This window comes from Xenorhabdus sp. PB30.3 (assembly GCF_963895965.1).
Lineage (GTDB): Bacteria > Pseudomonadota > Gammaproteobacteria > Enterobacterales > Enterobacteriaceae > Xenorhabdus > Xenorhabdus stockiae.
The window spans coordinates 1-47765 of sequence record NZ_CAWQMW010000121.1; the positions used below are offsets into that span (position 1 = coordinate 1).

The 47765-nt window shown below is 43.8% G+C and carries 42 protein-coding genes and 1 tRNA gene; 19 read left to right on the forward strand and 24 right to left on the reverse strand.

The annotated features are described in order from the left end of the window. From AACX38_RS08890 to glnA, 6 genes are all read right to left on the reverse strand, one after another. Positions 1-508: hypothetical protein (locus AACX38_RS08890; RefSeq protein WP_228864069.1), on the reverse strand; the 508-nt coding region annotated here is incomplete at its 3' end. Positions 509-542: 34 nt separating this feature from the next. Continuing rightward, positions 543-1562 carry a hypothetical protein gene (locus AACX38_RS08895; protein WP_228864070.1) on the reverse strand — a complete coding sequence of 340 codons (1020 nt, stop codon included), beginning with the start codon at positions 1560-1562 and terminating at the stop codon, positions 543-545. Positions 1563-1606: 44 nt separating this feature from the next. Continuing rightward, positions 1607-2086: an Hcp family type VI secretion system effector gene (locus AACX38_RS08900; protein WP_228864071.1), complete on the reverse strand. Its 480-nt coding sequence runs from the start codon at positions 2084-2086 to the stop codon at positions 1607-1609. 198 nt (positions 2087-2284) lie between these two features. Further along, complete coding sequence (glnG, locus tag AACX38_RS08905) at positions 2285-3715, reverse strand: nitrogen regulation protein NR(I) (RefSeq protein WP_228864072.1); 1431 nt, start codon at positions 3713-3715, stop codon at positions 2285-2287. A gap of 8 nt (positions 3716-3723) precedes the next feature. Then, positions 3724-4767, reverse strand: coding sequence for a nitrogen regulation protein NR(II) (gene glnL, locus AACX38_RS08910; RefSeq protein ID WP_370630628.1), 1044 nt, complete (start codon positions 4765-4767; stop codon positions 3724-3726). Positions 4768-4947: 180 nt separating this feature from the next. Continuing rightward, positions 4948-6357 (reverse strand): glutamate--ammonia ligase, encoded by a 1410-nt coding sequence (gene glnA, locus AACX38_RS08915; RefSeq protein ID WP_228864074.1) that lies wholly within the window; start codon positions 6355-6357, stop codon positions 4948-4950. 565 nt (positions 6358-6922) lie between these two features. On the opposite strand from glnA, the gene typA reads away from it, so the two are divergent. From typA to fabY, 4 genes are all read left to right on the forward strand, one after another. Beyond that, positions 6923-8746, forward strand: coding sequence for a ribosome-dependent GTPase TypA (gene typA, locus AACX38_RS08920; RefSeq protein ID WP_099120342.1), 1824 nt, complete (start codon positions 6923-6925; stop codon positions 8744-8746). A gap of 240 nt (positions 8747-8986) precedes the next feature. Further along, positions 8987-9604: a glucose-1-phosphatase gene (yihX, locus tag AACX38_RS08925; RefSeq protein ID WP_228864075.1), complete on the forward strand. Its 618-nt coding sequence runs from the start codon at positions 8987-8989 to the stop codon at positions 9602-9604. Between the two features lie 249 nt (positions 9605-9853). Then, positions 9854-10291: a D-aminoacyl-tRNA deacylase gene (dtd, locus tag AACX38_RS08930; RefSeq protein WP_099109503.1), complete on the forward strand. Its 438-nt coding sequence runs from the start codon at positions 9854-9856 to the stop codon at positions 10289-10291. An 81-nt stretch (positions 10292-10372) separates the two neighbouring features. Next, positions 10373-11290 carry a fatty acid biosynthesis protein FabY gene (gene fabY / locus AACX38_RS08935; RefSeq protein ID WP_099120339.1) on the forward strand — a complete coding sequence of 306 codons (918 nt, stop codon included), beginning with the start codon at positions 10373-10375 and terminating at the stop codon, positions 11288-11290. Between the two features lie 178 nt (positions 11291-11468). Here the strand turns inward: fabY and AACX38_RS08940 are convergent, their stop codons facing one another. Next, positions 11469-13244 (reverse strand): AsmA family protein, encoded by a 1776-nt coding sequence (locus AACX38_RS08940; protein ID WP_339385669.1) that lies wholly within the window; start codon positions 13242-13244, stop codon positions 11469-11471. 227 nt (positions 13245-13471) lie between these two features. Next, positions 13472-14857 (reverse strand): uracil-xanthine permease family protein, encoded by a 1386-nt coding sequence (locus tag AACX38_RS08945; protein ID WP_228864077.1) that lies wholly within the window; start codon positions 14855-14857, stop codon positions 13472-13474. 239 nt (positions 14858-15096) lie between these two features. Here AACX38_RS08945 and gltS point away from each other — a divergent pair, with 239 nt between their 5' ends. Next, complete coding sequence (gene gltS, locus AACX38_RS08950; protein WP_099120337.1) at positions 15097-16308, forward strand: sodium/glutamate symporter; 1212 nt, start codon at positions 15097-15099, stop codon at positions 16306-16308. A gap of 81 nt (positions 16309-16389) precedes the next feature. On the opposite strand, the gene recG is transcribed toward gltS, so the two are convergent. The 5 genes from recG to gmk are packed head-to-tail and all read right to left on the reverse strand — an operon-like array spanning position 16390 to position 22367. Further along, positions 16390-18471 (reverse strand): ATP-dependent DNA helicase RecG, encoded by a 2082-nt coding sequence (gene recG / locus AACX38_RS08955; protein ID WP_228864078.1) that lies wholly within the window; start codon positions 18469-18471, stop codon positions 16390-16392. A 54-nt stretch (positions 18472-18525) separates the two neighbouring features. Beyond that, positions 18526-19233 (reverse strand): tRNA (guanosine(18)-2'-O)-methyltransferase TrmH, encoded by a 708-nt coding sequence (trmH, locus tag AACX38_RS08960; RefSeq protein WP_228864079.1) that lies wholly within the window; start codon positions 19231-19233, stop codon positions 18526-18528. 5 nt (positions 19234-19238) lie between these two features. Further along, positions 19239-21395, reverse strand: a complete 2157-nt coding sequence (spoT, locus tag AACX38_RS08965) for a bifunctional GTP diphosphokinase/guanosine-3',5'-bis pyrophosphate 3'-pyrophosphohydrolase (RefSeq protein WP_099120334.1) — start codon at positions 21393-21395, stop codon at positions 19239-19241. 18 nt (positions 21396-21413) lie between these two features. Further along, on the reverse strand, positions 21414-21689 hold the full coding sequence (gene rpoZ, locus AACX38_RS08970) for a DNA-directed RNA polymerase subunit omega (RefSeq protein ID WP_086954696.1): 276 nt from the start codon (positions 21687-21689) through the stop codon (positions 21414-21416). Between the two features lie 54 nt (positions 21690-21743). Further along, positions 21744-22367 carry a guanylate kinase gene (gene gmk / locus AACX38_RS08975; RefSeq protein ID WP_228864080.1) on the reverse strand — a complete coding sequence of 208 codons (624 nt, stop codon included), beginning with the start codon at positions 22365-22367 and terminating at the stop codon, positions 21744-21746. 306 nt (positions 22368-22673) lie between these two features. On the opposite strand from gmk, the gene ligB reads away from it, so the two are divergent. Beyond that, complete coding sequence (gene ligB, locus AACX38_RS08980) at positions 22674-24347, forward strand: NAD-dependent DNA ligase LigB (RefSeq protein WP_228864081.1); 1674 nt, start codon at positions 22674-22676, stop codon at positions 24345-24347. Positions 24348-24444: 97 nt separating this feature from the next. Here ligB and AACX38_RS08985 read toward each other — a convergent pair whose 3' ends face one another. After that, entirely contained in the window at positions 24445-25062 is a 618-nt protein-coding gene (locus tag AACX38_RS08985; RefSeq protein WP_228864082.1) for a trimeric intracellular cation channel family protein, read from the reverse strand. A gap of 136 nt (positions 25063-25198) precedes the next feature. Here AACX38_RS08985 and AACX38_RS08990 point away from each other — a divergent pair, with 136 nt between their 5' ends. Further along, positions 25199-26488 carry a DUF3748 domain-containing protein gene (locus tag AACX38_RS08990; protein ID WP_228864083.1) on the forward strand — a complete coding sequence of 430 codons (1290 nt, stop codon included), beginning with the start codon at positions 25199-25201 and terminating at the stop codon, positions 26486-26488. 93 nt (positions 26489-26581) lie between these two features. On the opposite strand, the gene AACX38_RS08995 is transcribed toward AACX38_RS08990, so the two are convergent. The 3 genes from AACX38_RS08995 to AACX38_RS09005 all read right to left on the reverse strand — a co-directional run bounded on the left by AACX38_RS08995 (position 26582) and on the right by AACX38_RS09005 (position 29625). After that, entirely contained in the window at positions 26582-26914 is a 333-nt protein-coding gene (locus tag AACX38_RS08995) for a YceK/YidQ family lipoprotein (protein WP_228864084.1), read from the reverse strand. A 734-nt stretch (positions 26915-27648) separates the two neighbouring features. Beyond that, positions 27649-28905 carry a valine--pyruvate transaminase gene (locus tag AACX38_RS09000; RefSeq protein ID WP_099120328.1) on the reverse strand — a complete coding sequence of 419 codons (1257 nt, stop codon included), beginning with the start codon at positions 28903-28905 and terminating at the stop codon, positions 27649-27651. A gap of 156 nt (positions 28906-29061) precedes the next feature. Beyond that, positions 29062-29625 carry a DNA-3-methyladenine glycosylase I gene (locus AACX38_RS09005; protein WP_228864085.1) on the reverse strand — a complete coding sequence of 188 codons (564 nt, stop codon included), beginning with the start codon at positions 29623-29625 and terminating at the stop codon, positions 29062-29064. Positions 29626-29960: 335 nt separating this feature from the next. On the opposite strand from AACX38_RS09005, the gene glyQ reads away from it, so the two are divergent. The 3 genes from glyQ (at position 29961) to AACX38_RS09020 (ending at position 33231) form a co-directional block, all read left to right on the forward strand. Then, the gene (gene glyQ, locus AACX38_RS09010) at positions 29961-30884 is read left to right on the forward strand and encodes a glycine--tRNA ligase subunit alpha (protein WP_228864086.1); all 924 of its coding nucleotides are present in this window, start codon (positions 29961-29963) and stop codon (positions 30882-30884) included. Between the two features lie 9 nt (positions 30885-30893). Next, positions 30894-32963, forward strand: coding sequence for a glycine--tRNA ligase subunit beta (glyS, locus tag AACX38_RS09015; protein WP_228864087.1), 2070 nt, complete (start codon positions 30894-30896; stop codon positions 32961-32963). A 191-nt stretch (positions 32964-33154) separates the two neighbouring features. Next, positions 33155-33231 (forward strand) — tRNA-Pro (locus AACX38_RS09020). Between the two features lie 75 nt (positions 33232-33306). Here the strand turns inward: AACX38_RS09020 and AACX38_RS09025 are convergent. Further along, positions 33307-33693 (reverse strand): type II toxin-antitoxin system VapC family toxin, encoded by a 387-nt coding sequence (locus AACX38_RS09025; protein ID WP_228864088.1) that lies wholly within the window; start codon positions 33691-33693, stop codon positions 33307-33309. Next, positions 33690-33923 (reverse strand): type II toxin-antitoxin system Phd/YefM family antitoxin, encoded by a 234-nt coding sequence (locus tag AACX38_RS09030; protein WP_193757114.1) that lies wholly within the window; start codon positions 33921-33923, stop codon positions 33690-33692. The genes AACX38_RS09025 and AACX38_RS09030 overlap by 4 nt, the downstream gene beginning before the upstream one ends. Positions 33924-34473: 550 nt before the next feature. Here AACX38_RS09030 and dppA point away from each other — a divergent pair. The 8 genes from dppA to AACX38_RS09070 all read left to right on the forward strand — a co-directional run bounded on the left by dppA (position 34474) and on the right by AACX38_RS09070 (position 43453). Further along, positions 34474-36084 carry a dipeptide ABC transporter periplasmic-binding protein DppA gene (dppA, locus tag AACX38_RS09035; RefSeq protein WP_228864089.1) on the forward strand — a complete coding sequence of 537 codons (1611 nt, stop codon included), beginning with the start codon at positions 34474-34476 and terminating at the stop codon, positions 36082-36084. Positions 36085-36224: 140 nt separating this feature from the next. Then, positions 36225-37244, forward strand: a complete 1020-nt coding sequence (dppB, locus tag AACX38_RS09040; protein WP_228864090.1) for a dipeptide ABC transporter permease DppB — start codon at positions 36225-36227, stop codon at positions 37242-37244. Positions 37245-37254: 10 nt separating this feature from the next. Beyond that, on the forward strand, positions 37255-38178 hold the full coding sequence (gene dppC / locus AACX38_RS09045; RefSeq protein ID WP_228864091.1) for a dipeptide ABC transporter permease DppC: 924 nt from the start codon (positions 37255-37257) through the stop codon (positions 38176-38178). A 9-nt stretch (positions 38179-38187) separates the two neighbouring features. Further along, positions 38188-39168, forward strand: coding sequence for a dipeptide ABC transporter ATP-binding protein (dppD, locus tag AACX38_RS09050; RefSeq protein WP_099120320.1), 981 nt, complete (start codon positions 38188-38190; stop codon positions 39166-39168). Between the two features lie 17 nt (positions 39169-39185). Continuing rightward, positions 39186-40211 (forward strand): dipeptide ABC transporter ATP-binding subunit DppF, encoded by a 1026-nt coding sequence (gene dppF, locus AACX38_RS09055; RefSeq protein ID WP_228864100.1) that lies wholly within the window; start codon positions 39186-39188, stop codon positions 40209-40211. Between the two features lie 328 nt (positions 40212-40539). After that, on the forward strand, positions 40540-41241 hold the full coding sequence (locus tag AACX38_RS09060) for a HAMP domain-containing protein (protein WP_228864092.1): 702 nt from the start codon (positions 40540-40542) through the stop codon (positions 41239-41241). Positions 41242-41334: 93 nt separating this feature from the next. Next, complete coding sequence (locus AACX38_RS09065; RefSeq protein ID WP_228864093.1) at positions 41335-42804, forward strand: insulinase family protein; 1470 nt, start codon at positions 41335-41337, stop codon at positions 42802-42804. A 25-nt stretch (positions 42805-42829) separates the two neighbouring features. Continuing rightward, positions 42830-43453 carry a glutathione S-transferase family protein gene (locus AACX38_RS09070; protein ID WP_228864094.1) on the forward strand — a complete coding sequence of 208 codons (624 nt, stop codon included), beginning with the start codon at positions 42830-42832 and terminating at the stop codon, positions 43451-43453. A gap of 211 nt (positions 43454-43664) precedes the next feature. Here the strand turns inward: AACX38_RS09070 and AACX38_RS09075 are convergent, their stop codons facing one another. The 4 genes from AACX38_RS09075 to yhjD form a co-directional block, all read right to left on the reverse strand. Then, on the reverse strand, positions 43665-43907 hold the full coding sequence (locus AACX38_RS09075) for a hypothetical protein (protein ID WP_228864095.1): 243 nt from the start codon (positions 43905-43907) through the stop codon (positions 43665-43667). A gap of 124 nt (positions 43908-44031) precedes the next feature. Continuing rightward, positions 44032-44451 carry a hypothetical protein gene (locus AACX38_RS09080; protein ID WP_228864096.1) on the reverse strand — a complete coding sequence of 140 codons (420 nt, stop codon included), beginning with the start codon at positions 44449-44451 and terminating at the stop codon, positions 44032-44034. 145 nt (positions 44452-44596) lie between these two features. Then, positions 44597-44803 (reverse strand): 2-hydroxymuconate tautomerase family protein, encoded by a 207-nt coding sequence (locus AACX38_RS09085; protein WP_099109478.1) that lies wholly within the window; start codon positions 44801-44803, stop codon positions 44597-44599. A gap of 55 nt (positions 44804-44858) precedes the next feature. Beyond that, positions 44859-45830 carry an inner membrane protein YhjD gene (gene yhjD, locus AACX38_RS09090; RefSeq protein WP_228864097.1) on the reverse strand — a complete coding sequence of 324 codons (972 nt, stop codon included), beginning with the start codon at positions 45828-45830 and terminating at the stop codon, positions 44859-44861. A 304-nt stretch (positions 45831-46134) separates the two neighbouring features. Between yhjD and AACX38_RS09095 the strand changes: the two genes are divergently transcribed. Further along, positions 46135-46617, forward strand: a complete 483-nt coding sequence (locus AACX38_RS09095; RefSeq protein ID WP_228864098.1) for a DMT family transporter — start codon at positions 46135-46137, stop codon at positions 46615-46617. Between the two features lie 129 nt (positions 46618-46746). Here the strand turns inward: AACX38_RS09095 and AACX38_RS09100 are convergent, their stop codons facing one another. Next, a complete protein-coding gene (locus AACX38_RS09100) occupies positions 46747-47700 on the reverse strand; it encodes a LysR family transcriptional regulator (RefSeq protein ID WP_228864099.1) in 954 nt (317 codons plus the stop codon). Positions 47701-47765 lie beyond the last annotated feature (65 nt).

The following is a 47765-nucleotide window of genomic DNA, read 5'->3' on the forward strand; positions in this document are numbered from 1 at the left end:
AATATTGACTGTTTAATATGAATTTTATTAATATGCAGCATAATGTTATGAAAAAAAAGTAAATATAATCATGATTATTAATGAATTTTAAATAACAAATAAATAAACTGAAAAAGAATATGATCGTGTTTAAATGTTTTTGGATAATGATGCCATAATAAAACCCACTCAAAGTAAAACTAACACTGAAAAATGTAATTGTCATTCCTAAAATTAATGATGAAATGAAAGATACTGATTTTATCTTATCATTCGGATTATCTGTTAAAAAATCAGGTATTATTTTAGTAAGACCGAAGAAAAAAGAGAGGTGAATTAATATGACAAAAAGAAAGACAAGTACTATCTTAAATCTAACAGGGAAATAAAAATACCTTTTATAACTTTGATCATCTAAAGTTATATTTTCCAATTCTGGATCGGATTTTTTCAGTTTTTCTTCTAACTCTTTTGTTTCATTTAAGAGTTTTTTAAATCCCACATTAAAAATAAATTCTTTTGTTTTCATGGTATTGCTTTCTTAATGTATAGAGTTATTAAAATCACTTTGGTAAATAACTTGCTGGATTTTCATAAGTAATAGAATGAATAGTACCAATAATATATTTACCTGATGTAATTATATTTTCTGGATTTCGGATTGTCCCTGACATTCCACTACCAATAAATCCACCTGCTGCTGCCAGAGAGTCACGTAAATGATGTCTCAATGTGTTTTGTATCATTTCTGTAGGATAACGTTTGATGTATTTCCCTTGTGCTATTGCTTGCTTAATTGCCTGATTAGATATTCCAGGATTGTTATGACGTATAATCTCTTCGGTCAGCCGCTTTCTTTCATGTCTTGGCATGTTTTTTAGCCATTCTGATGCTTTACGGGGGGAAGTCGCTTTCATTATCTTATATGTGCTATATGTCTCCTTCAGAGCTGCTGCACCAGAGGTAAGAGAGATCATATCCATTATGGTTGAAGTTGTGACATACCAATCTTGTGAGTCCAACCAAGCAACATGTTCTATGCCTTCTTGTCCTCCCACAGTGAGATTATAAATTCTATATCCACCATTTACACATTGAGCACCTGACGCAACTAAACCGCTATATGACAATATTGCTAAAGGTGTAGTTCCTCCTCCTGTAAATGGGGCTGCTGCTGCTGAACCAGATAAACCTATCCCCGATAATACAGCACCACCACACGCCAGAGCTGTTGATCCAATCTCTATCATCAGGCTAGGTTCAGAAACTGTTTTTTTCAATTCTGCTTCTGGTGCAATAGTGAGTTCCGTATTATAAATAATAATATGTGTTAACTCAGAAGTCGTCTGATTTCCACGTCTTTTCGATGGCCTAACCAAATAAGGCCTTAGTTTTCCATCAGAATAAATAATACCCGCACCATAAAAATCACGGTGGCAATCTAATGCATCTGCAATTGCTTGGAAATCGATATTTCCTTCGGAATTAGGTAGTGTACCAAGACTTTTTGAGGTATAAAAATTTGGTAGCGTATATTCATCAAATTCATTCTGCAACAGTGATATAAGACTATCCGAACGCATTTTAATTACCACCTATTATAATTTGTTTTATATTAATTATATACTCAATAAACAGTTTCTTCCCAAATACAATAGCCTGATGTGCCTGCTATATGATGCTGACAAACAATATCTTTATATTGAATTGCGACAACTTCTTCTGGTTGCCTATCAGCATGATCGACAGAGTGCGGATATTGAACATTAACATTTAATAACTTTGCATTTCTTAATGTAACAGAATAATACCGCTCTTGACCTCCTGCTTGTGAGGTACGATAAAAATCAAATGCTAAATCAAGCTCTTCATTGTTTGCAACTGCCATCAATAACAATGGTGATGATTTATCAAGTGGTTTAACAAATTTAACTGGCTGATGAGCAACATTTTGCGCTCTTGCAACTCCGTGATTAAATTGTAATACAAAAATTTGATCTTCATGTCCTAATTGATATTTATTACCAATAGAATCTAATGTAGAACACCCTTGAGAAATTAGACCTTGAAGTTTACCTTTAATTGTCACATAAATAGAGTTCGCCATGTTTTACCTCATAGTTATCATTATTAATTCAATTCGTTATAGCAGAAAAAATCATCAAGGAAAACAATCTAAGTTAAGAAATAGACATTTAAAATAGATATAAATTTATTATTCTTTTATAAAAAAGATATCACAATTTAAATAGCTCTTATTTTAAGATACAAAGAAAAATCTATCATTCCCCACTTCAGTACATGATCACTCCAACCCCAATTCCTTCAATTTCCGGGTTATTGTATTTCTTCCCCAGCCAAGTAAACGGGCTGCTTCCTGCTTATGTCCATTAGTATGCGTTAATGCGCAGTTAAGTAAGGTACGCTCCAATAATGGTAACGCGTCAGAAAGAAGATCTGCCTTGCCGGCTTGTAAGGCATTTTCTGCCCATGTCGCTAATTGTTGTGACCACTCTTCTGATGATGAAAAACCGGAAACAGAGACATTATCTGTTGGTTCAACGGGCTGACTTTCAATTAAATCAGTTGGTAGATCTTGTACCAGAATTTCTTTACTGACAGCCATCACCGTCAGCCAGCGGCAGACATTTTCCAGCTGACGGACATTCCCGGACCATGATAGATTCATCAGGGCTTTTGCGGTATCGGGATGCAGTACTTTAGCCTCAATTCCCAGCTCTTTAGCGGTCTGTTGCAGGAAATGTTGGGCGATGCGGGGAATATCTTCCACACGATCCCGTAATGGAGGGAGCTGCAAGCGAATGACATTCAGGCGATGATAAAGGTCTTCTCTGAACTTACCTTCTTCGACCCGTTGTTCAAGGTTCTGATGAGTGGCGGCAATAATACGGACATCAACTTTTACCGGTGCATAGCCGCCAACCCGATAAAACTGCCCTTCTGCCAGAACCCGTAACAGGCGCGTCTGGATATCCAGTGGCATATCGCCGATTTCGTCCAGAAATAGTGAACCGCCATTGGCCTGTTCGAAGCGCCCATGACGAACCTGATTAGCTCCGGTGAAAGCCCCTTTTTCATGGCCGAATAACTCTGATTCAATTAAATCTTTTGGGATCGCCGCCATATTCAGGGCAATAAAAGGCGCGTCGGCTCTTGGGCTATGGCGATGCAGGGCATGAGCTACCAGCTCTTTTCCTGTTCCTGATTCACCATTGATTAACACGCTGATGGAAGAGCGGGAAAGTCGTCCGATAATCCGGTATACCTCCTGCATGGCAGGAGCTTCTCCGATTATTTCAGAAACCGATGAGGCTATTTTCGGGCTGCGGGAAGTTTGTTGTTGTTCACGTGAATGGCTTAATGCCCGTTCAACCAGTGCGACCGTTTCATCGATATCAAACGGCTTTGGCAGATAATCGAATGCTCCGTGCTGATAGGCGCTGACAGCTGCATCTAAATCAGAATGGGCGGTCATAATGATGACCGGAAGCTGGGGGTGATTCTGCCTGATTTGATTGAGTAAACTTAACCCATCGAGCCCCGGCATACGGATGTCTGACAGCAATACTTCAGGGCTGTTCTGTGATAATGCAGCCAATACAGAATCTGCATTTTCAAAACTGACACAATCCATACCTGCGCCGCTCAGCGCCCGTTCAAGTACCCAGCGGATAGAACTGTCGTCATCAACGATCCAGATTTTTCCTCGTTGCATGATATCCCCTATTTCTTGATAGGCAGGTAAATGGAAAATTCCGTATGCCCCGGCCAGCTAGTAAATTCGATTTTTCCAGTGTGCTGATCAATCAGGTTTCGGACAATAGATAACCCAAGCCCGGTTCCGCCTTCATGCCCACTCACCATTGGATAAAATAGCATATCCTGAATATTCGGAGGAATGCCCGGCCCATTATCTTCAATATCAATCCGGGCTGCCAAGCGGTAACGTTCACCGTGCAAGGTAATCTGGAAGGCTGTTCGGGTACGTAAAGTAATAGTGCCTTTTTGATCACCCAATGCCTGTAGCGCATTGCGGGTGATGTTTAATAAAACCTGCTCAATCTGATCAGGGTAATGAGACAGCTCCGGCAGGCTGGGGTCGTAATCTTTGACCAGAGTAATATTACTGGGCATTTCCAGTGATACCAACTGATAAACCCGCTCGACAACATGGTGGATACTCTGGCTAATCTGAGCCCCCGGATGTTGAGGCCCTAATAATCGATCGACGAGAGTACGAAGCCTGTCAGCCTGTTCAATAATGACTTGTGTATATTCCCGCAAAGAGGGATCCGGCAATGTTTTTGCCAGTAATTGAGCCGCTCCCCGTAAACCACCCAGCGGATTTTTAATTTCATGTGCCAGCCCCCGAACCAATTCCCGTGCAGCTATCTGCTGTGCCTGTTGTATCTGCTCTTGGCTTAAACGTCGCTGACTATCCATAGGAGCGAGTTCCAGCAGAATAAACTGTTCGGAAATTGGCTGGGCACTGAGCGACATAACATGCGAGTGATTATTGATCACCAATATCACTTCATTATCTGTAAAACCATGCCCGCGTATCAGGCTGGAGCGCATAAATTCCGTATCCAGCGAGATATAGCTGAATAAAACCGGAAGCGGAGTGCCGAATAATTTACGTGTACTTTGTGCCAGAAGTTGCATAGCGGAATGATTGGCATAGTGGATAATCAAATCGTTATCCAGCACTAATACACTATTTATCAATGAATCAAGAATTTGTTCTGCTTTGGGAAAATTAGCCATTGCCATTCAACCTTTGCACTTTTTTGGTGCATTGTATCTTATTTAATCATAAATTGAGTACCCCTCTTTATATCTGAGATATCGGAGGGAAAGGTCAGAAGGAAAAGGACCCATTCGAAAATGGGCCAAAAGTTTCACGGCAACAAAACTAATCAAGAACGGCAGTAATGCCTTGAAGCATTACACGCTGTAATACAGTTCAAACTCCAGAGGGTGTGGTGTCATGCGGACGCGTTCAATTTCACTATTCAGTACACCGATATAAGCATCAATTGCATCATCAGTGAAAACACCGCCGCGTGTCAGGAATTCACGGTCTGCATCCAGAGCAGCCAGTGCTTCTTCCAAAGAAGAGGCCACAGTTGGGATTTCTTGTGCTTCTTCGGCTGGCAGGTCATACAGGTTTTTATCCATTGAATCACCCGGATGTATTTTATTGATGATCCCATCAAGACCCGCCATCAGCAGAGCTGAGAACGCCAGATAAGGGTTTGCAGCCGGATCAGGGAAGCGGACTTCAATCCGACGGGCTTTACTGCTGGCAACAACCGGAATACGGATAGAAGCTGAGCGGTTACGGGCAGAATAGGCCAGCATCACTGGAGCTTCAAAACCCGGCACCAGACGTTTGTATGAGTTGGTGGTTGGATTGGTAAAGGCATTCAGGGCACGGGCATGTTTGATAATACCGCCGATATAATAGAGTGCCATTTCGGACAAACCACCGTATTTGTCTCCTGCGAACAGGTTAACACCACCTTTGGACAGTGACATATGACAGTGCATGCCTGAACCGTTATCCCCAACTAATGGTTTCGGCATAAATGTGGCGGTTTTACCGAAAGCATGGGCGACATTATGTACAACATATTTGTAAATCTGGGTTTCATCCGCTTTTTTGGTCATAGTATTGAAGCGGGTGGCGACTTCGTTCTGGCCTGCGGTTGCAACTTCATGGTGATGAGCCTCCACAACCAGCCCCATTTCTTCCATCGTCAGGCACATTGCTGAGCGCAGATCCTGAGAAGAGTCTACTGGGGGAACCGGGAAATAGCCGCCTTTGATACCGGGACGATGGCCTTTGTTACCACCTTCGTAGCGAGTTCCGCTGTTCCATGCCGCTTCGGTATCATCAATATGGTAATAAGAGCCTGAAATAGAGCTGCCGAAACGAACATCATCGAACAGGAAAAATTCTGGCTCTGGTCCGAACAGAACAGTGTCAGCAATATCACTGGAACGCAGGAAATCTTCTGCACGTTTTGCAATGGAACGGGGGTCACGACCATAACCCTGCATGGTGCCGGGTTCCAGAATATCGCAACGAATAATCAGAGTGGCATCATCAAAGAAAGGATCAAGCATGGCTGTAGAAGGGTCGGGCATTAACACCATGTCAGATTCATTGATACCTTTCCAGCCCTTGATAGATGAACCGTCAAACATTTTACCATCTTCGAAGAAGTCTTCATCAATCTGGTGGGCAGGAATAGTGATGTGCTGTTCTTTACCTTTAGTGTCAGTAAAACGTAAGTCAATAAACTTCACCTGATGTTCTTCAATCATGGATAAAACATGTTCAACGGACATACTAAGTTCTCCTGGTTTACGTCAGCCGGATGCGTTGTCAGAAACGCCGCCTTTATCTTAAGCAGCTGATGCTGTCTTTGTATACAGACAATTCGTGGCAATTTTCAATGCTAAACTCTAATGTGAAAACTAATGCGAAAAGCGTGCCAATTTTTAAAAAAGTTTTAATCCTGATGTATCCGTACATAAATGGAGAAAAATTATAGAGAATTGATAGAAAGGGCGAGGAATTTTCGAGGGTTTTTGCACTTAATTGGTGCATTGGGATAACGCACTGCACTGTTATGGTGAATTGCCGGAGCCGCTATAAAATATAGGTGAATTACTATAATTGTGATTGTTATCACGGTTGTTATCATGATGGTTATTAATGTTATTTCAGGTTATGTCGTGTTTATATGCAAAAAAACAGATAAACTTCAAAAGTGATGCGTCTCACATTTATTTCACTCTGTGGTTATAACGTGTAAAATAGCACCATATTTGTGTTGAATGAGGGTAGCATCGCACCCTGCATGCTGTACCCATTTAATATTTCTTCAAATAGCTAAAACGGTAAAAATACTTGTCAATTAATAATTTAAGAAACATTGCCATTATCGCTCACGTTGACCATGGCAAAACAACGCTGGTTGATAAACTCTTACAGCAATCCGGTACATTTGGTGAACGTGCTGCAACAGCTGAGCGTGTGATGGATTCCAATGATCTGGAAAAAGAACGTGGTATCACCATCCTTGCAAAAAATACTGCCATCAAATGGAATGACTACCGTATCAATATCGTGGATACCCCGGGCCACGCCGACTTCGGTGGCGAAGTAGAGCGTGTAATGTCAATGGTCGACAGTGTTTTACTGCTGGTCGATGCGATGGATGGCCCGATGCCACAGACTCGCTTCGTAACCCAGAAAGCCTTCGCTCATGGTTTGAAGCCAATCGTTGTTATCAACAAAGTTGACCGTCCGGGCGCGCGTCCTGACTGGGTTGTCGATCAGGTATTTGACCTGTTCGTAAACCTGGGTGCAACTGATGAGCAGCTGGATTTCCCTATCGTTTATGCTTCTGCATTGATGGGAATCGCAGGCAACGAGCACACTGAGATGGCAGAAGATATGACTCCGCTGTATCAGGCAATCGTTGAGCATGTTGAGCCACCTAAAGTTGATCTGGATGGCCCGTTCCAGATGCAGATTTCCCAGCTGGACTACAACAACTACGTGGGTGTTATCGGTATCGGCCGTATTAAGCGCGGAACCGTAAAACCAAACCAGAACATCACGCTTATCGATAGCGAAGGTAAAACTCGTAACGGTAAAGTTGGTAAAGTATTCAGCCATTTGGGTCTGGATCGTATCGAATCAGATAAAGTTGAAGCGGGCGACATCATCGCGATTACCGGTCTGGGCGATCTGAACATCTCTGACACGCTGTGTGAAGTTAATGCTGTTGAAGCTTTGCCAGCGCTGGCTGTTGATGAGCCTACCGTTAGCATGTACTTCTGTGTTAACACTTCACCTTTCTGTGGTCGTGAAGGTAAATACGTAACATCCCGTCAGATCCTTGATCGTCTGAGAAAAGAACTGGTTCATAACGTGGCTCTGCGCGTTGAAGAAACTGAAGATCCAGATGCTTTCCGTGTTTCCGGTCGTGGTGAATTGCACCTTTCTGTTCTGATTGAAAACATGCGTCGTGAAGGCTTCGAGATGGGAGTTTCTCGTCCGAAAGTTATTTTCCGTGAAATTGATGGCCGTAAGCAGGAACCTTTTGAACAGGTAACTCTGGATATCGAAGAGCAGCATCAGGGTGATGTGATGCAGGCACTGGGTGAACGTAAAGGTGAGATGCGTGATATGCTGCCAGATGGCAAAGGTCGCGTACGTCTGGATTACGTTATTCCAAGCCGTGGTCTGATTGGCTTCCGTACTGAATTCATGACCATGACTTCCGGTACTGGTCTGCTGTATGCAACTTTCAGCCACTATGATGACATCCGTCCGGGTGAGATTGGTCGTCGTCAGAACGGTGTACTGATTTCCAACGGTCAGGGTAAAGCGGTTGCTTATGCTCTGTATGGTTTGCAGGAGCGCGGTAAGCTGTTCCTTGGTCATGGTACAGAAGTTTATGAAGGCCAGATCATCGGTATTCACTCCCGCTCTAATGACCTGACAGTAAACTGTCTGACAGGTAAAAAGCTGACCAACGTTCGTGCTTCAGGTACTGATGAAGCGACAACCTTGTCTCCGCATATTAAGAAAACACTGGAGCAGGCACTGGAGTTTATTGATGATGACGAACTGGTAGAAGTGACTCCTGAGTCAATTCGTCTGCGTAAACGCCACCTGACTGAGAATGAGCGTCGCCGCGCAAGCCGCAGCAAAGAAGCTTAATTTCTCCTGATAGCTTAGGGTGCTTCGGCACCCTGAGTTTTATGACCTGCTTAATCCGAACTCTTCTCCCAATAACCTGCCAGTCTTGCAACCTCACTCAATTTCTTATTTTTCAACTAAGATTGATTCTTTGTGTGGTTTGATTATCAGCGTAATTTGTCTATTTTTTGTCGCTTCACCTTTTTTCTTGATGACATTATGATAAAAGTACAAAACGATATACCTCAGTCAGGAGGGAGTATGCTGTATATTTTCGATATGGGTAACGTGATTATTGATATTGATTTTAGAAGGGTACTGGCGGTTTGGAGTAACCTGAGCGGGACACCACTTGCAATTCTGGCTCCCAAATTTGCTCTGGGTGAAGCATTTGAAAAGCACGAGTGTGGCCAAATTACAGATGCAGAATTTGCCGAAACGCTATGCGATGAAATGGAGGTTTCTCTTAGCTTTGAGCAGTTTTCTGAAGGCTGGAATGCGATTTTCGTTGGTGTCAGGCAGGAAGTTATTGCGTTGATGAATAAACTGCGTGAGCAAGGGCATCGGGTTGTGGTGTTATCTAACACAAATAACCTACATTTTCAGTATTGGCCGCAACAATACCCTGAAGTCACTACATCAGCAGATCATTTATACCTGTCTCAGGATCTGGGGATACGTAAACCTAATCAGGACATCTTTAAATATTTACTGGAAAAAGAAGGTGTAGCTGCTGAGCAGGCGGTTTTTTTTGATGATGTTCAGGAAAATATTGAAGCAGCCAAAAGATTAGGCTTCAACGCTATTCATGTAAGCGGCAGGGATACTATCCCGGATTATTTTAAGACACATGACTTTTCACCTCTCACCGTAACATAATTTCTGATCTTCATGTATACCCAATGGATTTCGAGTTACATCGCGGCGGCAAGGGAGGGAATCCTCAAGAGCATAGATAACCGTATGTTTATAAAAACGGTGACTGGGGTGAGCGAGCGTAGCCAACAAAGAGGCAACTTGAAAGACGAAGGGTATAACATTCAACAAGTTCTAAATAGGGTGGCATCTTGGCAAGCGAGGCTCCACCCTTACAGGTTAATCTACCGATACGGATCATACATAAGAAAAATGATTGCATTAATTCAACGCGTAACACAGGCAAAAGTAGTTGTTGATAGTCAGACTATAGGTGAAATTGAACAGGGGCTGCTTGTTTTTCTGGGAGTTGAAAAAGAAGATGATCAGCAAAAAGTGCAGCGCCTGTGTGAAAAGGTAATGGGTTATCGCGTATTCAGTGATGAAAATGGGAAAATGAATCTCAACGTCCAGCAAGCCAATGGTAGCCTATTGGTTATCTCTCAATTCACTCTGGCAGCGGACACCCAAAAAGGTTTAAGACCAAGCTTTTCTGGAGGCGCTGAACCCAAAAAAGCAGATGAACTTTATCGCTATTTTGTTGAACAGTGCCGTGCAACTGGTGTAAAAACAGAAATGGGGCAATTTGCTGCGGACATGAAAGTGAGTCTGACAAATGACGGGCCAGTGACTTTCTGGTTACAAGTATGACTTTCTGATTAGAAATATAATGTTAAAAGCATGCATGCTCCCCGACTACACACGACAACACGCAAAGAAGGGGCTGTTTCTATGTATCACCTCAGAGTACCTCAAACCGAACAAGAGCTGGAAACTTATTACCAATTCCGTTGGGAGATGCTGCGTAAACCACTTCATCAGCCTGTCGGCTCAGAAAAAGATGCTTATGACTCAATGGCTCACCATCAAATGGTGGTTGATGAGAAGGGCAGGCCAGTCGCTGTCGGACGTTTATATATCAATGCGGACAGTGAAGGTGCTATCCGTTTTCTGGCTGTTGATCCGAATGAGCAGCAAAAAGGGCTGGGCACCCTGGTTGCAATGGCACTGGAATCTGTTGCCCGGCAGGAAGGTGTGAAGCGGATAGTTTGCAGTGCGCGTGAGGATGCGGTTGATTTCTTTAATAAGCTGGGATTTCAAAATCGTGGGCTTATCAACGGCGCTAACTCATCTCCTATTAATCATTTTTTGATGATTAAACCTATTATGAGTCTTGATGATATTCTGCATCGTCCGGACTGGTGTGCTCAATTGCAGCAGGCATGGTACAAACATATCCCCCTGAGTGAAAAGATGGGTGTGCGTATTACTCAATATACGGGGCAGCGCTTTATTACTACTATGCCGGAAGCGGGAAACCAAAACCCTCATCATACTATTTTTGCTGGCAGTCTATTTTCTCAATCGACATTAACCGCATGGGGTCTGATTTGGTTGCTCTTGCAGGAGCGTCAACTAGGAGGAGAGATCATTCTGGTGGATGCGAATATTCGTTACCAAAAACCTATTGTTGGTCGTCCTAGTGCTGTTGCCGACCTCAACAATATGAGCGGTGATTTAGCCCGTCTTGCCCGTGGTAATAAAGCACGTGTAAAACTGGAAGTTCATGTCAGCGGTGAACAGGGACTCGGAAGTGTGTTCACCGGTACTTATATTGTCTTACCCGCTGAGCGGGCTGCGGCAGCATGAGCTATTATACACTTCATCTTTCAAGTTGCCTCTTTGTTGGCTACGCTCACTCACCCCGGTCACATAGTTATCTATGCTCCCGGGGATGAGTTCCCTTGCCGCCGCGACGCATCTTGAAATCCATTGTGTATACAACCTGAGTTGCTGAAATATTTGGCTTTTCTACATACTGAATTTGTTACAACACGACAGTTGCACAGGTTTTGCTTTGATCACCATTTGGTTGCCCAGCCTCACCAGATTGTTCTGTACCAGATTGCCCGGCTGGGCAGTTATCAGTAGAAATCACGCCTTGCTTAATGGATTGTGACTCTTTATTGGATGTCTTATCTTCAGCTGTCAGTGTTCCATTGATCGTGCTTTTCAGATTATCGTCAGCAAGGTTTCCAGTGATAGCCAGTGAGAAATTCCCCTCGCCATGGAGATTGAGTGGTGTCCAGCCCCATTGTGGCAAAACTCCCAAATTCACACTCATTCCTTTTACATTGAGCTGGAAGGGTTTTTGGGCAGCAAGCTGTTCAAGGAAGCCGTTAAACTGGAGTATGCCGTCACCTGAAAAGGTGTTCATTTTATCAATAATAACCTTGTCATCTGTGGCATATAGTTGCAGATAAGGCCGCACTATTTCAACTTTATTGAATGTGCCACTCATGGCCTGCAATGAAGTTTTCCCATTCCATAATCCCCAGTGACCATCTTTCAGGATATCCAGAGTATCGACATATCCCGATAAGGTGGTGAGCTGAAATGGAAAATCAGGGTTGGTATCAATCAGGAGCGTATTGTTGATACTGACATTATTTAACTTCAGTGCTGAAATCCATTCAGGTGCTGGATTTTTAATATAGTTGCGCCACTCTGGAGGTAAGGAGTAAATCAGACCGGTTACAGAGCTGTCATTGAGGGTTAACTGATGATTTTTTCGATCCCACTGCGCTTTAATATTAAATAAGCCCTTCTGATAATGGGTAGTCAGATTAGCGATGGTAAAAATATCACCGGAAAAACTGAACTGGCCTAATATATCTTTGAACTGAGCTTCGTTGAAGGCCATATTCATGGCATTAAAGTCAATCAGACCGTCTTCTGCCTGCCATTGTCCGTTAACCAGCCCTAAGCCTTTGATGCTGGTATTAAGATAATCAGCAGACCAATCTTTTCCCTGTAATTTGGCGTTAGTAAGATTGAGATCTTTAATGTGGATAGCGGGAAGATGGCGGGTTTTTTCTGTCAGCGCAGCCAGAGTCATGGGTGACTGCCAGCGTATGTCGTTGATCAGGATATTCTCTAAGTTCCAGCTGCCATCAGCTAATTGTTGCCCATTCCCAGAGATCAGACCCTGTAGGAACTCAGCACCAAAGGAATTTATAACCAGATTGTTATTCTGATAGCTACCCTGCATGACGACCTTATCAAATGACAGGCCATTTATGTTGATGTTATTGGCACTGAACTGGTATTGCCCTGAGCCAAAAGGGGTATTCTTATCAGGAGACCAGGGAGTAATACCGCCGACAATATTTTTGCCCTGAATCTGTGAATTGGGGGTTGTTAGCTGAACATCCATTTTATTCAGTTGCAAAACATCGGCTTTCAAGGCTGGGGTAAACTCAGAACCTGAAAGTATCAGTTTTCCATCTTGTAAGGTCAACTTACGCAGATTTGTTAATTTTGTCGGGGCCTGCCATTTAAAATCCAGATCGACAGTATTGGCATTGAGTGAGAAAGAGCCTTGCTTATCACTGAGACTCACATTATTGAGCATTAAGGTCATAGGCTGGAGCCAGCTGTGACTGATATTTTCAATATTAACCTGATAATGACCTTGTTTATTAATCCATCTGCTTATTTTCTTTGCTCCCCAGTGTGTCTGGGCAACAAAATAAACAGCAATAATTGCCAGAATCAGTAATAACAGCAGAACAGCAAAGCCTTTCCCTAACCACTTCATCATCTCACCCCAATATAATCTTCCTGAAAAAATCCTTTTATGCCGTAAAAAAGAGCATCACTCAATAGACAATGCTGAAAAACCTTTAATTCCCCCATCTAGGGCAGAATATTGCGAAAGGTTACGCAAAATATAAAAAAAATCCCGCGATTAGAGCGGGATAATATAACTATCAATGCGAAAACTAAGGCGAAAACGAAGGTGAAAATCTTAGATTGAAACGCGATAGTTTATTTTTCCTGAGGAAAAATCAGATTAAGCAGGATTGCAGTCAGGCCACCCGCTGCAATACCGGAAGAAAACAGATTTCTTATCCACTCAGGTGCAAACTGTAAAATAAGGGGTTGTTGTGCAACGCCAAGCCCCATAGCCAGTGATAATGCAATGATCATAATGGCACGGCGATTTAACGGCTCCCGGGAAACAATTCTGACACCGGATGCTGCAATCGTGCCGAACATGACAATCGTTGCGCCACCTAATACCGGCTCTGGAATATGCTGGACAAAACCGGCCACTGCCGGAAATAACCCCATCAGGATCAACATAGAAGCAATAAGGTAACCAACATAACGGCTGGCAACCCCAGTTAATTGGATTACTCCGTTATTCTGACCAAAACAGGAATTCGGGAATGTATTAAATACGGCAGAAATCATCGAATTGACGCCATTTGCCAGTACACCGCCCTTAATTCGCTTCATATATAACGGGCCGCAGACAGGCTGCTCGGAAACATCTGAAGTAGCTGTAATATCCCCAATCGTTTCCAGTGATGTCACCATAAAAATCAGGATTAATGGGATGAGTAAATGCCAGTCAATAGAAAGCCCGTAATACAGCGGGGCTGGCACAGTGATAATTGGTTTGTCTTCTGTTGTGGCGCAGTGGGGTAGCATGTCCATGTACCATGCGGCCAGATAACCTACTGTCATGGCAATAACCAGAGAAGCAACCCGCAGATAGGGATTATGCTGGCGGTTCAGCAGTACGATGATGGCAAGAACAATTCCGGCCAGAAAAAGATTTTCAGGGGCGCCGAATGTACCTTGCTGAATAGCAGAATAGCCACCACCGATAGAAGTCAGTCCGACCTGAATAAGTGACAGACCAATAATCATCACAACAATGCCGGAAACTAAAGGGGTGATGAGCATTTTAGCCAGATGAAGTACACGAGAAAGCAATATTTCAGTCGTTGCTGCAAGCATCAACGTACCAAACAGAGCAGCCATCATGGTCGGCACATCAGCACCACCGTTTTTCAGGGACAAGCCACCCATGATGAGAGGAGTGACAAAATTAAAGCTGGTGCCCTGAATAGAAAGTAAACCAGAGCCAACAGGTCCCCAGGAGCGGATTTGAATCAGTGATGCCAGACCGGAGGCAAACAGAGACATACTGATGATGCGTTGGGTATCTTCTGCCGGAAGTCCAAGCGCCTGACAGATCAACATAGCCGGCGTGATAACGGCAACGAACATTGCCAGCAGATGCTGAAAGGCGGCAAATACAGCGTGCGGAAGATGGGGTTTATCTTCCAGACGGTAAATTAATTCGCTGTCTGATTTTTTGAGAGTTTCCAGTGCTGGATTTTCGCGTGTTGAGGTGGCCATGAGTGTAGTTTCGAGTGAAAAAAACACATTTTATTGATCTAGATTATAAAAGCAATCGTTTGCGTTAAATTTTGCCTATGGCTTATAACCTTATTTCGTCACACTTTTAAATGTTTTAACTTGTGTTTATTAGGAATTTTTTTTCTAATCCAATCCTTACCTGCTCTTGGCGTTTTTATAGGATGATTATAACGTCGCATTAAATTAACATAATTTTAACAATTAGATGGGGTACATAAATGTATCATCTGGATATTTATGGCACGCTCGTTGCGGCCACACTTGTTTTGCTACTGGGAAGAAAGCTCGTACAGTCAATTTCATTTCTTGAAAAGTATACAATTCCAGAGCCAGTCGCAGGTGGCTTACTGGTTGCTTTTGTTCTGCTGGCAGTTAAACAGTCTACGGGCTGGGAAGTCAGCTTTGACCTATCCCTCAAAGACCCCCTTATGTTGGCATTTTTCGCCACAGTTGGCCTGAATGCTAACCTCGCCAGCCTGAGAGCAGGCGGAAAACTTCTCTTAATCTTTGTTGTCGCCGTTGTAGGCCTGCTGTTGGTACAAAACACAGTCGGTATTGCACTGGCGAAAATGCTCGGCCTTGACCCATTGATGGGGCTATTGGCAGGGTCTGTGACCCTTTCGGGAGGGCACGGCACGGGCGCAGCATGGGGTAAGGTCTTTACTGAACGCTACGGTTTTGAGAATGCGACTGAAGTGGCAATGGCTTGTGCGACATTTGGTTTGATTCTCGGAGGACTGATTGGTGGGCCTGTTGCCCGCTTGCTGGTAAGAAATGACAAAACACCGGGTCTGGAGAATGATGATGCTGAAGTTCCATCTGCATTTGAAAAACCTTATACCGGCCGCCTGATCACGCCATTGGTCATGCTGGAAACCATCGCATTAATCTCTATCTGCCTGTTGGTCGGTAACTATCTTGAGAAAGTGCTGGAAGATACGCTCTTTTTGCCAACGTTTGTCTGCGTTCTGTTTACCGGTGTGATACTGAGTAATGGCCTGTCTCTGCTCGGCTTTTACCGGGTATTTGATCGGGCTGTATCAGTACTGGGTAACGTCAGCTTGTCACTCTTCCTGGCAATGGCACTGATGAGTCTTAAATTGTGGCAACTGGCTTCCCTTGCCCTGCCGATGCTGGTGATCCTCGCTGTACAGGCGGTAGTGATGGCATTGTACGCAATATTCGTGACTTACAGAGTCATGGGTAAAAATTATGATGCCGCGGTACTGTCAGCCGGTCACTGTGGATTCGGGCTGGGTGCGACACCTACGGCTATTGCAAATATGCAGGCAATTACTGACCGTTTCGGACCATCCCATGTAGCATTTTTACTTGTACCGATGGTAGGTGCTTTCTTTATTGATATCGTTAACGCAGCAATTATCAAAATTTACCTAATGTTACCTATATTCCCATCTGTTACAGGTTAATTTAACTTAGCTTTTTGTTCTTGTAGATGTGCCGCTGGAAGATTTCAGCGGCATTTTTTTATTTTTGTGAAATCCTATTACTCAGGCGTGGCTATACTGAGAGCGGTCGGAAAGCCAGCGCTCAATCAGTGCCTTCGCGTTTTCCGGATAATGCTGGTGGATATAGTGGGCAATGCGCTGAACTTCAGGGAGCATACTTTGGTCCCGTAATAAATCGGCAATTTTGAATTCGACATTACCGGTTTGGCGCGTACCAAGAAGTTCACCCGGCCCCCGGATCTCTAAATCTTTCTGGGCAATGACGAAACCATCATTACTGTCCCGCAGAACCTGCAAACGGATTCTGGCGGTATTGGTCAGCGGTGTTTTATAAAGCAGAACACAATGTGAGGCTATTGCTCCACGCCCGACACGACCACGAAGCTGGTGTAACTGAGCGAGCCCCAATCGTTCCGGGTTATCGATGATCATCAGGCTGGCATTGGGAACATCAACACCAACCTCAATCACCGTTGTCGCAACCAATAGTTGTAGTTCACCACGTTTAAAAGCCTCCATGATGGTTTGCTTTTCTGCTGGCTTCATCCGTCCATGAACTAAACCGATTTTCAACTCGGGCAACGCCAGAGCAAGTTCTTCACTGGTAACCTGAGCCGCCTGTGCCTCCAGAACTTCAGAGTCTTCAATCAGAGTACACACCCAATAAGCCTGACGTCCTTCATCTAAGCAGGCATTTTTAACTCGCTGGATAATCTCATTTCGACGGGTATCGGGAATGGCGACAGTTGTTACCGGTGTCCTCCCCGGAGGAAGTTCATCAATAACGGATGTATCCAAATCGGCATAAGCTGTCATTGCCAGTGTCCGTGGGATTGGTGTGGCAGTCATGATTAATTGATGCGGATGAAAGCCCTGTTCATGTCCTTTTTCCCACAGAGCCAGACGCTGATGAACACCGAAGCGATGCTGTTCATCAATAATTACTAATGCCAGCCCGGCAAATTTAACTTGTTCCTGAAACATAGCATGCGTGCCGACGACCATACTTACCTGCCCGCTGGCAATAGCTTCCTGTTGTGCCTGTCGAGCCTTGCCCTTTTGTTTTCCAGCCAGCCATCCTACCTGAATACCGAGTGGTTCAAGCCACTGGCGAAAAGTGTTGGCATGTTGCTCAGCAAGTAGTTCAGTAGGTGCCATCAATGCAACCTGTTTACCATGAACGATGGCACGGACTGCCGCCAGTGCTGCAACCAGTGTTTTTCCGGAACCGACATCCCCCTGAATCAGCCTCATCATCGGAACTTCTTTTTCCAGATCATGCTCTATTTCTGCCACCACGCGATCTTGTGCACGAGTCGGTGAAAAGGGGAGCAGAGCCAGTAACCGCTGCTTTAATGAATTATCCGCAGTGAGAGGCTGGGCCTGAAAGCGTTGTGCTCCCGCTCTGACTGCCAGCATACTTAAATGATGAGCCAGTAATTCTTCCAGAATCAGGCGGCGTTGAGCCGGATGTCTGCCACTTTCCAAATCAGCTAAGGAAATGTCAGGCGGTGGGCGGTGTAACGTATGCAGGGCATTTGAGAGGCTGATAATCTTCCGGCTGAACTGCTCTGGTAATAGCTCATTAACGGCGCAGGTATCCAGCAGCTCCAAAGCCTGTTCGATTAATTTACGCAGCGTAGTCTGGCGTACTCCCTCTGTCGTAGGGTAGACAGGGGTTAAGGTTTCCTGCAAATGGATACGCTCGACGTGTTGCTGAATTTTGTATTCCGGATGGATAATTTCAGCACCCTGAGAACCCCGACGTATTTCACCATAAGCGATGATATGTTTACCTTCTGCCAGACTGTTCTTCATGGCGGCAGTGAAATTAAAAAAGCGCAGGGTTAACACGCCAGTGCCGTCACTGATTTGGCAGGTCATCATACGCCGCCGCCCAAAAACGACATTGGTACGTAAAATTTCGCCTGTCACTGTCGCATAAATACCGGGCAACACTTCATTGATGGGGTATAGCCGGGTTTGATCCTCATAACGGAGAGGCAAATGCAGTAATAGATCCTGTAGATTGACCAACCCCAGTTTGGCAAGCTTACCTACCTGACTGGCACCAACACCACGTAAAGTTGTTAACGGGATGGCATCAAGTAATCGGCCTTTCATATCTATTCTCCATTAATCCAGTTCTCCATCAATCCGGTTTTCCGTCAGTGTAATTTATTTCCCTGCTGATGGTGTTGTCGTTGCCTGCATTGCTGCCCACCAGGATTCACTTGCTATGATTTGCCCTTGCTTATCAATCAAAGGTTGTTCCAGCCCTTTACGGTGTGAAACTGCCGCTAAAACGGGGTATCCCCCTTCAAACAGCAATTTTTGCTGATCTTCCTCAGACAGCGTGCTTTCTTCTCGCTGATACATACCCGCAAGCTGGCGTTGTCTCTGGGCTTCATACAGGATCAGCGCAGAAGCAACGGAGACATTCAGTGACTGAACCATGCCTGCCATCGGAATGACAATGTCATGATCTGCCAGAGCAATAGCCTGTTTGGAAATGCCTTTCTTTTCCTGTCCCATAATGATGCAGGTAGGTTTAGTGTAATCAATCTGACGGAAATCGACGGCTTTATCAGAAAGATTGGTCGCTAATACCTGCATTCCGGCAGTTTTAAACTGGTTGATAGCCTGCTCAACGGATGAATGAGTTTTTACCTGAACCCAGCTGTTACTGCCTGCGGCGGAAGATAGTTGAGTTCGTAATTGTTGAGTAGGCCAGACGGCGTGGATTTGGTGAATACCAACTGCATCCGCAGTACGAATCACTGCAGATACATTATGGGGTTTGTGTACTTCTTCTAAACAAATTGTCAGGTCAGGCTGACGCATTGCCATCATCTGACAAATACGTGCATAACGTTTAGGATTCATAACCTCTAATTTCGGTTACGGCTGACTCGTAGTACATCCGGCATGACACGTATCTTGCGCATGATATTTGCCAGCTGGATACGATCTTTGGCAGTCAGCCTAATGAAAGCACAATAAACGCGGCCATCTTTTTCTTCGGTATTCATGCTTTGGATATTGGAGTTTGCATCATTAATGGCGGCTGTCAGATTTGCCAGTGCGCCCTGATGATTAAACATGTCAACTTTAATCTCAGCAATAAAATCGCTGTTGACATCTTTATCCCACTCAACAGGCATGAATTTTTCCGGTTCTTTCTGGTAGCCACGAATATTACGGCAGGATTCGTGATGGATAACCAAACCTTTGCCCGGGCTGATATGAGAAATAATCGGGTCACCGGGGATAGGACGGCAACATTTGGCAAAGGTAATCAGGATACCATCAGCGCCTTTGATGGGCAGTTTACGGCTATTATTACTAATATTGTTGTTACTGTTATTGTTGCCGTTGTTATTATTGCCACTATTACTGTCTGGCATTTTTTCCTTCTCGCCCAACAGATTATGAGCAACAACGACACTCATTGCGTTACCTAAGCCGATTTCTGCCAGCAGATCATCCAGTGAAGTCAGTTTCATTCTTGCCAGTTCTCTGGCAATGTTTTCTTCCGGAATATCGGCAACTTTCAGGCCGTTGCCGAGGGCATGATTAAGCAGACGCCGACCCAGACTGACTGAATCATCCCGTTTTAGGTTTTTCAATAGCTGACGGATCTTAGCGCGTGCTTTCGAGCTGACGACAAAGTTCAGCCATGCGGCATTAGGGCGGGCACTTGGTGCGGTAATAATTTCGACGGTTTGCCCACTGCTGAGAGTTTGAGACAGTGGATAAGGCTGACGATCAACACGGGCCCCGACACAGGCGTGACCAATATCGGTGTGAACGGCATAGGCAAAATCGACAGGTGTTGCCCCTGCCGGCAATTCGACAATACGCCCTTCAGGAGTAAAAACGTAGATCTCATCAGGGAATAGATCAGATTTGACGCTTTCAATGAATTCGAAAGAGCTACCGGCACTTTGCTGAAGCTCCAGCAGGCTTTGCATCCAGCGCTGAGCGCGAACCTGAGCAGTCGTACCTGATTCACCCTGTTCTTTATAAGCCCAGTGTGCAGCAACCCCCATTTCAGCCATTTGATCCATATCTTCAGTACGGATTTGCACTTCAACCGGGACTCCATGTGGGCCGATAAGAGAAGTATGCAGGGACTGATAGCCGTTGGCTTTGGGAATGGCAATATAATCTTTTACTTTACCGGGACGGGGTTTATACAGGCTGTGCATTTGCCCCAGAACACGGTAACAGGTATCAAGGTTATCGACGATGACACGGAACGCGTAAATATCCATGATGGAATGAAAACGTTGTTCTTTCAGGTGCATCTTACGATAGATAGAGTAGAGGTGTTTTTCCCGCCCATTGACGGTACATTTGATACCGGCATCCGTTAATCTGCCCTCAATTTCTGACAGAATTTTCTGGATCATCTCCTTACGGTTGCCGCGAGCAGCTTTAACTACCTCTTTAATCACCCGGTAACGGTTCGGATACAGAGCTTCAAAACCCAGCTCTTCCAGTTCTGTTTTCAGGTGATGGATACCCAATCGATGGGCTAACGGACTGTAAATTTCCAGCGTTTCCCTGGCGATGCGCCGCCGTTTATCAGGGCGCAGGGAACCAAGGGTTCGCATGTTATGTGTACGGTCTGCCAGTTTGATCAGAATGACACGGATATCCTGTACCATTGCCATGACCATTTTGCGAAAGTTTTCTGCCTGAGCTTCTTTCTTATCACGGAAGTTCAGTTTGTCCAGCTTAGAGACACCCTCAACTAATCCGGCGACAGCTGTCCCGAATAGTTGCTCGATATCCTGAAATGTCGTTGGTGTATCCTCTATGACATCATGCAGAAGTGCAGCCATCAGTGTTTCATGATCAAGGCGCATTTCAGCCAGAATACAGGCAACGGCGACCGGATGAGTAATATATGGCTCACCGCTGGAGCGGGTCTGCCCTTCATGGGCATCCCTAGCTACGATATAAGCCTGCTTCAACAGACCAATCTGATCTTCAGGCAAATATTTAAGAACAAGCTGATTCAGGCTTTCAAACAGGTACAAGGCAGACCTACCGTAAAATTAACGACGACCGTCGGCGATAGCAGAAACAGCGTTGATTTCTGCAGCTTCCTGCTCCTGTTGTTCCTGACGTTCACGAACATCAAGAATTTTATTATTGATAAGACCCTGCTCGATTTCACGCAGAGCGATAACCGTCATCTTATCGTTTTCTTCCGGAACCAGAGGATCTTTTCCGCCTGACTGCAATTGGCGTGCTCGGCGAGCAGCGACCAACACCAGGTCAAAACGGTTACCAATTTTTTCTACTGCGTCTTGAACAGTTACGCGTGCCATATGTGTGCTACTCCACAGATAAATAAGTGACCGGACATGATACTGAAACTTAGTTCAGTCTGCCAATAATTTGCTGATTAACGCATCATGTCGTTGAGCCTGCCTTTCTAAACGCAGGCGTTCTGAACGAATAACCGATTGTAAATCGGCCAGAGCAGTATTGAAATCATCATTGATGATGACGTAATCATACTCGCCATGATGCTCCATTTCAGCGACAGCTTGAGACATGCGTTTAGCTATGACCTCTTCGCTGTCCTGACCGCGCCCGCGCAGGCGGCGGAGTAATTCTTCCCTTGAAGGCGGAAGAATAAAAATACTACGGGCCGCAGGCATTTTCTGACGGATTTGTTGCGCACCCTGCCAGTCAATATCAAGAAAGACGTCAATCCCACTGGCGAGAGTATCTTCGATTACTTTACGGGAAGTGCCGTAATAGTTACCGAAAACACAGGCATGTTCCAAAAATTCATCATGGTTAATCATATTTTGGAATTCATCGGTTGTGACGAAAAAATAATGTTCACCATGATTTTCGCCTGGGCGTGCCGGGCGGGTTGTATGTGAAACAGAAACCTGAGTGTCATACAAAGGCTGGGTGTTTAATAAAGCCTGAATAAGGCTTGATTTGCCTGCTCCACTCGGTGCAGAAACAATATATAACGTTCCTTGGCTCATGCTGATTTCTTGACTGGTTGGGTATTAATAAATGCAAGCGTAGGAATATAAAATCCCACATAGTATACACGGATACGTTAATCCATGCAGCGTTACAATACATGCCTACGAGTGATTCAACAAAATTTTTTATTAACAAACGAAGATTAAAGCGATTTTTTACAAAACAATTCCATATAAAATAATAGATTGCAGAAACAAGCTAATAATTTTTCGAGACTCATCGCAAACACTCTTTTTCCTCATTGGTATAGCCAAATTTCTTTATTATTCTTTGCCTGCATTTAAGGAACGTGTGGAGCAAGGATGCTTAATTTTCTCATTATGATATTGATGTTGTTATGTGGGGTGCCGATAGCACTCGCAGCAGATTGTCCCGTTTGGTCAAAGGAAAAACTTCAGCTTGAAATCGAACATCTGACACCACAGGTAGCTCGATGGGAGCAGCTGTATCGCCAGCAGGGGATTAGTGAAATAGATGATGAAATTTACGATCAGCTATTGGAATCCCTGACACACTGGCAGCATTGTCTGAATCAGACACAGAATAATAATGTTGTCATAGCCATTCCGGATAATGGAAAACAGACTCATCCTGTCCAGCATACAGGGTTGCGTAAACTGAAAGATCTGGAGGAAGTGCGGAAATGGGTACAAGGGCGCTCGAAAGTCTGGTTACAGCCCAAAATTGATGGTGTTGCGGTAACACTGGTTTATCAGAAGGGGCTGTTGACAGGGTTAATCAGCCGTGGGAATGGAACAGAAGGCACAGACTGGCTGGATAAAAGCAAATTTATATCCAGTATTCCCCAACAGATAAAAAATGCACCGGAACATATGGTGTTACAAGGCGAGCTTTTTTGGCGGCAGAATAATCACCGCCAGTCGGTTGCTGGTAGTCAGGGCGCGCGCAGCAAGGTTGCGGGTTTGATGATGCGTAAGGCCCATTCAGCAGAACTGAGTCAAATAGGGATATTTGTTTGGAGCTGGCCGGATGGGCCGGATGAAATGACTGCTAAGCTTGAACAACTGGCTTCCATGGGCTTTCCGACTACGCAACAATTTAGCCATCCTATTTTCAATGCGGAAGAAGCAGAGAAAAAATGGAAAATGTATTTTACCCATCCCCTCCCTTTTGCTACTGATGGTGTTGTATTAAGGCAAGAGACTGAGCCAGCCGGCAGGCAATGGCGTTCAGGTTCAAACAGTTGGGCTGTTGCATGGAAGTATCCTCTACAGCAACAAGTCACCACAGTAAGCGATATTCAATTCAGGGTAGGCCGCACAGGGAAAATTTCCGTATTACTGGAGCTGGAAAAGATTCAATTAGATGACAGGCAAATTAGCCGCGTTCATATTGGCTCGGTGACGCGTTGGAAGCATTGGGACGTTTATCCGGGAGATAAAGTAACAATAGCACTGGCAGGGCATGGTATACCAAAACTTGATAAGGTGGTTTGGCGTATCGCTGAACGCAAACATCTTAATCCTCCTGATGCAGAACAATTTCATTCACTCAGTTGTTTTGTATTGAATAATGATGAATGCCAACAGCAGTTTATCGCACGTCTGACATGGATGGGCGAAAAATTGGAAATGAGGGGAGTGAGTCAAGGCACATGGATGATTTTAGTCACGAGTAAAAAGATCAAGAACCTGACAGATTGGTTAGCATTGGATGTCAGACAACTAGCTGAAATACCAAATATCGGAACTAAGCGTGCTGAATCAATTTTCAGTCAATTCCAGCAATCAAAGCGGCAGCCAGCCTCATTATGGCGCGAAGCGATAGGAATGCCTTATGCCAATAAATTTACAAATAAAATAGCTTGGTTCGGAAAAATGCAGTTACCCGAAGTAGAAATACAAAAATATAGTGCTTTATCCGTTAAACAAAGAGCAAAAATTGAGAGATTTTTTCAGTATCCTGACGTTAAAGAATTAATGGAAGCACTAACTTTACAGGGCATTGATCTGTAGAAATATCCTTTATATTCATTGGAGATAAGGAAAATAAAACTGGGGAGTCGAGTGAGAGCGTAGGAGCAAAAGTTTGCTTCAAACGCTCAGATTAATATCAGTGATCAGTACCATCGTAATTAAAGATGGGTAATCCAAGACGATAGCGAATAGCAATTAGGCGGGCAGCGAGTCCAGCAATAAGGGTTATGATAATGACGCTGTTGGGGTGTAGTGGAGTATGCAATAAGGCGATATATAACCAGGCAGCAGCAAAGGAGACTCCAGCGTAAATTTCTTTCTGAAACACCAGCGGGATGGTATTACAAAACATATCGCGCAGCACGCCACCAAAAACGCCGGTAATAACAGCAGCAATGGCGGCAATGATTGGGCTGTAGTCCATATCCAGTGCGATTTGTGCACCAATAATTGAAAAAACAATCAGGCCGATTGCATCCAGAATCAGAAACAAACGACGCAGGTGTTTCATCATTGGAGCAATCCAAATCGTGAAAACAGCAGCACAGGCAACAGTCACGATATACTCCGGGTTTTGAACCCAGCCAAGTGGGTAATGGCCCAGAATCATGTCACGAACGGAGCCACCACCGATGGCTGTTACTGAAGCGATAATAATCACGCCGAAGACATCCATTTTTCGGCGACCTGCGGCTAAAGCACCCGTCATGGCTTCAGCCGTGATACCAATGATATAAAGGACACTGAGTAGCATAAATTTAGTCAGATGAAAGATAATGAAGAAGTAAGAGTAATGCGGAAATAATAACGCCTCGATTGAAAATTTTTAGTTAAATTTACATAAAGTTAGTTTTTATTATCCGAATTCCCGCATATTAAGGTGGAAAAAAATGATTTTCAAGGAACGCCAGATTACATTTGATAACCGTAGCCATCAGATAACTAATATAAATATCTGGACTCCTGATAGCCAGTGGCTGGTTTATGATGTACGTCCTAACGGAGCATCTTTTTCCGGCCTGACGATAGAAAAAATTCATATCAATAACGGCCAGACAGAGATTATTTATCAGGCAAAAGATGGGGCACATGTTGGGGTTGTTACTGTTAGCCCACAAGAGCCGGTACGTTACGCATTTATTCATGGCCCGGAGCACCCGGATAATCACTGGCAATATGATTTTCATCATCGCCGTGGGGTGATTGTTTCCGACAGCGAACCAAACGTTGCGTTCAATATTGATGCACTGGATATCACTCCTCCTTATACAGCCGGAGCCTTGCGAGGTGGTACACATGTGCATGTTTTCAGCCCTGACAGTAGTCGTTTGAGTTTTACCTATAATGACCATGTTATGCATGAGTTAGATCCTGCTCTTGATTTGCGTAATGTTGCTGTGGCTGTTCCACTAAGAGCTGTGATTTCAGCGAAAAAACACCCGAGAGAATACGATGGTCGTTATTTTTCAGTCGTTGTTAGCCAAACCACAACGCATCCACACCCCGGCAGTGATGAGATCAATCGTGCATATGAAGAAGGGTGGGTTGGACAACAGGGATATCTTAAAGAGAATGGGCAATGGCAGCGCTGGGCACTGGCTTTTATTGGTGATACGTGTGATGAAAATGGTGAAAAGATCCCTGAAATTTATCTTGTTGACCTGCCTGAACATGATGAGGATTATGCACTAGAAGGTTGCCAGCCATTAGCCGGAACCAAAACGGCATTACCTGCGCCGCCCGCTGGAGTTAAACAAAAACGATTAACTTTCACCCATCAGAATTGTTATCCGGGAGTAGTCAATGTTCCCCGGCATTGGCTCAGAGCATCACCAGATGGCAGTAAAATTTGTTTTCTGATGAGAGATGGCAATGGTGTTATTCAGTTATGGTATATATCTCCAAATGGAGGCGAGCCGGTACAGATCACAGATAATATTCATGACATACAATCCGCATTTAACTGGGATAGTCGGGGGCGGTTTATTGCTTTTGTTTGCGATAACAGTGTTATGCTTTGTGACAGTCAGAGTGGGCAAACCCAGCGGTTAACAGCTCGTACTGACGTTGCTCCTTGTGCTGATGCAATCGTGTTTTCACCTGATGGCCGATATATTGCATTTATGCGGGATATTAATGGATATCGTCAGCTTTTCATTGTTGAAACAGGGTTGAAATAGGCATCGTTGTACAATAACGATGCCTGAGAAATAGCAGAGATAAGATAATCTTTAGCCTAATCGGTATTGGTAAAATTAGGGTTCATTATTCATCTAGTTTTCTAATATCGATTGTGTGCTGTTTGTGCTTTCTTCCAGTTTTTCAATACGAAGTTTAGGGGATTGCTCCGTTTGATCCTGATTAGAGTGAGCATAATCGTAGGGGAGTAAAAGGGTATCTAAGAAGGCTGATAATGGGAGATCGACTACGATCAGGGGTTTTAGGAACCATCCTGTCTTGTCATCTTTTAACATATTAATATTGGCTTGTGCTCCCGAATAATACCCTTGATTAGGGCCACTGTGAGTCATGATACTGGAGCAGCCTGTTAGCAAAAGCCCCCCAATAATAGTAGAAGGTAATAGAAGCAGTTTATAGTTTTTCATCATTTCCATTCCTTGAGCTCAATGAGTTAATTGCCAATATCCAGAAATTATATTTATACCTAGTATGATTTTTTCATGAATAAGCATAAAAATAACTTTTTAATACTATTTACTATAGTTAGGTAATATTCAGTTTGCTATAGCACTTATTGTTAAATCCAATAATTTTTTTCGATAGACTTCTTTAATTCCCCTCGATAGTTTTATTTTGAAATAAATTTAAAAGTAAATTATTTCATTTGAATTTATACCCTTGTATTTTGTGTTGAGCCGTAGCGGAAAAGTCCGGGCAAATTCTCGTCGGGAGCGAATTTGTCCGGCTAACAAGCGAGCATGCCTATTAATACTGACCGTTACTGAATCTGTAGACTGTTAGTAGATATTATTTTCTAGCGGAGAGGAAGATTGAAAACAGCGTTGAATAATTAAGTATATGTGTTTGATTCATTAAGTGTGCTTTAGATCACACAATATGGGGTAATTGTCTTAATTTCACATAGTAGAGGCAATTTAAAGTGAAAAAAACCTGTCTATTCAGACCATTATCTTTTTTGTTTTCTGGTTAAATATACCGAGTTCAGGGAAAGTGCATAAACAAGGATTGTTTTCCTTTCCTACTGTGTGTGAAGAATTCTTTTGGGATTCTAATAACTACTGTCCTGTTCTCAGGTAAAAAGTCCTCGTTATCATCTTACTCCCTCACTTTAAATGAGGGAGCTTTTTTTATAGCCCGATTAACATTCCACTTCTTGATGGGCAATCTCGATTTCTTCGGACAAAATACGGATACCTTCTTCTATTTTTGCCAGATCAGGCACATAGTTCATGCGCATACATTGATGAGCATGAGGCCAGTTGTGTTCCAGACCGGGGAAGAAATAATGACCCGGTACCATTAATACCTTCCGCTTTTTTAAGCGTTGATAAAGGACTTCAGTTGTAATCGGTAGATTTTTGAACCAGAGCCAGAGGAATATTGCTCCTTCTGGTTTATGGATAAGACAGTATTCTTCTGGCAGATAGCGACGAATGATCTCAATGACTTGCTCTACCCGTTTTTTATAAAATGGCTGGATTACATTTTGGGATAAACGGAACAGATCATTACGGCGGATCATTTCCAGCGTCATGGCAGGCCCGATGCCTCCCGGAGCCAGACTAATCACACCATTCATGTTACTGACTGCCCGAATAATCTTTTCATTAGCAACGATGATCCCACAGCGAGCACCCGGTAGCCCAAGTTTGGACAGGCTCATACATAAGATAATATTCGGGTTCCACAGAGGAGTCGCTTCACTAAAAATAATACCCGGGAATGGCACGCCATAGGCATTATCGATCAGCAGAGGGATTTGATGTTTTTGAGCCAATGCATCCAAACGCAGTAATTCTTCGTCAGTGACAACATTACCCGTTGGGTTGGTTGGACGGGAAACACAGATCAGGCTGATATCTTCAGAAATATTCAGGTGGTCAAAATCAACATGATATTTAAACTGCCCATTAGGCAATAATTCAATATTAGGTTTATTAGCAACAAATAAACCTTCATCCAGACCAGAATCAGAATAGCCAATATATTCAGGCGCAAGCGGAAACAGAACCCGTTTTATTGAACCATTTTCATCACGTCCTGCTAATAAATTAAACAGGTAAAAAAAAGCACTTTGGCTACCATTGGTCAGTGCAATATTCTGTGGATTAATATCCCAACCGAGTTTTTCCTGTAATTCCTGTGCCAGTGCAGCAATTAACGTATTTTTTCCCTGTGGACCATCGTAATTACACAGAGTTTCAGTTAATTGACCATTTAACGCCATATCTGCCAATAGTTGCTGGAAATACTCATCCATTTCAGGAATATGGGCAGGGTTGCCACCACCAAGCATAATCGCTCCGGGTGTTCTCAGACCCTGGTTGAGATCATTCATCAGGCGCGTGATACCTGACTCTTGTGTGAATTTGTTTCCGAATTGAGAGAATTTCATAACGGCTGTTGCGTCTTTGTTTGTATTTTGTAGGAGTATGGTAAGAAGACACCATAACTCGCGTCTTGTTATATTGTCATCTATTTTTACGCTTTGTCTTTCAAGTTATCTTTTTGTTGAGAGAATATGCGCTGATTTTCAGTTTTTCTGTATCGATTATTTCCGACATAAACAGTTTGCGATGTGATCATCCACCAAACCCGCAGCCTGCATAAAAGCATAGCAGGTGGTGCTACCGATAAATTTAAAGCCACGTTTTTTCAGTGCTTTTGAAAGAGCATCAGAAAGATCAGTTTTGGCAGGCACTTTTGCCAATGTTTCCCAATGATTTATTTGTGGAGCACCGTCAACAAATTGCCAGATAAACTCACTGAAATTTTCGCCCTGCTCAGCCATTTTCAGATAGGCACGAGCATTATCAATAATGGCGTTAATTTTTGCACGGTGGCGGACGATGGCAGGATCCTGCATTAATTTCTCGACGTCATTTTCACCCATTTCAGCAACTTTTGCCGGATCAAACTGGTGGAAACATTTTCTGTAACCTTCCCGCTTTTTCAAAATGGTGAACCACGATAAACCCGCCTGTTGTCCTTCAAGACAAATCAATTCAAAAAGCTTTTGGCTATCCTTTAATGGCTTCCCCCACTCATTGTCATGGTAGGCCAGATAATCAGGATCTGAGGTAACCCAGCCGCAGCGAGTTATTTCTTTATTCATGAATTGCACATCTCCGTAGGAATTGGTGAATAATCGCACCAAGTTTAGCTGTATGAATATCCATGTAAAGTGATTCGGATAAGATTTTTTTATGTTGTGACAAAATTGGGGGGTGATCAGTGCTGTATATCTTACGGTCAAAGGGTATACTGACTCCTTTCGTTTAAATTCATATACACTTCGTCTTTCAAGTTGCCTCTTTGTTGGCTGTGTTCGCTCACCCCGGTCACCGTTCTTATAAACATACGGTTATCTATGCTCCTGGGGATGAACTCCCTTGCCGCCGCGATGCACCTTGAAATTCATTGTGTATAAGTATCGCGTGCGGATTCAACATGCAAAAGTTTGATACCAAAACCTTTCAGGGAATTATCCTGACACTACAGGATTACTGGGCGCGTCAAGGCTGCACCATTGTCCAACCATTGGATATGGAAGTCGGCGCAGGAACCTCTCATCCTATTACCTGCCTGCGTGCTTTGGGGCCGGAGCCTATTGCTGCTGCTTATGTGCAGCCCTCACGTCGTCCGACTGATGGGCGCTACGGTGAAAACCCGAACCGTCTTCAGCATTACTACCAATTTCAGGTTATCATCAAACCCTCTCCAGATAATATTCAGGAACTTTATCTTGGTTCACTGAAAGAGCTGGGGCTTGATCCTACCGTTCACGATATCCGCTTTGTTGAAGATAACTGGGAAAACCCGACTCTGGGTGCATGGGGTCTGGGCTGGGAAGTCTGGCTGAACGGCATGGAAGTGACTCAGTTCACTTATTTCCAGCAGGTTGGTGGTCTTGAGTGTAAGCCTGTTACCGGTGAAATCACTTACGGTCTGGAACGTCTCGCCATGTATATTCAGGGTGTAGACAGTGTTTATGATCTGGTGTGGAGTGATGGCCCACTGGGTAAAACGACTTATGGTGATATTTATCATCAGAATGAAGTTGAGCAGTCCACTTACAACTTTGAACACGCAGATGTGGATTTTCTGTTCACCTGTTTCGAACAGTATGAAAAAGAAGCGCAGGAGTTGCTGGCACTGGAAACACCTCTGCCATTGCCTGCTTATGAGCGCATTTTGAAAGCGGGTCATACATTTAACCTGCTGGATGCCCGTAAAGCGATTTCCGTGACTGAACGTCAGCGTTATATCTTGCGTATCCGCACTCTGACCAAAGCAGTTGCTGAAGCTTACTATGCTTCCCGCGAGGCGCTTGGCTTCCCGATGTGTAACAAAAACGGTGTAACAGAAAATTAAGAGGCCATCATGACTCAACAGACTTTCCTTGTGGAAATCGGCACAGAAGAGTTGCCACCAAAGGCGCTGCGTTCACTGGCTGAATCCTTTGCAGCCAATTTTGAAACAGAATTGAACAACGCTAATCTGGGTCATGGTGAAGTTCGCTGGTTTGCTGCTCCGCGTCGTCTGGCGCTGAAGGTGGCTAATCTGGCGGCGGCACAGGCTGATCGTGAAGTAGAAAAACGTGGTCCGGCCATTTCTCAGGCGTTTGATGCTGAAGGAAAACCAACCAAAGCAGCAGAAGGCTGGGCGCGAGGTTGTGGGATCACTGTTGATCAGGCAGAGCGTCTGGTAACCGATAAAGGCGAATGGCTGCTGTATCGGGCACAGGTTAAAGGCTGTGAAGCCAAAGAGTTGCTGGCAGGTATGGTAAGCAGTTCATTGGCTAAACTGCCTATCCCTAAACTGATGCGCTGGGGTGATAAAGAAACTCAGTTCGTCCGTCCTGTTCATACCGTCACTATGCTGCTGGGCAGTGAGGTGATTGAAGGCGAAATTCTGGGTATCAAATCTGATCGTATTATCCGTGGTCATCGTTTTATGGGTGAAGCGGAGTTTACTATTGATAACGCAGAACAGTATCCGGTAATTTTGCAGGAGCGTGGTCGGGTTATTGCAGATTATGAAACGCGTAAGACCCTGATTAAGCGTGATGCAGAACAGGCCGCGGCCCAGCTTGGTGGTGTGGCAGATTTGACCGACAGCCTGCTGGAAGAAGTGACTTCTCTGGTGGAGTGGCCTGTAGTTCTGACGGCAAAATTCGAAGAAAAATTCCTCGAAGTACCGGCGGAAGCACTGGTTTATACCATGAAAGGCGATCAGAAATATTTTCCGGTTTACGATAAATCCGGCAAATTGATGGCGAACTTTATTTTTGTTACCAATATTGAATCTTCTGATCCGCAGCAGATCATCTCAGGTAATGAAAAAGTAGTCCGTCCGCGTCTGGCAGATGCCGAATTCTTTTTTAAGACTGACCGTAAACAGCGTCTGGAGGATAACCTGCCGCGTCTGGAGACTGTTTTGTTCCAGAAGCAGCTGGGTACACTGCGTGATAAAACAGACCGCATTCAGGCTCTGGCTGGCTGGATTGCTGACAAGATCGGGGCGGATGTTACTCATGCAACCCGTGCAGGTTTGCTGTCCAAGTGTGACTTAATGACCAACATGGTCTTTGAATTCACTGATACACAGGGTGTGATGGGTATGCACTATGCCCGTCATGACGGAGAAGCTGAAGATGTGGCGCTGGCGCTGAATGAACAGTATCAGCCACGTTTCTCTGGTGATGAACTGCCATCAACCGGCGTTTCTTGCGCAGTCGCGATTGCCGATAAAATGGATACGCTGGCAGGCATTTTTGGCATCGGTCAGCATCCGAAAGGGGATAAAGACCCATTTGCTTTGCGTCGTGCCGCACTGGGTGTACTGCGTATTATTGTTGAGAAAAAATTACCTCTCGACCTTCAGACTCTGGCAGAAGAAGCTGTTCGTCTGTATGGCGATAAACTGACCAATGCAAAAGTTGTGGATGATGTTGTTGAGTTTATGCTCGGCCGCTTCCGCACCTGGTATCAGGAGCTGGGTTACAGCGTTGATACCATTCAGGCAGTTCTGGCGCGTCGTCCGACACAACCAGCCGATTTTGATGCCCGTATGAAAGCGGTAACGCATTTCCGTACGCTGGATGAGGCTGTTTCTCTGGCAGCGGCCAATAAGCGTGTTTCCAACATTCTGGCGAAATCAGAAGAGAAACTGAGTGATGCAGTTCAGGCTTCGGTATTGAAAGCAGCGGAAGAGATCCAGCTGGCGACCCATCTTGTCGTCCTGAAAGAAAAACTGGCTCCTCTGTTTGCTGAAGGCAATTATCAGGATGCACTGGTCGAACTGGCTTCCCTGCGTGAAGTTGTGGATGCGTTCTTCGATAATGTGATGGTTATGGATGAAGATCTGCAAGTGCGGGTAAATCGTCTGACATTGCTGAGTGAACTGCGTGATCTGTTCCTGCGGGTTGCGGATATTTCACTGCTACAGTAAGCAATATCCGATAAATACAATCGAATTGCCCATCTTAAAGCCTCGCTCTGTGCGGGGCTTTTTACTGCTGAAATATTGAACACCCGAACAAGCTACAGTGCAATATTTGGTTGTATTCTAGTCAAACAACCACTTGTCTTTAAAAAGCTATTGACGATCTGCGATGTAGGCAGTAAGATGCGCTTCGTTTTCGGCGAGTAGCGCAGCTTGGTAGCGCAACTGGTTTGGGACCAGTGGGTCGGAGGTTCGAATCCTCTCTCGCCGACCAGCATTCTGAAACCCCGCTCTTTGAGCGGGGTTTTTTCGTATATGGCAAATGAAAAACAAACTCTACTCTCTGAATTCACAGTCGGGCATTGATCAATCGAATACCATATTCTGAAAAAATACTATCAGCTGAAATCAGCGTTAATCCTTCCATTTGAGATTGTACAATAAGCATTCTGTCAAACGGGTCACCATGATGGCGTGGTAAATCCCCGACATTCTCTGCATGAAGATGTGTTATAGCTAAAGGAATAAAATTATTTCTTTCCATAATCAAATCAAAATCAGCTTTAAATTCCCGTTTGCCTAATGCGCGTTTTATGGATATCTCCCAGGGAGTTACTGCGCTGACAAAGACGCTATTTGTTCCTTTCATGATCATGCTTTTGGCTAAGTTGCCTAAAGATGGATCGTTGGTTACCCACCAAATGAGTACGTGGGTATCCAGCAGAAGTCGTTTCATAAAGATCCTTCAAACATTTTTTGTATGTCATCGTCAGCTTCATAAAATCGTTCATTTATACTGATTTCATTTTCAAAACCACCAGGAGTTCTATCTATTTGGCAGATAGGAACTAATTGAACATAAGGTTTTCCCGCTTTAGCAATAATGACCACTTCACCATCAACTGCTTTATCTGCCAGCTGGCTCAAATGAGTTTTTGCCTCGTGCATATTTGCCTGAATAGTCATGTTCCCCTCCGTTAAATTAGCTAGGTTAGCTAAGTATGAATTATACTCTAATTGCATATAATTTAATCAATAAGTTCCATTTATTGTATGAGTAGTATGAGTAGAAATTTGGTCTTAACTTTTCAATTTAATTGATAATGCTATTAATTCCATCTGAATAGGGTGAATTTAAAGCTTTTCTTTTTCTTTATTCGTTTGAGCCTCTTACCTCGCTTACTTTCCTGATAACTCTTTTTGCTCATTATTTAAGTATCCGGTCACAAATTTAAAATTATAAACCATAGGATGTAATTGCTTATATAAGTGATATTTTTAGTGTTTTTATCGTGTATCGTGCCTCTAGTCATAGTTTTTAACTATTTTTGTTAATATTTTTTTTCATTTATGTTCTTCTGTTGTTTCATATTTTGCTGAGTTTATATTGACGTCAGGCATAACAATTGTTTAATTGATAATCGAAAACAATAACGCAAGCCGGGACAGTGATATTCAGGCAGGAAATTCTGGGCTTGGCGAAGGCACAATAAACACCACAAACGGAGCTTATGTAATGATTCTCTCCAAAAAGAAAAAGCCCGGTTTACTGAAATTGGGTATTGGTCTTGTTTCTTTGGCTGTAGCTGCTGGTGTGCAGGCAAAAACACTGGTCTATTGCTCAGAAGGTTCACCTGAAGGTTTTAACCCGCAGTTATTCACGACTGGTACCACTTTTGATGCCAGTGCCAGACCAATTTATAACCGTCTGGTGGATTTCAAATTAGGTACGACAGAGGTTATTCCCAGTTTGTCTGAACGGTGGGAAATCAGTGATGATGGTAAAACCTATACGTTCCATTTGCGTAAGGGTGTGAAGTGGCATAGCAGTAAAGATTTCAAACCAACGCGTGATTTCAATGCTGATGATGTCATCTTTACCTTTATGAGGCAGAAGGATAAGAATAACCCATATCATCAAGTATCCGGTGGCACCTATGAATACTTTATCGGCATGGATATGGAGACTCTCATCAATAAAGTAGAAAAGGTGGATGACCATACTGTCCGCTTTGTGTTGTCCCGCCCCGAAGCTCCTTTCATAGCCAATCTGGCAATGGATTTCGCCTCAATTCTTTCTAAAGAATATGCGGATGCCATGATGAAAGCGGGTACACCGGAAAAAGTCGACCTGAACCCAATTGGCACAGGGCCATTCCAGTTAGTACAGTACCAGAAAGATTCTCGCATTCTCTATAAAGCATTTAAAGATTATTGGGAAGGACCGGCGAAAATTGATCGTCTGGTCTTCTCCATTACCCCTGATGCTTCTGTGCGTTATGCAAAATTGCAGAAAAATGAATGTCAGGTCATGCCATATCCGAATCCTGCGGATATTGCGAGTATGAAGCAGAACAAAGATATTGTCCTGAAAGAGCAGGCAGGGCTGAATTCTGGTTATCTCTTTTATAACGTCACCAAAAAGCCACTAGATAACCTCAAAGTGCGTCAGGCATTGACGATGGCGGTGAACAAAGATGCCATTATTGAGGCGGTATATCAGGGCGCGGGCCAGAAAGCGAAGAACCTGATCCCACCTACAATGTGGGGTTATAACGATGATATTAAAGACTATGCTTATGATCCGGCTAAGGCTAAAGAGCTGTTGAAAGAAGCTGGCTTTGCGAATGGTTTCGAAACCGATCTTTGGGCAATGCCGGTACAGCGCCCTTATAACCCGAATGCGCGCCGTATGGCAGAAATGATTCAGGCGGATTGGGCCAAAATTGGTGTGAAAGCCAAGATTGTCACCTATGAGTGGGGTGAGTACATAAAACGAGCCGCAGATGGAGAGCCTAAAACTGTCATGCTGGGATGGACAGGGGATAATGGTGATCCTGATAACTTCTTTACCACTCAGTTTAGTTGCACAGCCAAAGAACGGGGTTCTAACTATGCAAAATGGTGCTACCAGCCATTTGAAGACCTTATCGTCGCTGCCCGTGAAATCACTGATATCAATAAGCGCACCGAACTTTATAAACAAGCACAAGTGGTGATGCATGAACAAGCTCCGGCATTGCTGATTGCCCACTCTACGGTTTATGAACCTATTCGTAAGGAAGTGAAAGGCTATGTTGTTGATCCACTTGGCAAGCACCTCTTTTACAACGTAGACCTCGAATAATTCTGTTTTTCATTTGTTATGACTACCATCCCCCGAATTTCTCTGGGGGATGGTTACTCTTCTCTGGTAGGCAAGCAGGTCTGTGTAATACATAAACAGCCTGAGAGCTGTAATTAATAATTAAAAAGAGAATTCAGGATATGCTGCAATTTATCCTCCGGCGTCTGGGGCTAGTGATCCCGACGTTTATTGGTATTACTCTGCTGACTTTCGCTTTTGTGCATATGATCCCCGGTGATCCGGTACTGATTATGGCGGGAGAGCGTGGTATTTCAGCTGAACGTCATGCTGAACTGATGGCAGCAATGGGGCTGGATAAGCCTCTTTGGGAGCAATATCTTCATTACATCAATGGCATACTACATGGTGATTTGGGCTCCTCCCTGAAGAGCCGCATTCCCGTATGGGATGAATTTGTCCCCCGATTTCAGGCCACTCTGGAATTAGGCATCTGTGCCATGTTATTTGCCATTTCTGTTGGTATTCCAGTTGGAGTGCTGGCGGCGGTCAAACGTGGCTCTGTCTTTGATCATACCGCTGTTGGTCTGGCACTGACCGGCTATTCAATGCCCATTTTCTGGTGGGGCATTATGCTTATCATGCTGGTTTCTGTTCATTGGAATCTGACTCCTGTTTCTGGTCGTATAAGCGATAGTGTGTTTCTTGATGATAGTCATCCCCTGACAGGTTTTATGCTGATAGACACCTTGTTTTGGGGAGAAGACGGCGATTTCGCCGATGCTGTGATGCACATGATCCTTCCGGCCGTTGTGCTAGGAACTATCCCGCTGGCGGTCATTGTGCGTATGACCCGCTCTTCCATGCTGGAAGTTTTGGGCGAAGATTATATTCGTACTGCGCGGGCAAAAGGCCTGAGCCGTTTGCGTGTCATTATCATTCATGCGTTACGTAATGCCTTGTTGCCGGTGGTCACGGTGATTGGTCTGCAAGTGGGGGTTATGTTGGCGGGCGCGATTCTGACCGAAACGATTTTTTCATGGCCGGGGCTGGGGCGTTGGTTGATTGATGCACTTCAGCGCCGTGATTATCCTGTAGTACAGGGTGGAGTTTTGCTGGTGGCAACTATGATCATTTTGGTCAACTTTGCGGTTGATCTGCTGTATGGCATCGTCAACCCACGTATCCGGCATAAGAAATAAGGAGCGCATGATGACTCAACTTACTGAACAATCAGCATCAAATGCTGAGCAAACAGTATCAGGTGCGCCAAAAATGATGACGCCGATACAGGAATTCTGGCATTACTTTAAACGTAATAAAGGGGCAGTCATTGGCCTGGCCTATATCATTCTGATGTTATTGATCGCGTTGTTTGCAGGCCTACTGGCGCCACATGGCCCTGCTGAACAGTTCCGCGATTCTCTACTGTTGCCTCCGGTGTGGCAGGACGGAGGAAGCTGGCACTTTATTCTCGGTACTGACGATGTCGGGCGAGATATCCTTTCCCGCCTGATGTATGGTGCACGTCTTTCCCTGTTGGTGGGGTGTCTGGTTGTTGTGATGTCGCTGGTGATGGGGATTATTCTGGGTCTGTTATCCGGTTATTTTGGCGGTGCGGTTGACGCAGCCATTATGCGGATAGTCGATATTATGCTGGCCTTGCCCAGCCTGCTGTTGGCACTGGTGCTGGTGGCTATCTTCGGCCCGTCTATTGTGAACGCTTCTCTGGCTCTGACATTTGTTGCCCTGCCCCACTATATCCGTCTGACAAGGGCGGCAGTGCTGGTGGAAGTCAACCGTGACTATGTGACTGCGTCTCAGGTTGCCGGAGCAGGAGCAGTACGTCAGATGTTTGTCAATATTTTGCCTAACTGCCTTGCTCCTCTGATTGTGCAGGCATCATTGGGATTTTCGAATGCCATTCTCGATATGGCCGCTTTGGGTTTTCTGGGGATGGGGGCACAGCCGCCTACACCAGAATGGGGAACCATGTTGTCAGATGTATTGCAATTCGCTCAGAGTGCCTGGTGGGTAGTTACTTTTCCGGGGCTGGCGATCCTGTTGACAGTACTGGCATTTAACCTGATGGGAGACGGGCTGCGTGACGCGCTCGATCCTAAGCTCAAGCAGTAGGGGTATGGAATGGCATTGTTGAATATAGACCAATTATCGGTGCACTTCGGAGATGAAGATGCACCATTCCGCGCCGTTGATCGTATCAGCTACAGCGTTGAGCAGGGGCAGGTTGTCGGTATTGTCGGAGAGTCAGGTTCGGGTAAGTCTGTCAGTTCACTGGCGATTATGGGGCTGATAGATTATCCGGGCAAAGTGATGGCCGGAAAACTGGAGTTTGATGGCTGTGATCTGACAAAAATTTCTGAAAAAGAACGACGCCAGTTGATTGGTGCGGAAGTTTCGATGATTTTTCAGGATCCGATGACCAGCCTGAATCCCTGCTATACCGTAGGCTATCAGATCATGGAAGCGTTGAAAGTCCATCAGGGTGGCAGCCGCAAGACCCGTTATCAGCGGGCGATTGATTTGCTCACTCTGGTGGGTATTCCAGACCCCGCTTCCCGTTTAGATGTTTATCCGCATCAGTTATCGGGCGGAATGAGCCAGCGTGTGATGATTGCGATGGCAATTGCCTGTCGGCCAAAACTACTGATTGCGGATGAACCGACAACAGCACTGGACGTCACTATTCAGGCTCAAATCATTGAATTGTTGCTTGAGTTACAGCAGCAGGAGAATATGGCGCTGATCCTGATCACTCATGATTTGGCGCTGGTTGCCGAAGCCGCACAGCATATTATTGTGATGTACGCAGGTCAGGTAGTGGAAGCCGGGAAGGCAACTGAAATATTCAAAGCACCCCGTCATCCTTATACGCAGGCATTATTGCGGGCATTACCGGAATTTGCGGTAGACAAGGCTCGTCTGGCCTCGTTGCCGGGTGTTGTTCCGGGTAAATATGATCGTCCTGTCGGGTGTTTACTTAATCCGCGCTGCCCTTATGCCACTGAACGTTGCTATCAGGTAGAGCCTGCATTGCAATTGGTTGGAGAACGTCAGGTTAAATGCCATATGCCGCTGGATGATAAGGGGAGGCCGACGATATGAATATTCAAGAAACGGTGATGCACAAACAGGCTGTTCACAACGCGAGTGGGCAGGAAAAAACTTCCGTTCCTTTGCTGAAAGCGACTGAGTTAAAAAAATATTATCCGGTTAAAACGGGGATATTTTCACCTGAGCGGATGGTGAAAGCATTAGATGGCGTCTCATTTGAACTGGAAAAAGGCAAAACGCTAGCTGTTGTCGGCGAATCTGGCTGTGGAAAATCCACGTTAGGGCGCTTGCTGACTATGATAGAAAAGCCGACAGAAGGGGAACTGTATTATCTGGGGCAGGATTTATTGCTGCCAGATAAAGAAGCCGAAAAACTGCGACGCCAGAAAATCCAGATTGTATTCCAGAACCCTTATGCATCACTGAATCCGCGAAAAAAAGTGGGGCAGATTCTGGAAGAGCCTTTACTTATCAATACAACACTGACATCAGAAGAGCGCAGAGAAAAAGTTCTGCAAATGATGGAGAAAGTAGGGCTAAAACCTGAACATTACCAGCGTTACCCTCATATGTTTTCTGGGGGGCAGCGCCAGCGTATTGCCATTGCCCGTGGATTAATGCTGAATCCTGATGTCGTTATTGCAGACGAACCTGTTTCCGCGCTGGATGTTTCGGTACGGGCGCAAGTTCTGAATCTGATGATGGATTTGCAACAAGAACTGGGTCTGTCATACGTATTTATTTCTCATGACCTCTCTGTCGTTGAACATATTGCGGATGAAGTGATGGTCATGTATTTGGGGCGCTGTGTTGAAAAGGGCGACAAACATACGATTTTCAATAACCCGAGTCACCCTTACACTCAGGCACTGTTGTCTGCAACACCGCGTTTAAATCCTGAACTCCGTCGTGAACGCATCAAATTAACAGGAGAACTGCCCAGCCCGATGAATCCGCCTCCGGGCTGTGCTTTTGCAGCCCGTTGCCGCCATGCTTTTGGCCCATGTACTCAGCTCCAACCTAAACTAAAGCAATACGGCGAGCGGCTTGTTGCTTGCTTTGCAGTAGAGCAGAATCAAAACCCACCGGCGTAATTGCCACGGGCCGTAGCATTAACGTCAGTGGGCGTACATAGAATGACTACGCAGTAGCTGATTTCATCCTTTAGTCTCTAATACCCCGCCAATTACGGCGGGGTTTTCATCTATACACAATGGATTTCAAGATGAATCGCGGCGGCAAGGAAACTCATCCCCGGGAGCATAGCTAACTATGTGACCGGGGTGAGTGAGCGCAGCCAACAAAGAGGCAACTTTAAAGACGAAGTGTATAAACGAGACGATAAGAATAAAAATCAAGTATACTCAGCCGCATTAATAAGGCGTTATAGCCCGTCTTTGGTTAATTACTGGTTTGGATAAAATGAAATCGCGTGTCAAACGTTCGTTAACTATTAAACAGATGGCGGCAGTGACTGGAGTTACTTTGGTCACTCTTGCTATTTTCATTACTATCCAATTATCGCATTTGTTGCAGCAGCGAAAAGATGATTATATTAACCAACTCCATAATGCGGCTGCTCAGATTCAAACTCCCCTGACAGATGCTTTATTGAGGTCTGATCTCAATACAGCGAAAACATTACTGATTGGGCTGAAAACATCGGGTATTTTAGGGCGGGCTGAACTGATATCCAGAGATGACTCCCGGATTATGAGTCTGGATTTCGCAACCCATCGGCCTATACCAGAACTGGCAAAGCGAGTTTTCGGCATCCCTGTAGAAATCAATATTCCTTTATATGTCTATGGTATTTCATCGAAAGACTTGGCGTCACAGGGGCATCTTATCCTACAGGTTGATTCCAATCGTGTGTATCGCTTTGCATTAAATACACTTGCGTTAATGTTGACCACTTACTTATTGCTCGCGCTTATTATTACGGTGTCAGTAAGTTGGTGTGTAAATCGTATCATCATACATCCGTTGCGTGACATCGCGAGAGAACTGAATGAAGAACATCCGCCAGCTTCCATGACCTGCCCCAAAGGTCATCAGGATGATGAACTGGGTCTGCTGGTAAAAGGTTATAATCGCCAAATAAGTAAGCAAAAGTCTCGATGAAATGAAACCTTACAAGGTGAATAAAGGTCTAACAGTTTGCGATCTTTATTGGTTCAGACAAGGATAAAATTAAACAGGTAGGGGTAAGTGAGAATGCAATGCAAAAAAATCGGATATCTTATTGGTGGCACCATTCTGGCTACAACTTACTTTGCTCAGGCAGAGACTTTACAGCCTGATCCTGCCTGGCAACAGGGAAAACTGGAAAATGGGTTCAGCTGGCAAATCCTGCAAACCCCACAACGGCCGAACGACCGAATACAGTTGCGCTTAATGGTGAAAACCGGATCTCTGGCGGAGAAAAGCTATCAGCAGGGTTATACTTACCTCATACCCAAAATTGTTCTTTCTTCCAGTAAAGATTTATCCTCACAAAAACTGGAAAACCTGTGGCACAACGCAGTTGATAGCAAAAATCCTTTCCCGCCAGCCGTAGTTTCCTATGATTTCACCCTTTATAGCCTTAGCTTACCGAATAATAGGCCTGAATTATTGCAGGATGCACTGATCTGGCTATCCGATATTGCTGGCGGTGCTGTGTTCACACCTCAAACGTTAACGCCGGCGATGAAAACATCGGAGCATCTGGTATCAACTCTGCCATCAGACATACATGATCCTGCATGGCGTATACGATTACAGGGCTCAACTCTGATTGGTCATGATCCCGGAGCGAATGTATCAATCCCTGTCGATGTCAAAAAAGTCGAAGCATTTTATCGGCAGTGGTATACGCCGGATGCAATGACTTTATATATTGCGGGCAATGTGGATAGCCGGATATTACCAGAGCGTCTTAATCAGGTATTTTCATCATTAGAAGGTAAACGTCAGACCCCTGTTGCGGTTCCTATCCTGCTGCCATTAAAAACAGAAACACTGGGAGTAGAAAGTGAGAAGGCCATACAGGATAGGCTTTCTTTAGCCTGGAACCTGAACTGGCAGCCGATTAATGATTCTCAGACACTATTTCAGCACTGGTCTAATGAACTTGCCCGTGAGGCTCTTTACCATTATTTGCAACTGAAGCTGGAAGAAAATCAAAATAACGCCAAACTGGATTTGGATTGTCGGGTTGTGTATCAACGGGCAAACTGCTACTTAAATCTGAACGCCTCATCAGGCAAACTGACAGATTCCACACTTTATCTGGCTTCTGCCTTGGCATCACTACGTGAAAGCGGTTTACCACAAGAGCAGTTTGATGAACTGTACAAGCAGAAGCGCATTCAACTTCAGCATCTTTTCGCCGTATATGCTCGCACAGACACAGACGTACTCATTAACCAGCGCCTGATTTCCCAACAGAACAATGTGATCGATATTGCTCCTGAGCAATACAGCAGACTGAGACAGATATTTTTATCCTCCCTCACACCGCAAGTGTTAAACAAAAAACTGCAAGAGATGTTATCTCAGGAAACTTCATTTATTTTGGTGCAGCCAAAAGGGGAAGCGGTTATTGATGTGAATCAGCTCAGGGACAGCTTTAACCAGATTATGCGCCCAGGGCCATTGCCGGAAGAACCGAAGACAACTGAAGCGATAATAAAAGCAGACTAACCTTATCCCAATCAAGGAGAATTATATGATTAGTCTTTATACTGACAGTTCCCCTAACGGATTTAAGATAACGATTGCTCTGGAAGAGCTTGAGCTTCCATATGTAGTAAACCATATTCATATTGAGAAAGGTGAAAACTTACTACCAGAGTTTTTACAGCTTAATCCTCATGGTCGTATTCCCGTTTTGTCTGACAGCGAGACAAATACGACTATTTTTGAATCTGCGGCAATTCTTCTTTATTTAGCGGATAAAACAAATAAATTACTTCCTTCTGAGCATAATGCCCGTTGGCAGGCGATCCAGTGGCTGATTTTTCATGCATCCAGTGTTGGCCCAATTATAGGTCAGAGAGTTAATTTTGAAATTTTTGATGAGGGAAAAAACAAAGAAGCCACTGAGCGCTATAAAAAACTGACAGAGCGGGCTTTTTCAACCATGGATAGTCATTTAGCCAATAATTTATACTTTGGTGGAAAAGAATATTCAATTGCTGATATCGCAAATTTTGGCTGGACGCATATCGCACGTATTATCAACTTTGATTTTGACCATTATAAAAACTTAAGCGAATGGCATAACCGAATTGCAGCCAGACCAGCAGTGCAACGTGGAATTTTAATCCCAGAACCTGCGACAGGTCCCTAAAAATAAAACCTTTCGGAAAAATATGCAGTAAAGGATTTTAGTCTTTTCAGGAAAAGAGAAAGCTCCTACATCGCTTTAGCGGTAGGAGATATGATTTTCCATATTATGACATTGATAATAATTGATTTTATTAGGATTGATTAATTGCTAATCGTGAACTACTCCTTATTTTTCTTTAAAGAATAAATTGATGTCATGAAATATTTTGTCTCTACTTATATTCGGATGCCATTTTCATATTATTTGCATACTCCCATAATTTTTGGCATGCATCGTCTTCTTTTTCAAATGACTCTATTCCACACTGACTACCTCTTTCAGCATAGTATACTAGCCAATAACCATTCTTATAAGTAAGACAGATTCTATGATCGGGGGTTCCTCCTTCTAATGAATAGTATGACGATGAAATTTTGTTTTCTTTTAAAAGTTTTTTGAGTTCTTCTTTGTTCATTTATATATCTGATTAATAAACTGATACAGTTTTTTCTCTAAGGGAAAAGGTTTTCACTAATAAAAAATGAAGTAAAAGGGTAGAGGGATATCTCCTCCTTGAATTTGATAGATTATTTATTTTACTATTTTTGGTTAAACTCAAAGTGTTCACCCATAAAAGCGATAACTTTAGATAGATCCAACTTTAAAAACCCTAGAACCTCAATAAACCATGATAGATGCTCACCTATTTCGGGGATATCTTTTTCTTTTATTGATAAAAAGCAGATGGCTAAACGTGCCATTACAAGTGGTTTATCTTTAAAGTTTCTAATCCCATCACAACTATCAACATAATTCCACCAAAATGATAACGCAGCCTCTCTCTCAGTTTCTGTTTTACAGTTCTTTAAATATTCACGCGTAATTTGAATAGGATCATTTTCACAATCCTTAAAAGTTATATTTAACATATCCGTTACTCTTAGTAAGAAGTCCAAATATAACTGAACACATGACTTACGATCTTCAGGCCATTTAATTAAACCAATACTCACTGTCATCCAGATGTTACTCCAAAATATTTCAATATGCGCACCATGCCAAGGCATTCAATTTTATATTATTAATGCTAAATTTTCTCATTGATTAAAATAAAAAGGGCGATATATTCGCCCTAATCGCTGATTTCTCTTTTCAAGAAATACGTTATTTCTTCGCGGCGGCTCGCACTTCTGTTACGCTTTTTCCGCCAACTCCCCAGTTATCCGTTTCTACTTCATCAATGATGACAAAAGTGGTGGCCGGGTTTTTGCCAAGTACATCCACCAGCAGTTGGGTTGCACCTTCAATCAGTTGTTTTTTCTGTTCAGCAGTTGCCCCTTCGCGGGTGATTTTGATGTTTACGAATGGCATATATGACTCCTTTTAGTTTTTTATAAAGTGCTTCTGGTGAAGCAGTCTCGTTTTGTCACTCTTTTTTCTCTGCGGTGGCTATCCACGCAGCACAGAATAGGGTCAGTCGGGCAAAAAAATAGAAAAATGCCATCAGGCCAATAACAGAACCAAAAGCAGCACCAGAAGGTGAGCTGGCAAGGCGTGGTAGCATCATTGTCATAATCGACTTAATGATCTCAAACCCGATAGCAGCCATTAAGGTTCCCTGAAACAGCGCTTTCCGTTCGGGCTGATGGCGTGGCAGGATCCACAATATCCACAGGAATAACAGATAATTGGCTGAAATGGAAATGAACATGCCAATGGATGTCCATGCTGGGCGAAGCCATTCTATATTCTCTAAGCCAAGGGCATGAACTATGCTTGCCTGCGCAGATCCTGCAATGGAATTCAGGGAAAGTGTAATGACTAAGGCAAATAGCAAGCCAAACAGGGAGAAAACGTCACGGATATATTGAAAGTAGATTTTCTCTTTATCTTCATGAGTGCGTTCCCAGACCTCGCGGGACTGAGCACGGATTGCTTCACGCAGATTGCCGACCCAGTTCACGCCGGAATAGAGCGCAATTGCCAGACCTGTTAATCCAACGGTTGTTCTTTGCCTTATGGCGGTATCCACGCTGTTTTTCAGCGTATTTGCCAGTGATGGATCATTGATACTATTGGCAATTCCATTGATGAGTCTTGTCAGCAAGTCGGGGTTGGAAGCCAGCACAAAACCCGCGATGGCAAAAGAGAGCATCAGTATCGGAATCAGTGACAGAAAGGAAAAATAGGTAATAGCCGCACCAAACTGGCTGCCCATTCTGTCGTTGAAACGCTGTGCTGCCCGGATCAAGTGGGCAATGAATGGGATATGACGGATATAGTTGCCAAGGCGGATCGTCACTGAAAGTGCTTTTTTCCCACCATCCAGCCCCTTCTGTAATGGTGTGCTGATAGTATCCTTATTGATATTTTCCCTTTTTTTTAAGTCAGTGGGCATTACATCCTCTTAATTCTGGTCTTGCCTGATATGACCTTAATGTAGCCCATTATGTCTGCTAAGGAAAACAGCATGATAATGATGTGGCTTCCTTGTCTCCGTGATAGCGATTCAGAAGCTATGGGTATAACAGTAGCCAGTTATTCATTATTTGAATAACTCTGTATTAAAAAAATGATTTCAATTCTTTTCATTAATGAACAAGAATCACTGTGTACTAAATGTTGTCACACTTATAGGGAAGATTGGACAAGCATAAGACATGAATAACGTGCTCTAAAGTTAACTGGAGGTAATATAAAGTATGTCTTCTATTTCAATATCAGCTGTTATTTTTGCATGTGGGGCAGTTTTTGCTGGTGCAGTAGTTCCATTGCAAGCAGGGGCTAATGCTGTATTGGGTCGCGGTTTAGGATACCCGTTATGGGGCACAATAATATCACTTATAGTGAGTTTATTAGCTGTTATTCCTATTTTGCTAATAATGAGAGTACCTGCACCGAACATGACTCAGGTAGTTAACTTACCAATATGGTCCTGGATTGGCGGTATTGCCGGAGTTATTTATATTACGGCTGCTATTATTTTAATCCCTCAATTAGGTTCAACAAATTTTATTATTTGCGTTATCGCCGGACAGATTATTACATCTGTTTTAATAGATAATTTTGGCTTGATGGGTTTAGAACTCAGGCCAATAAATTTAGGGAAGATTTTAGGTATAGTATTAATCCTGATTGGCATCCTAACGGTTCAATATTTCACAACAGACAATAACAATATTTAGAATTTACGTGTGAAAAATTAAAGCAATCATAAGCCAACGTTAAAACTGTTATGTGGGTTTCTGAGAGCGGGCAAGCCATTAAGATACATGGATAAATATGAGTGAAGTAATTATCATGAAGACTTCACTTTAGTGATTATCTGAAATATTCATGATTGTTTGCCTTAACCAGCAATGAGCCGCATCTATCTCCTGCCGTTTATGCCATATCATTTTAAAATTGAAAGGTGCAATATCAAACGGCGGGGAAAATATGCGAAGATTAGTATCATTTTTAGTATTTATCAAACTGCGATGAGCTACGGTAAGAATTAAATTTGTTCCGGAAATAATATCATTAGCTATTCCCCAATGAGGCAATTGTACGCTAATTTCTCTATGCAGCCCCTCTTTTAATAAAACACGATCGATATCGTCTTCAATGCCTGCTTGCATAGCAACAGATACATGGGGGCGTGCTAACCAGGAATTTTTATCCAGATATCCGTTATCCGGGATTGTTGATGCATCCGCCAGACAAGAAAAACTTTCTGTAAATAAAGTATGTGAACACACATTCTCAGGTATTTTTTGCGGGAAAACACCGAGAGCGAGATCAATTTCGCTATCAACAATATCGAGCAGCATTGCTTCCCTACTGGCCTGATTAATATTAAATTTAACTTTAGGTGCAATAGAGTGACAAGTTCTAATTAAAGAGGGTAATAGAATACGTGCGCCATAGTCTGACATGGATAGGCGAAATGTTCTGTTAGCCTGTGTTGGATCGAATAATGGCGGTTCAATTAATGTACTCACTTGCCCTAAAATTTCACGAAGCGGTATGAGTAATTCCTGAGCCCGAGTAGTGAGTTCAAGTTTTCCGGCTCGGCGAATTAATAAAGGATCATCAAACAGGTTACGTAAATTAGCAAGAGCATGGCTTATCGCGGGTTGACTCTTATGTAATCTATTGGCTGTGCGAGTAATATGCTTTTCGGCTAATAATACGTGTAAAGTCACTAATAGATTAAGGTCAATGTTTCGTAATTTATTCATATTTTTTATAGAGAAATATTTTTTATAATTTACATTAAAATTCATTGTATTTATAGGTTTTCTTTAAAATAATTGAAATACAGATCACAAAATCTATTTTTTCCTCGTTT

What these genes read in the sequence shown, in the direction of transcription:
- AACX38_RS09075 (WP_228864095.1), bottom strand. Translation starts at nt 43,907, where the DNA reads ATGAACAAAGAAGAACTCAAAAAACTTTTAAAAGAAAACAAAATTTCA.
- ligB (WP_228864081.1), top strand. Translation starts at nt 22,674, where the DNA reads ATGCTTAATTTTCTCATTATGATATTGATGTTGTTATGTGGGGTGCCG.
- recG (WP_228864078.1), bottom strand. Translation starts at nt 18,471, where the DNA reads ATGAAAGGCCGATTACTTGATGCCATCCCGTTAACAACTTTACGTGGT.
- dtd (WP_099109503.1), top strand. Translation starts at nt 9,854, where the DNA reads ATGATTGCATTAATTCAACGCGTAACACAGGCAAAAGTAGTTGTTGAT.
- AACX38_RS08990 (WP_228864083.1), top strand. Translation starts at nt 25,199, where the DNA reads ATGATTTTCAAGGAACGCCAGATTACATTTGATAACCGTAGCCATCAG.
- AACX38_RS08895 (WP_228864070.1), bottom strand. Translation starts at nt 1,562, where the DNA reads ATGCGTTCGGATAGTCTTATATCACTGTTGCAGAATGAATTTGATGAA.
- trmH (WP_228864079.1), bottom strand. Translation starts at nt 19,233, where the DNA reads ATGAATCCTAAACGTTATGCACGTATTTGTCAGATGATGGCAATGCGT.
- glnA (WP_228864074.1), bottom strand. Translation starts at nt 6,357, where the DNA reads ATGTCCGTTGAACATGTTTTATCCATGATTGAAGAACATCAGGTGAAG.
- rpoZ (WP_086954696.1), bottom strand. Translation starts at nt 21,689, where the DNA reads ATGGCACGCGTAACTGTTCAAGACGCAGTAGAAAAAATTGGTAACCGT.
- AACX38_RS09065 (WP_228864093.1), top strand. Translation starts at nt 41,335, where the DNA reads ATGCAATGCAAAAAAATCGGATATCTTATTGGTGGCACCATTCTGGCT.
- AACX38_RS09095 (WP_228864098.1), top strand. Translation starts at nt 46,135, where the DNA reads ATGTCTTCTATTTCAATATCAGCTGTTATTTTTGCATGTGGGGCAGTT.
- fabY (WP_099120339.1), top strand. Translation starts at nt 10,373, where the DNA reads ATGTATCACCTCAGAGTACCTCAAACCGAACAAGAGCTGGAAACTTAT.
- AACX38_RS09025 (WP_228864088.1), bottom strand. Translation starts at nt 33,693, where the DNA reads ATGAAACGACTTCTGCTGGATACCCACGTACTCATTTGGTGGGTAACC.
- AACX38_RS09030 (WP_193757114.1), bottom strand. Translation starts at nt 33,923, where the DNA reads ATGACTATTCAGGCAAATATGCACGAGGCAAAAACTCATTTGAGCCAG.
- yihX (WP_228864075.1), top strand. Translation starts at nt 8,987, where the DNA reads ATGCTGTATATTTTCGATATGGGTAACGTGATTATTGATATTGATTTT.
- dppF (WP_228864100.1), top strand. Translation starts at nt 39,186, where the DNA reads ATGCACAAACAGGCTGTTCACAACGCGAGTGGGCAGGAAAAAACTTCC.
- AACX38_RS09060 (WP_228864092.1), top strand. Translation starts at nt 40,540, where the DNA reads ATGAAATCGCGTGTCAAACGTTCGTTAACTATTAAACAGATGGCGGCA.
- AACX38_RS08945 (WP_228864077.1), bottom strand. Translation starts at nt 14,857, where the DNA reads ATGGCCACCTCAACACGCGAAAATCCAGCACTGGAAACTCTCAAAAAA.
- dppA (WP_228864089.1), top strand. Translation starts at nt 34,474, where the DNA reads ATGATTCTCTCCAAAAAGAAAAAGCCCGGTTTACTGAAATTGGGTATT.
- AACX38_RS09005 (WP_228864085.1), bottom strand. Translation starts at nt 29,625, where the DNA reads ATGAATAAAGAAATAACTCGCTGCGGCTGGGTTACCTCAGATCCTGAT.
- dppC (WP_228864091.1), top strand. Translation starts at nt 37,255, where the DNA reads ATGACTCAACTTACTGAACAATCAGCATCAAATGCTGAGCAAACAGTA.
- AACX38_RS08985 (WP_228864082.1), bottom strand. Translation starts at nt 25,062, where the DNA reads ATGCTACTCAGTGTCCTTTATATCATTGGTATCACGGCTGAAGCCATG.
- AACX38_RS09080 (WP_228864096.1), bottom strand. Translation starts at nt 44,451, where the DNA reads ATGACAGTGAGTATTGGTTTAATTAAATGGCCTGAAGATCGTAAGTCA.
- gmk (WP_228864080.1), bottom strand. Translation starts at nt 22,367, where the DNA reads ATGAGCCAAGGAACGTTATATATTGTTTCTGCACCGAGTGGAGCAGGC.
- gltS (WP_099120337.1), top strand. Translation starts at nt 15,097, where the DNA reads ATGTATCATCTGGATATTTATGGCACGCTCGTTGCGGCCACACTTGTT.
- AACX38_RS08940 (WP_339385669.1), bottom strand. Translation starts at nt 13,244, where the DNA reads ATGATGAAGTGGTTAGGGAAAGGCTTTGCTGTTCTGCTGTTATTACTG.
- AACX38_RS08995 (WP_228864084.1), bottom strand. Translation starts at nt 26,914, where the DNA reads ATGAAAAACTATAAACTGCTTCTATTACCTTCTACTATTATTGGGGGG.
- glnL (WP_370630628.1), bottom strand. Translation starts at nt 4,767, where the DNA reads ATGGCTAATTTTCCCAAAGCAGAACAAATTCTTGATTCATTGATAAAT.
- glyS (WP_228864087.1), top strand. Translation starts at nt 30,894, where the DNA reads ATGACTCAACAGACTTTCCTTGTGGAAATCGGCACAGAAGAGTTGCCA.
- AACX38_RS09070 (WP_228864094.1), top strand. Translation starts at nt 42,830, where the DNA reads ATGATTAGTCTTTATACTGACAGTTCCCCTAACGGATTTAAGATAACG.
- dppD (WP_099120320.1), top strand. Translation starts at nt 38,188, where the DNA reads ATGGCATTGTTGAATATAGACCAATTATCGGTGCACTTCGGAGATGAA.
- AACX38_RS09000 (WP_099120328.1), bottom strand. Translation starts at nt 28,905, where the DNA reads ATGAAATTCTCTCAATTCGGAAACAAATTCACACAAGAGTCAGGTATC.
- AACX38_RS09085 (WP_099109478.1), bottom strand. Translation starts at nt 44,803, where the DNA reads ATGCCATTCGTAAACATCAAAATCACCCGCGAAGGGGCAACTGCTGAA.
- glnG (WP_228864072.1), bottom strand. Translation starts at nt 3,715, where the DNA reads ATGCAACGAGGAAAAATCTGGATCGTTGATGACGACAGTTCTATCCGC.
- AACX38_RS09100 (WP_228864099.1), bottom strand. Translation starts at nt 47,700, where the DNA reads ATGAATTTTAATGTAAATTATAAAAAATATTTCTCTATAAAAAATATG.
- AACX38_RS08900 (WP_228864071.1), bottom strand. Translation starts at nt 2,086, where the DNA reads ATGGCGAACTCTATTTATGTGACAATTAAAGGTAAACTTCAAGGTCTA.
- dppB (WP_228864090.1), top strand. Translation starts at nt 36,225, where the DNA reads ATGCTGCAATTTATCCTCCGGCGTCTGGGGCTAGTGATCCCGACGTTT.
- yhjD (WP_228864097.1), bottom strand. Translation starts at nt 45,830, where the DNA reads ATGCCCACTGACTTAAAAAAAAGGGAAAATATCAATAAGGATACTATC.
- glyQ (WP_228864086.1), top strand. Translation starts at nt 29,961, where the DNA reads ATGCAAAAGTTTGATACCAAAACCTTTCAGGGAATTATCCTGACACTA.